50 protein-coding genes (1 of these 50 only partly in view) are annotated in these 56549 nt (G+C 74.2%); 25 read left to right on the top strand and 25 right to left on the bottom strand.

All coding sequences use genetic code 11. The features are described from left to right. The 4 genes from CLV72_RS29225 to CLV72_RS29210 all read left to right on the top strand — a co-directional run. Nucleotides 1-600 carry the 3' end of an allantoate amidohydrolase gene (locus CLV72_RS29225; RefSeq protein ID WP_106252912.1) on the top strand. Its footprint begins 618 nt before the window's first position, so only the last 600 of its 1218 coding nucleotides appear in the window; its start codon lies off the left edge, out of view; its stop codon occupies nucleotides 598-600. Further along, on the top strand, nucleotides 588-1961 hold the full coding sequence (locus tag CLV72_RS29220; protein WP_106252909.1) for a formimidoylglutamate deiminase: 1374 nt from the start codon (nucleotides 588-590) through the stop codon (nucleotides 1959-1961). Before CLV72_RS29225 ends, CLV72_RS29220 begins: the two co-directional genes overlap by 13 nt. Further along, nucleotides 1958-3133, top strand: coding sequence for an imidazolonepropionase (gene hutI / locus CLV72_RS29215; RefSeq protein WP_106252907.1), 1176 nt, complete (start codon nucleotides 1958-1960; stop codon nucleotides 3131-3133). The genes CLV72_RS29220 and hutI overlap by 4 nt, the downstream gene beginning before the upstream one ends. Before the next feature lie 124 nt (nucleotides 3134-3257). Then, on the top strand, nucleotides 3258-4028 hold the full coding sequence (locus CLV72_RS29210) for a hypothetical protein (protein ID WP_106252904.1): 771 nt from the start codon (nucleotides 3258-3260) through the stop codon (nucleotides 4026-4028). Between the two features lie 9 nt (nucleotides 4029-4037). On the opposite strand, the gene CLV72_RS29205 is transcribed toward CLV72_RS29210, so the two are convergent. Then, a complete protein-coding gene (locus tag CLV72_RS29205) occupies nucleotides 4038-5522 on the bottom strand; it encodes an amino acid permease (RefSeq protein WP_106252902.1) in 1485 nt (494 codons plus the stop codon). A 211-nt stretch (nucleotides 5523-5733) separates the two neighbouring features. On the opposite strand from CLV72_RS29205, the gene CLV72_RS29200 reads away from it, so the two are divergent. From CLV72_RS29200 to CLV72_RS29190, 3 genes are all read left to right on the top strand, one after another. Then, on the top strand, nucleotides 5734-6072 hold the full coding sequence (locus tag CLV72_RS29200; RefSeq protein WP_106252899.1) for a 4a-hydroxytetrahydrobiopterin dehydratase: 339 nt from the start codon (nucleotides 5734-5736) through the stop codon (nucleotides 6070-6072). A gap of 165 nt (nucleotides 6073-6237) precedes the next feature. Continuing rightward, the gene (locus CLV72_RS29195; protein ID WP_245930514.1) at nucleotides 6238-6714 is read left to right on the top strand and encodes a DoxX family protein; all 477 of its coding nucleotides are present in this window, start codon (nucleotides 6238-6240) and stop codon (nucleotides 6712-6714) included. Nucleotides 6715-6764: 50 nt separating this feature from the next. Beyond that, complete coding sequence (locus CLV72_RS29190; RefSeq protein ID WP_106252897.1) at nucleotides 6765-7478, top strand: SDR family oxidoreductase; 714 nt, start codon at nucleotides 6765-6767, stop codon at nucleotides 7476-7478. A 75-nt stretch (nucleotides 7479-7553) separates the two neighbouring features. On the opposite strand, the gene CLV72_RS29185 is transcribed toward CLV72_RS29190, so the two are convergent. The 8 genes from CLV72_RS29185 to tkt form a co-directional block, all read right to left on the bottom strand. After that, entirely contained in the window at nucleotides 7554-7802 is a 249-nt protein-coding gene (locus CLV72_RS29185; RefSeq protein ID WP_106252894.1) for an Lsr2 family protein, read from the bottom strand. 477 nt (nucleotides 7803-8279) lie between these two features. Continuing rightward, on the bottom strand, nucleotides 8280-9062 hold the full coding sequence (gene pgl, locus CLV72_RS29180) for a 6-phosphogluconolactonase (protein WP_106252892.1): 783 nt from the start codon (nucleotides 9060-9062) through the stop codon (nucleotides 8280-8282). 36 nt (nucleotides 9063-9098) lie between these two features. Continuing rightward, complete coding sequence (locus CLV72_RS29175; protein ID WP_245930513.1) at nucleotides 9099-9677, bottom strand: Uma2 family endonuclease; 579 nt, start codon at nucleotides 9675-9677, stop codon at nucleotides 9099-9101. A gap of 132 nt (nucleotides 9678-9809) precedes the next feature. After that, nucleotides 9810-10736: a glucose-6-phosphate dehydrogenase assembly protein OpcA gene (locus CLV72_RS29170; protein WP_106252890.1), complete on the bottom strand. Its 927-nt coding sequence runs from the start codon at nucleotides 10734-10736 to the stop codon at nucleotides 9810-9812. Nucleotides 10737-10767: 31 nt separating this feature from the next. Then, entirely contained in the window at nucleotides 10768-12297 is a 1530-nt protein-coding gene (zwf, locus tag CLV72_RS29165) for a glucose-6-phosphate dehydrogenase (protein WP_106252888.1), read from the bottom strand. A gap of 11 nt (nucleotides 12298-12308) precedes the next feature. Continuing rightward, entirely contained in the window at nucleotides 12309-13991 is a 1683-nt protein-coding gene (locus CLV72_RS29160; protein WP_106252885.1) for a glucose-6-phosphate isomerase, read from the bottom strand. Continuing rightward, nucleotides 13988-15112, bottom strand: coding sequence for a transaldolase (gene tal / locus CLV72_RS29155; RefSeq protein ID WP_106252882.1), 1125 nt, complete (start codon nucleotides 15110-15112; stop codon nucleotides 13988-13990). The genes CLV72_RS29160 and tal overlap by 4 nt, the downstream gene beginning before the upstream one ends. Before the next feature lie 102 nt (nucleotides 15113-15214). Then, a complete protein-coding gene (gene tkt, locus CLV72_RS29150) occupies nucleotides 15215-17239 on the bottom strand; it encodes a transketolase (RefSeq protein WP_245930519.1) in 2025 nt (674 codons plus the stop codon). Nucleotides 17240-17917: 678 nt separating this feature from the next. Here tkt and CLV72_RS29145 point away from each other — a divergent pair. The 4 genes from CLV72_RS29145 to CLV72_RS29130 all read left to right on the top strand — a co-directional run bounded on the left by CLV72_RS29145 (nucleotide 17918) and on the right by CLV72_RS29130 (nucleotide 22899). Continuing rightward, nucleotides 17918-18901, top strand: coding sequence for a heme o synthase (locus CLV72_RS29145; RefSeq protein ID WP_106252876.1), 984 nt, complete (start codon nucleotides 17918-17920; stop codon nucleotides 18899-18901). 70 nt (nucleotides 18902-18971) lie between these two features. Then, nucleotides 18972-20207 carry a PrsW family intramembrane metalloprotease gene (locus tag CLV72_RS29140; protein ID WP_106252874.1) on the top strand — a complete coding sequence of 412 codons (1236 nt, stop codon included), beginning with the start codon at nucleotides 18972-18974 and terminating at the stop codon, nucleotides 20205-20207. 118 nt (nucleotides 20208-20325) lie between these two features. Then, complete coding sequence (locus CLV72_RS29135; RefSeq protein WP_106252872.1) at nucleotides 20326-21765, top strand: PrsW family glutamic-type intramembrane protease; 1440 nt, start codon at nucleotides 20326-20328, stop codon at nucleotides 21763-21765. A 105-nt stretch (nucleotides 21766-21870) separates the two neighbouring features. Beyond that, a complete protein-coding gene (locus tag CLV72_RS29130) occupies nucleotides 21871-22899 on the top strand; it encodes a COX15/CtaA family protein (RefSeq protein WP_245930512.1) in 1029 nt (342 codons plus the stop codon). Between the two features lie 21 nt (nucleotides 22900-22920). Here the strand turns inward: CLV72_RS29130 and CLV72_RS29125 are convergent, their stop codons facing one another. Together CLV72_RS29125 and CLV72_RS29120 are read right to left on the bottom strand one after the other, a co-directional pair. Then, nucleotides 22921-23829: an EamA family transporter gene (locus CLV72_RS29125; RefSeq protein WP_106252867.1), complete on the bottom strand. Its 909-nt coding sequence runs from the start codon at nucleotides 23827-23829 to the stop codon at nucleotides 22921-22923. Nucleotides 23830-23895: 66 nt separating this feature from the next. Continuing rightward, nucleotides 23896-24303 carry a hypothetical protein gene (locus tag CLV72_RS29120; RefSeq protein ID WP_106252865.1) on the bottom strand — a complete coding sequence of 136 codons (408 nt, stop codon included), beginning with the start codon at nucleotides 24301-24303 and terminating at the stop codon, nucleotides 23896-23898. A 135-nt stretch (nucleotides 24304-24438) separates the two neighbouring features. Here CLV72_RS29120 and CLV72_RS29115 point away from each other — a divergent pair, with 135 nt between their 5' ends. Next, nucleotides 24439-25659 (top strand): arginine deiminase, encoded by a 1221-nt coding sequence (locus CLV72_RS29115; RefSeq protein ID WP_106252863.1) that lies wholly within the window; start codon nucleotides 24439-24441, stop codon nucleotides 25657-25659. Nucleotides 25660-25873: 214 nt separating this feature from the next. Here CLV72_RS29115 and CLV72_RS29110 read toward each other — a convergent pair whose 3' ends face one another. From CLV72_RS29110 to CLV72_RS29100, 3 genes are read right to left on the bottom strand one after another with little or no spacing between them, the layout of a single operon-like run. Then, the gene (locus CLV72_RS29110) at nucleotides 25874-26665 is read right to left on the bottom strand and encodes an ABC transporter permease (protein WP_106252861.1); all 792 of its coding nucleotides are present in this window, start codon (nucleotides 26663-26665) and stop codon (nucleotides 25874-25876) included. Beyond that, nucleotides 26662-27591 (bottom strand): ABC transporter ATP-binding protein, encoded by a 930-nt coding sequence (locus CLV72_RS29105; RefSeq protein WP_106252860.1) that lies wholly within the window; start codon nucleotides 27589-27591, stop codon nucleotides 26662-26664. Before CLV72_RS29105 ends, CLV72_RS29110 begins: the two co-directional genes overlap by 4 nt. Nucleotides 27592-27619: 28 nt before the next feature. Further along, the gene (locus CLV72_RS29100; protein WP_106252859.1) at nucleotides 27620-28234 is read right to left on the bottom strand and encodes a MarR family winged helix-turn-helix transcriptional regulator; all 615 of its coding nucleotides are present in this window, start codon (nucleotides 28232-28234) and stop codon (nucleotides 27620-27622) included. Between the two features lie 276 nt (nucleotides 28235-28510). Here CLV72_RS29100 and CLV72_RS29095 point away from each other — a divergent pair, with 276 nt between their 5' ends. From CLV72_RS29095 to CLV72_RS29050, 10 genes are all read left to right on the top strand, one after another. Next, nucleotides 28511-31753 carry an efflux RND transporter permease subunit gene (locus CLV72_RS29095; RefSeq protein WP_106253068.1) on the top strand — a complete coding sequence of 1081 codons (3243 nt, stop codon included), beginning with the start codon at nucleotides 28511-28513 and terminating at the stop codon, nucleotides 31751-31753. Nucleotides 31754-32114: 361 nt separating this feature from the next. Further along, nucleotides 32115-32885 carry a helix-turn-helix transcriptional regulator gene (locus CLV72_RS29090; protein WP_106252858.1) on the top strand — a complete coding sequence of 257 codons (771 nt, stop codon included), beginning with the start codon at nucleotides 32115-32117 and terminating at the stop codon, nucleotides 32883-32885. Further along, nucleotides 32885-34297 carry a Fe-S cluster assembly protein SufB gene (sufB, locus tag CLV72_RS29085; RefSeq protein WP_106252857.1) on the top strand — a complete coding sequence of 471 codons (1413 nt, stop codon included), beginning with the start codon at nucleotides 32885-32887 and terminating at the stop codon, nucleotides 34295-34297. Before CLV72_RS29090 ends, sufB begins: the two co-directional genes overlap by 1 nt. Next, nucleotides 34297-35472, top strand: a complete 1176-nt coding sequence (gene sufD, locus CLV72_RS29080; protein WP_106252856.1) for a Fe-S cluster assembly protein SufD — start codon at nucleotides 34297-34299, stop codon at nucleotides 35470-35472. Before sufB ends, sufD begins: the two co-directional genes overlap by 1 nt. Beyond that, on the top strand, nucleotides 35469-35801 hold the full coding sequence (locus CLV72_RS29075) for a non-heme iron oxygenase ferredoxin subunit (RefSeq protein ID WP_106252853.1): 333 nt from the start codon (nucleotides 35469-35471) through the stop codon (nucleotides 35799-35801). Before sufD ends, CLV72_RS29075 begins: the two co-directional genes overlap by 4 nt. A 5-nt stretch (nucleotides 35802-35806) precedes the next feature. After that, nucleotides 35807-36571, top strand: a complete 765-nt coding sequence (gene sufC, locus CLV72_RS29070) for a Fe-S cluster assembly ATPase SufC (RefSeq protein WP_106252851.1) — start codon at nucleotides 35807-35809, stop codon at nucleotides 36569-36571. 5 nt (nucleotides 36572-36576) lie between these two features. Further along, nucleotides 36577-37845, top strand: coding sequence for a cysteine desulfurase (locus CLV72_RS29065; RefSeq protein WP_106253066.1), 1269 nt, complete (start codon nucleotides 36577-36579; stop codon nucleotides 37843-37845). Nucleotides 37846-37854: 9 nt separating this feature from the next. Next, a complete protein-coding gene (gene sufU, locus CLV72_RS29060; RefSeq protein WP_106252849.1) occupies nucleotides 37855-38337 on the top strand; it encodes a Fe-S cluster assembly sulfur transfer protein SufU in 483 nt (160 codons plus the stop codon). Then, a complete protein-coding gene (locus tag CLV72_RS29055) occupies nucleotides 38334-38732 on the top strand; it encodes a metal-sulfur cluster assembly factor (protein WP_106252847.1) in 399 nt (132 codons plus the stop codon). Before sufU ends, CLV72_RS29055 begins: the two co-directional genes overlap by 4 nt. A 136-nt stretch (nucleotides 38733-38868) precedes the next feature. Continuing rightward, nucleotides 38869-39675, top strand: a complete 807-nt coding sequence (locus tag CLV72_RS29050) for a pentapeptide repeat-containing protein (RefSeq protein WP_106252844.1) — start codon at nucleotides 38869-38871, stop codon at nucleotides 39673-39675. Here CLV72_RS29050 and CLV72_RS29045 read toward each other — a convergent pair. The 5 genes from CLV72_RS29045 to CLV72_RS33755 form a co-directional block, all read right to left on the bottom strand. Then, nucleotides 39616-41835 (bottom strand): ATP-binding protein, encoded by a 2220-nt coding sequence (locus CLV72_RS29045; RefSeq protein ID WP_106252841.1) that lies wholly within the window; start codon nucleotides 41833-41835, stop codon nucleotides 39616-39618. The genes CLV72_RS29050 and CLV72_RS29045 overlap by 60 nt on opposite strands. Before the next feature lie 122 nt (nucleotides 41836-41957). Further along, nucleotides 41958-42872, bottom strand: a complete 915-nt coding sequence (locus CLV72_RS29040; protein WP_106252838.1) for a GNAT family N-acetyltransferase — start codon at nucleotides 42870-42872, stop codon at nucleotides 41958-41960. 211 nt (nucleotides 42873-43083) lie between these two features. After that, nucleotides 43084-44130 (bottom strand): glycoside hydrolase family 5 protein, encoded by a 1047-nt coding sequence (locus CLV72_RS29035; protein WP_106252836.1) that lies wholly within the window; start codon nucleotides 44128-44130, stop codon nucleotides 43084-43086. A gap of 124 nt (nucleotides 44131-44254) precedes the next feature. Then, nucleotides 44255-44872 carry a superoxide dismutase gene (locus CLV72_RS29030; RefSeq protein ID WP_106252834.1) on the bottom strand — a complete coding sequence of 206 codons (618 nt, stop codon included), beginning with the start codon at nucleotides 44870-44872 and terminating at the stop codon, nucleotides 44255-44257. 183 nt (nucleotides 44873-45055) lie between these two features. Continuing rightward, nucleotides 45056-47323: a hypothetical protein gene (locus CLV72_RS33755; RefSeq protein ID WP_106252832.1), complete on the bottom strand. Its 2268-nt coding sequence runs from the start codon at nucleotides 47321-47323 to the stop codon at nucleotides 45056-45058. 396 nt (nucleotides 47324-47719) lie between these two features. On the opposite strand from CLV72_RS33755, the gene CLV72_RS29020 reads away from it, so the two are divergent. Together CLV72_RS29020 and CLV72_RS29015 are read left to right on the top strand one after the other, a co-directional pair. After that, nucleotides 47720-48529, top strand: a complete 810-nt coding sequence (locus tag CLV72_RS29020) for an SseB family protein (RefSeq protein ID WP_170141163.1) — start codon at nucleotides 47720-47722, stop codon at nucleotides 48527-48529. 90 nt (nucleotides 48530-48619) lie between these two features. Continuing rightward, the gene (locus tag CLV72_RS29015; RefSeq protein ID WP_106252828.1) at nucleotides 48620-49042 is read left to right on the top strand and encodes an SseB family protein; all 423 of its coding nucleotides are present in this window, start codon (nucleotides 48620-48622) and stop codon (nucleotides 49040-49042) included. Nucleotides 49043-49056: 14 nt separating this feature from the next. Here the strand turns inward: CLV72_RS29015 and CLV72_RS29010 are convergent, their stop codons facing one another. Beyond that, nucleotides 49057-50181 (bottom strand): EAL domain-containing protein, encoded by a 1125-nt coding sequence (locus tag CLV72_RS29010; protein WP_245930511.1) that lies wholly within the window; start codon nucleotides 50179-50181, stop codon nucleotides 49057-49059. A gap of 314 nt (nucleotides 50182-50495) precedes the next feature. Between CLV72_RS29010 and CLV72_RS29005 the strand changes: the two genes are divergently transcribed. Further along, nucleotides 50496-51266, top strand: coding sequence for an SGNH/GDSL hydrolase family protein (locus CLV72_RS29005; RefSeq protein WP_106253062.1), 771 nt, complete (start codon nucleotides 50496-50498; stop codon nucleotides 51264-51266). Between the two features lie 204 nt (nucleotides 51267-51470). Here CLV72_RS29005 and fabF read toward each other — a convergent pair whose 3' ends face one another. The 5 genes from fabF to CLV72_RS28980 form a co-directional block, all read right to left on the bottom strand. Beyond that, a complete protein-coding gene (gene fabF, locus CLV72_RS29000) occupies nucleotides 51471-52712 on the bottom strand; it encodes a beta-ketoacyl-ACP synthase II (RefSeq protein ID WP_106252826.1) in 1242 nt (413 codons plus the stop codon). Between the two features lie 108 nt (nucleotides 52713-52820). Continuing rightward, on the bottom strand, nucleotides 52821-53075 hold the full coding sequence (locus CLV72_RS28995) for an acyl carrier protein (protein WP_106252824.1): 255 nt from the start codon (nucleotides 53073-53075) through the stop codon (nucleotides 52821-52823). 107 nt (nucleotides 53076-53182) lie between these two features. Continuing rightward, the gene (locus CLV72_RS28990; RefSeq protein ID WP_106252822.1) at nucleotides 53183-54139 is read right to left on the bottom strand and encodes a beta-ketoacyl-ACP synthase III; all 957 of its coding nucleotides are present in this window, start codon (nucleotides 54137-54139) and stop codon (nucleotides 53183-53185) included. Next, nucleotides 54136-55146: an ACP S-malonyltransferase gene (locus CLV72_RS28985; protein WP_106253060.1), complete on the bottom strand. Its 1011-nt coding sequence runs from the start codon at nucleotides 55144-55146 to the stop codon at nucleotides 54136-54138. Before CLV72_RS28985 ends, CLV72_RS28990 begins: the two co-directional genes overlap by 4 nt. Nucleotides 55147-55298: 152 nt before the next feature. After that, nucleotides 55299-56432, bottom strand: coding sequence for a PucR family transcriptional regulator (locus CLV72_RS28980; RefSeq protein WP_106253057.1), 1134 nt, complete (start codon nucleotides 56430-56432; stop codon nucleotides 55299-55301). Nucleotides 56433-56549: the final 117 nt, after the last annotated feature.

Below are 56549 nucleotides of genomic sequence, written 5' to 3'. Positions count from 1 at the left end.
GCGGGCTCGGTGTGGCCGCACGGACGCTGGCGGCTGGACTTCACCGGCAAGGCCGACCACGCCGGCACCACCCGGCTGGCCGACCGCTGCGACCCCATGCTGCCGCTGGCCCAGGCCGTGCTGGCCGCCCGCGCCGAGGCCGAGACCGTGCGGGCGCTGGCCACCGTCGGCCGGGTGCAAGTGCGGCCCAACAGCACCAACGCGATCCCCTCGTCCGTCCAGGCATGGCTGGACGCGCGCGCCCCCGACGAGCCCACCCTGGAGGTGCTGCTGGAGGGCATCACCACCCTGGCCGCCCAGCACGCCGAGGCCGAGGGGGTGGACTTCGAGATCACCGCCGAGTCCGTCACCCCCGAGACCCTGTTCCCCGCCGGGCTGCGCGACCGCGTCGCCGGCACGCTCGACGGCGCCCCCGTGCTGGCCACCGGGGCCGGCCACGACGCCGGCATCCTGGCCGGGCACGTGCCCACCGCGATGCTCTTCGTGCGCAACCCCACCGGGGTCTCCCACGCACCCGACGAGCACGCCGAGACGGCCGACTGCCACGCCGGGGTGACCGCGCTGGCCGACGTGCTCCAGGAGCTGGCATGCCGGGCGTGACCACCCGGTACTGGTGCGAGTGGGCGCTGCTGGGCGGAGAGGCGGCGGAGCCGGACGTGCTGCTGGAGGTGCGCGACGGCCGCTACACCTCGGTCGTGCCCGCCACTCCCGCGCCGCCCGGCGCGCTCCGGCTACCCGGGCTCGCGCTGCCCGGCCTGGCCAACGCCCACTCCCACGCCTTCCACCGGGCGCTGCGCGGCCGCTCCGGCGGCAGCGGCGGCGACTTCTGGACCTGGCGCGAGCGCATGTACGCCGTCGCCGAGCGGCTGGACCCCGACACCTACCACCGCCTCGCCCGCGCCGTGTACGCCGAGATGGCGCTGGCCGGGATCACCGCCGTGGGGGAATTCCACTACCTGCACCACGGCCCCGGCGGCACCCGCTACGCCGATCCGAACGCGATGAGCGCCGCCCTGGTCGCGGCCGCCGCCGACGCCGGCATCAGGATCACCCTGCTGGACACCTGCTACCTGTCCGGCGGCATCGACGCCGAGGGCCGCCACCAGCCGCTGGAGGGCGTGCAGCGCCGCTTCGGCGACGGCGACGCCGAGCGCTGGGCCGAGCGCGTCGCCGCCTTCCGCCCCGAGGGCGAGCACGTGCGGGTCGGCACCGCCGCGCACTCCGTGCGCGCCGTGCCCGACCACGAACTGCGCCGCTTCACCGCCCTGCACCGGCAGGCCGGCTGGGCCGGGCGCCCGGCCCACATCCACGTCTCCGAGCAGCCGGCCGAGAACCTGACCTGCCTGACCCGCTACGACAGGACGCCCGTGCAGCTGCTGGCCGACACCGGGCTGCTGGACGAACTGGCGCCCACCCTGGTGCACGCCACCCACCTCGGCCGCTCCGACGTCGCGCTGATCAGGCAGGCGACCGCCGTGATCTGCCTGTGCCCCACCACCGAGCGCGAGCTGGCCGACGGGCTGCCGAGCACCGGCGAACTCTTCGACGCCCACCCCGTCGTCGTCGGCAGCGACGGCAACTCCACCATCGACCTGTTCGAAGAAGTGCGCGGAGTGGAGGCGCACGAGCGGCTGCGCACCGGGCGCCGCGGCAACTTCACCGCCCCCGCCCTGCTGGCCGGGGTCTTCGGCTCCGGCCACGACGACGCGCTCGGCTGGCCCGACGCGGGCGCGCTGGCCCCCGGCAACCGCGCCGACCTGGTCGTACTGGACCTCGACGGGGTGCGGATGGCCGGTGCCGACCCCGCCCGCGCCGCCGACGCCGTGCTGTCCGCCGCCACCGCCGCCGACGTGCGCGAGGTGATGGCCGACGGGCGGTGGATCGTGCGCGACGGCGTGCACCAGCGCCTCGCCGACGTGCCGGGCGCGCTGCGCGCCGCCGTGCGCGAGGTGATGCCGTGACCGCGCTGCTGGTCGACCGGATCGGCGTCCTGGCCACCAACGACCCCGCGCTCGGCGACGGATCGCTGGGCCGCAGGACCGGCGCCGCGCTGGTGGCCGAGGACGGGCGGATCGCCTGGGTCGGCGACGCGGGCGCCGCGCCCGCCGCCGACGAGCGGGTCGACGCCGCCGGGCGCGCCGTGCTGCCCGGCTTCGTGGACAGCCACAGCCACATCGTCTTCGCCGGCGACCGGGGCGCGGAGTTCACCGCCCGGATGAGCGGCCGCCCCTACCGGGCCGGCGGGATCCGCACCACGGTCGCGGCCGTCCGCGCCGCCGGCGACGACGAACTGCGCGCCACCGCGCGGCGGCTGGCCGCCGAGATGCTGGCGCAGGGCACCACCACGGTGGAGATCAAGTCCGGCTACGGGCTCACCGCGGCCGACGAGGCGCGCAGCCTGCGCATCGCCGCCGAGATCACCGAGGAGACCACCTACCTGGGCGCGCACGTGGTGCCGCCCGAGTACGCCGAGCGGCCCGGTGACTACGTCGACCTGGTCACCGGCCCGATGCTGGCCGCCTGCGCCCCGCACGCCCGCTGGATCGACGTCTTCTGCGAGCGCGGCGCCTTCGACGCCGACCAGGCGCGCGCCGTGCTGGCCGCCGGAGCGGCGGCCGGGCTGGCGCCCCGGGTGCACGGCAACCAGCTCGGCCCGGGCCCCGGCGTGCGGCTCGCGGTGGAGGCCGGCGCCGCCTCCGTCGACCACTGCACCCACCTCACCGCCGCCGACGTCGACGCGCTGGCCGGGGCGGCCGGCCGCACGGTCGCCACCCTGCTGCCCGGCGTGGACTTCGCCACCCGCCAGCCCTACCCCGACGGCCGCGCGCTGCTGGACGCGGGGGCCGACGTGGCGCTCGCCACCGACTGCAACCCCGGCTCCTGCTACAGCTCCAGCATGGCGCTGTGCGTCGCGCTCGCCGTGCGCGAGATGCGGCTCACCCCCGACGAGGCCGTCCACGCCGCCACCGCGGGCGGCGCCCGCGCGCTGCGCCGCACCGACATCGGGCACCTGGGCACCGGTGCCCGCGCCGACTTCGTGCTGCTGGCCGCGCCCGACCCGCTGCACCTGGCCTACCGGCCCGGGGTGCCGCTGGTGGCCGGGGTGTGGCGGGCCGGGCGGCGGGTGGCCTGACCGCCGGGCGGCTCCGGGCGGTGTGCGGCGGTGTCGGCCGATGCGCGTCGTTCGCCCCCGGCACCGGTCCCGGCGCATTACCCTGATCAACCGGAGTCGGTCGACGGGGTGGGGAGCAGGGCGCATGGGGCTGGACCCGGAGGTCGTGGACGAGCTGTACCCCGACCCCGAGCCGATCGGCGCACGGGGCTCGCGGGCCTGGATCTGGGCGCTGGTCCTGCTGCTGGTGCTCGTGCTGGTCGCCGTCGGCGGCTTCCTCGCGGTGCGCGCCCTGGACCGCCCCGAGCCCTACGTCACCGTTCCCTCGCCCGCGGGCGAGGGGGAGGTGCGGGTGGAGGTGCTGTATCCGCCGCCGCCCGGCACCGAGGCGGCCGACCCCGGGCTCACCGACGCGGTCGAGTCGACGGCCGCGTCCGCCGAGCCGGGGAGCAGCGCGCTGCCGCTGTCGGGCGACCCGGCCGTACTGGCCGACCTCCCCGAGGGCGAGACCGTCCTCACCCAGGCGCACATGCGCGGGCTCGCAGCCGCCCACCTCGGCGAACTGCTCGCACTGCTGCGGCAGCGGGCCGCCGCGGCGGAGCTGACGGCCGTCGCCGCCCAGGTCGAGCCGAACGAGCGCCAGTGCGCCGACGGCGGCGGCCACGCGTACTACCTGACCGCCCTGGCCGGCCCGGTGGACATGGCCGACACCAACGCCTTCACCGAGGACGCCGTCGCCGCCTGGACCGGTATGGGGCTGGCCACCGAGGTCTTCAGCAACGACGCCGACGGGGTCTCGGCCACCGCCGACGCCGCCTCGGCCACCCTCACACCGCGCACCTACCAGTGGTCGATCACCCAGACGGCCGACAGCGACTACGTGCGGCTGTACGCCAGGACCCCCTGCACGCCCTGACCCGTCCGCTCAGGCGCCGCTTCCGGACCCGCCGCGCTCCTCCCGCTCCCGGCGGGCCAGCCGGCTGTTGCGGTGCCCGTAGAGCACGTAGATGACGACGCCGAGCGCCATCCAGATCCCGAAGCGCAGCCAGGTCTCCACCGGCAGGTTCAGCATCAGCCACAGGCAGGCCAGCACCGCGAGCCCGGGCAGCAGCGGCACCAGCGGCACCCGGAAGGCCCGCGGCAGGTCGGGCCGGGTCCGGCGCAGCACCACCACGCCCACCGAGACCACCACGAAGGCGAAGAGGGTGCCGATGCTGACCAGCTCCGACAGGGCCGCCAGCGGCACGAAGCCGGCCAGCGCCGCCACGATCACCACCGTGACGGCCGTGACCGCCCACGGGGTGCCGAAGCGGGGGTGCACCCGGGCCAGCCAGGACGGCAGCAGGCCGTCGCGCGCCATGGCGAAGAAGATCCGGGCCTGGCCCATCATCAGCACCAGGACCACCGTGGTGATGCCGATGATGCCGCCCGCCGAGATGAGGTCGACCGCCCAGTCGGCGCCCACCCCCACGAAGGCCTCGGCCAGCGGCGCGGCCGTGTTCAGCTCGGTGTAGGGCCGCATCCCGGTGACCACCGCCGAAACCGCCATGTACAGCACCGTCACGACTAGCAGTGATCCGAGGATCCCGACGGGGATGTCGCGCTGCGGGCGGCGGGTCTCCTCGGCGGTGGTGGCCACGATGTCGAAGCCGATGAAGGAGAAGAACACCACCGAGGCGGCCGCCACCACGCCCCACAGGCCGAAGTGGCTCGGCTCCAGGCCGAGCAGCACCTGGGTGAGCGGCGTGTGCAGCAGCCCGCCTTCGGCCCCGCCCTCGGCCGGCTGCGGCGCGGGCACGTAGGGGCTGTAGTTGGCCGGGTCGATGTAGCGCAGCCCGGCGACGACCACGAACAGCACGATGCCGACCTTGATCGCCACCACCACGCCGGTGAACACGCCCGACAGCTTGGTGCCCAGCACCGCCAGCACGCCCAGCGCCACCACGATCGCGATCGCGGCCACGTCGACCACGGCGGCGTCGCCGGCGATGGAGGGCGGCAGGTCGAACAGCAGCTGCGCGTAGGCCGACCAGCCGCGGGCCACCACGGCGGCGCCCAGCGCCAGCTCCAGCACCAGGTCCCAGCCGATCACCCAGGCGACGAACTCGCCCAGGGTGGCGTAGCCGAAGGTGTAGGCGCTGCCCGCCACCGGCACCGTGGACGCGAACTCGGCGTAGCACAGCGCGGCCAGCGCGCAGGTGACCCCGGCGATCAGGAAGGAGACCACGATCGCCGGGCCCGCGTTCATCGCCGCCTGCTGACCGGTGATCACGAAGATCCCGGTGCCCACGATGACGCCGACGCCGAAGACCATCAGATCGAGCCCGGTCAGCTTCTTCCGCAGCCGGTGCCCCGGCTCGTCGGTCTCGCGTATCGACGCCTCGACGCTCTTGGTCCGCCAGAAACTCATACGTACTCCGCATCAACGGTTCTCGACCCGGGACCCAATGTCCCGATGCGGCGCGATGACACCAGCGCCGAAGGTACCCGATCGGTCACCCTGCGCGACGGTCCGGCCCGGCGGCGGGCGCGCCGCGGCGGGACCGGGATGGACGGGCCCGTCGCGGGGAAGGGCCAAGGCAGTGCGCCCGGACCGGCCGGGCCGACCGAGAGGAGAACCGATGGCGCGCCCGCTGCTCACCGAGGACGAGATCGCCGACCGCCTGTCCCGGCTGCCGCTGTGGCGGCGCGAGGGCGACACGATCGTGCGCACCGCGCGGGCCGCGAGCTTTCCCGCCGCGATCGCGCTGGTCGGCGAGGTGGCCGCGGCCGCCGAGGAGGCGGACCACCACCCCGACATCGACATCCGCTACACCTCGCTGCGCTTCGCGCTGACCACCCACGACTCGGGCGGGCTGACCGTGCACGACATGGACATGGCCGAGCGCATCGACACGGCGGTGGCCGACGCCGCCGAACGCGCCGATGCCGAGGCGGCGGCCGGCGGCCCGCCGGCGTGACGGACCGCAACCGGTTCCGGTCTGGTATGGCTACGGGATTCGGCTACCGAATGCGGTTCAGGTAAGGCAGATGTGGCTGTGGCGTGTGGTCCCCGGTGGCTAACGTGACGGGTGTTCGAGCGGCGCGAGCATCAAGGGGGGCGAGTCGATCCATGAGGTGCGATCGTGTCCCCACTCCTTGCCCCCGCGCTCCGGCGCCATCTCGCTGACGCCGCCGCCCTCGCCGCGCGCGTGTCCCTCGGCGTCATCTTCATGGCGCACGGCCTGCAGAAGGTGAGCGCCGGCGTCGGCGAGACCACGGCAGGCTTCGAGGCGATGGGCATTCCGCTGCCCGGCGTCGTCGCCGTCTTCACCATGACCACCGAGGTGCTGGGCGGCCTGCTGCTGATGCTCGGGGCGGCGCTGCCGCTCACCGGGATCTGCCTGGCCGCCGTGATGGCGGGAGCCTTCCTGTACGCGCACGCCGACGCCGGGCTCTTCCTCGCCGACGGCGGCTTCGAGTTCGTGCTGGCGCTGGGCGCCGCCGCACTGGCGCTCGGCTTCAACGGCGGCCGCTGGTCCGTCGACGAGCTGGTCGGCCGCCGGCTGCGCGGCGACCGCCCGGAACCGGAGCGCGAGGCGCGCCCGCAGCCCGCTTCCTGACTCCGTGCAATGCCACTCGCGGTCCTGCCCGGCACCGGAAGAATACGGACATGGACGATGCACAGCGGCAGGGCCGCGTAGTGGTGGTCACCGGCGCCAACCGGGGAATCGGCTACGAACTGGTGCGCCAGTTCGCCGCGAACGGCGACCACGCCGTACTCGGATCCCGCGATCCGGACAAGGGCCGCGAGGCGGCCCGCCGGCTCGGCCGGCTCCCCGGTACGGTGCTCGCCGAACGGCTCGACGTGACCGATCCCGCGAGCCTGGCCGGACTCGCCGACCGGCTGCGCGAGCGCTACGGCCGCGTCGACGCCGTGGTGAACAATGCCGCGATCCACTACGACACCTGGCAGAACGCCGCCGACGCCGATCTGGGTGTGGTGCGCGAGGCGCTCGAGACGAACCTGTTCGGCGCCTGGCAGGTGGTGCAGGCGCTGCTGCCGCTGGTGCGCGAGAGCGAGCACGGCAGGATCGTGAACGTGTCCAGCGGCGCGGCCACGCTCCAGGGGATGAGCGGCGGAATCCCCGCCTACAAGGTCTCCAAGACGGCGATGAGCGCGCTGACGCGGATGCTCGCCGCCGAACTGCGCCACGACGGCATCCTGGTGAACGCCGTCTGCCCCGGCTGGGTGGCCACCGACATGGGCGGCCCCGGTGGCCGTCCGGTGGCCGAGGGAGCCCGCAGTGTGCGCTGGGCGGTGGACCTGCCCGACAGCGGGCCCACCGGCGGCTTCTTCAGGGACGGCCGTCCGGTGCCCTGGTGAGCGCGCGGTCGACCGCAATGCGCCGGACCGCCCCCGGCGGGGGAGCGGTCCGGCGCATTGCGCGGACGCCTGCCACTACTCGGAGTCGCCGTCCTTGGGGTCGGCGGCTCCCGCCTTGGCGGTGGAGCGCCGCTTCTTGACGGCGCGCGAGTAGTCGACCAGCGGCTCGATGGACGCCTCGTACTCCTTGCGGCACTCCGCGCAGGAGTCGACCTCGCGGACCACGCCGTCCCAGGCGAACTGCAGGACGTCGGTCGCCTCGACCTTCTCGCCCTTGACGTCGTGGGGGTCGCAGAACTTACGCGTGATGACCTCGGTGACCACCGGGTGTGGATCCCTTCGCTCGGATACGGTAATGCCGTCTCGCCGCCTGAATCGTACACCCGTTCGAATGTCCGCGTACGGCGATCCGGGCGGCGGCCGGGTGTCAGCCGGGTCGGCCCCGCCCGGAGCGGCCGGTGAAGTCCTGGTCCTCGTCGCCGCCCTCGGACTTGACCGGTCCGCGGTAGGCCGCGGCTGTCGTGGTCACACTCATGATGGGTTCTCCTGGTTCGGGGTGCGTGCTCTCGACGGCCGGCCGCCGCGGGGCGGGTGGGGACGGAAGCGGCGCTCCGGACGTCGTATCGATTACACGCCATACCCCTGACAGCTCCGGACCGTACTTCGGGTCGCTCAGCCGATTCCCAGCAATCTCACCGCACAAGCCCAGGGTCCGCCGCGATCCGCCGTCGCGAAGCCCTCGGCGCGCGGCGGCGCGGTCGCACACGGTGACGCTTTTCGCCCACCGGCCGCGGGCGGAACTCAGGGCGACGCGGGCCGGCTCAGCTCGCGGGGGAGGAAGCGCGCCGCCTCCTCGTCGAGCAGGAAGGCCGTCTGGGAGCGGCCGCGCGCCCCCGCCGCCGGCACCTGCACCGGCCCCGACTCCAGCAGCGCGAGCCGCACCGCCCGCGCCTTCTCCGCGCCGCTCGCCAGCACCCACACCTGCTGGGCCGCCTGGATCGCGGGCAGGGTGAGGCTGATCCGGGTGGGCGGCGGCTTCGGCGCGCCGCGCACCGCCACCACGGTGCGCTCGGTCTCGTACAGCGCGGGCATGCCGGGGAACAGCGAGGCGACATGGCTGTCGGGGCCGACGCCCAGCAGGCAGAGGTCGAAGGAGGGCACCGGGCCGTGGTCCTCGGGCCGCGCCGCCCGGCGCAGCTCGGCGGCGTAGCGCTCGGCCGCCCGCTCGGGGTCGTCGCCGTCGGGGCCGTCCGCGGCCGGCATGGCGTGCACCCGCGCCGGGTCCGCCGGCACCCGGTCCAGCAGCGCCTCGCGCGCCCCGGTCTCGTTCCGCTCCGGATCCCCGGTCGGCAGGAAGCGCTCGTCGCCCCACCAGAAGTCGACCCGCGACCAGTCCACCGCGGAACGCGCCGTACCCTCGGCCACCGCCCGCAGCACCGCCGTGCCGACCCCGCCGCCGGTCAGCACGACCGAGGCCGAGCCCTTCGCCGCCTGCACCTCGACCAGCCGGGTGACCACCCGCGCCGCCGCCGCCCGCGCCAACGGCTCAGAACCTTTGTACACCAGGACCGTGGGGGTGCTCATGGGTCCAACCTACCGGTGCGGCGCCGTCGGAGCGGGCTACCGGTGACGGATCCCGGCGAGATCGATATCGATGCCGAACGGCACGGTCAGCCTCAGCCGCTCGCGGTGGACACCGGTGAGCGCGTAGCCGCGTGTCGCCGGGTCGAGTTCGTAGACGTGGACCGCTGGTTTCCCGCGCACGCCCTCGACGCGCCACAGATGCGGGATGCCCGCCTCGGCGTAGAGTTGCGGCTTGCGCAGCCGGTCGCGCAGCTCGGATTCCGGCATGACGACCTCCACGGCGAGCCGCACGTGCTCGCCCGCGTACCAGGTCTGGTCCAGGCCGGTCTCCGCTTCGGCCGAGATGACCACCAGGTCGGGCTCGGGCCGCTGGCGGGGACCGAGCCGGATGGTCATCCTGGTCCGGGCGAGCAGGCCCTCAGGCACCGCGTCGTGCAGCGCGAAGCCGAGGGCGGAGATGGTCGCCGAGTGGAAGGCCGTCTGGTAGCCAGGGATGATCAGGCTGCCGTCGATCAGTTCGGTGTGCGGGCGGAGGCCGGGCATGCGGTCCAGGTCGTCGGCGGTGAATCCCCGCGTCGGCGGAATCAGCCAGTCAGGGAAGTCATCGGGATCCACGTTCGCCGCCTCTCGCACACGCTGTGCATCTGCCGTTGCGGACGGTAGCGGCGACCTCTGACAAGGCGAGGTCCCCGCCGGACCGGCGGGGACCTGATGGCGGTTCTCGGGCGCCGACCGCGCCCGCCGGAGTCACCCCGCCGGCTGCGCCGAGCGGTGCGTCTGCAGGAGGTGCTGGGCGGCCTCCTCGTAGACCTCGTCGGGGTCCAGGCGGCGCAGCTCTTCAGCCATGGCCTCGGCGGCCGACAGGCGGGGGAGGGCGACGGTGCGGTCGGGCTTGCCCGGGTAGACCAGGGTGGCGGTGCGGCCGTCGGGGCGCTCGACGGCGATCTCGCCTTCGGCGGTGGACAGGCGCACCTCGGTGATGCCCGGGCCGTCGGAGCGCTGCATGGTCACCGGGGCGCCGAGCTTGGACTCCAGCCAGGAGGCGAGCAGGTGGGCGCTGGCCAGGTCGGCCTCGGCGGCGACGGTGGCCGCGCTGATCCACTCGCACGGCTGGTCCAGCAGCGAGGCCAGCAGGGTGCGCCACGGGGTGATGCGGGCCCAGGAGAGGTCGGTGTCGCCCGGGGTGTAGTGGGCGGTGCGGTCCACCAGGGCGCGGACCGGGTCGGACGCGTTCTGGGAGTCGGTGATCCGCCGCTGCGCCAGCACCCCGACGGAGTCCTTGGCCGGGGCGGCGGGGCCGGCGGCCGGCCACCACACCACGACGGGCGCGTCAGGGACCAGCAGCGGGATCACCACCGCGTCGGCGTGCCGGTTCAGCGCCCCGTAGGTGCGCAGCAGCACGCCCTCGCCGGGGCCCATCTCGCCGGAGCTGCGGATCTCGGCGTCGATGTGCGGTTCGGCGTGCGGCTCGCGCTGGATGAGCACCAGCACCCGGCAGGGGTGCTCGTGCCCGGCCTCGGTGGCGGCGCGCAGGGCGTCGTAGTGGTTGGCCTCGTCGGTGACGATCACCAGGGTGAGCACCATGCCCATGGTGCCGCCGCCCACCCGGTGCCGGCTCTTCATCAGCGCGTCGGCGATGGCCGAGGTGGTGGTCTTCGGCAGGTTCAGCGTCATGGTCGTCGCAGTCTCCTCCGGCGCCGGCCCGCTAGGGCCTGCGCCACACGCGGCCCTCGCGGGCCAGCAGCTCGTCGGCCGAGGCCGGCCCCCAGGTGCCGGAGCGGTACTGGTCCAGCTTCCCGGTCTCGGCCCAGTGCTCGATGATCGGGTCGAGGATCCGCCAGGACAGCTCCACTTCCTCCTGGCGGGGGAAGAGCGGCGGGTCGCCGATCAGCACGTCCAGGATGAGCCGCTCGTAGGCCTCGGGGCTGGCCTCGGTGAACGACGCCCCGTAGGCGAAGTCCATGTTGACGTCGCGGACCTCCATCGCGGTGCCCGGCACCTTGGAGCCGAAGCGCAGGGTGACGCCCTCGTCGGGCTGCACCCGGATGACCAGCGCGTTGTGGCCCAGCTCGGAGGTCTCGGTGGTGGTGAAGGGCAGGTGCGGCGCGCGCTGGAAGACCAGCGCCACCTCCGTCACCCGGCGGCCCAGCCGCTTGCCGGTGCGCAGGTAGAACGGCACGCCCGCCCAGCGCCTGGAGTCGACCTCCAGCTTGATCGCCGCGTAGGTCTCGGTGCGGGAGTCGGCCGGGATGCCGTCCTCCTCCAGGTAGCCGCGCACCTTGCTGCCGCCCTGCCAGCCCGCGGCGTACTGCCCGCGCGCCGTGGCCCCCTCCAGGTCGCGAGGGAGCACCACCGCCGACAGGACCTTCTCCTTCTCCGCCCGCAGCGCGTCGGCGCCGAAGGAGGTGGGCTCCTCCATCGCGATCAGCGCCAGCAGCTGCAGCAGGTGGTTCTGGATGACGTCGCGGGCCGCGCCGATGCCGTCGTAGTAGCCGGCGCGGCCGCCCACCCCGATGTCCTCGGCCATCGTGATCTGCACGTGGTCGACGTAGCCGCGGTTCCAGATCGGCTCGAACAGGGTGTTGGCGAAGCGCAGCGCCAGGATGTTCTGGACGGTCTCCTTGCCCAGGTAGTGGTCGATCCGGAACACCGACTGCGGCGGGAAGACGTCGTCGACGATCTGGTTCAGGTCCTGGGCGCTGGCCAGGTCGTGGCCGAAGGGCTTCTCGATCACCACCCGCCGCCACGAGCGCTCGTCGCTCTCCGACAGGCCCGAGCGCTTCAGCTGGCGCACCACGTCGGGGAAGAGCTTGGGCGGCAGCGACAGGTAGAAGGCGTAGTTGCCCCCGGTGCCGCGCTGCTCGTCCAGCTCCCTGACGGTCTCGGCGAGCCGGTCGAAGGCGGCGTCGTCGTCCAGCTCGCCGGGCACGAAGCGCACGCCCTCGCTGAGCTGGCGCCAGACGTCCTCGCGGAAGGGCGTCCTGGCGTGCTCGCGCACCGCCTCGTAGGCGACCTGGGCGAAGTCCTGGTGCTCCCAGTCGCGCCGGGCGAAGCCGACCAGGCCGAAGCCCGGCGGCAGCAGCCCGCGGTTGGCGAGGTCGTAGATGGCGGGCATCAGCTTCTTGCGCGCGAGGTCTCCGGTGACGCCGAAGAGCACCAGCACCGAAGGGCCGGCGATCCTGGGCAGCCGCCGGTCGCGGACGTCGCGCAGCGGGTTGGGCACGGCGCCCGGCATGGCGGGTTCTCTCATCGGGCGGACCTTTCGGGTACGGACTCGAGTGCGGCCAGCAGCCGGGCCAGCCCGGCCGCCCGGTCGCGCAGGTGCAGCCGGACCACGGGGCGGTCGCGCCCGCTGATCGCGCCGAAGTCGCCGAGCGCCTGCGCCAGCTGCAGCCGGGCCAGCGAGTACGGCCGGCCCGGGACCGCGACGTCCGCGGCGGACTCGCCCGTGATCTGCAGGAACACGCCCTGCGCCGGGCCGCCCTTGTGGTACTGGCCGGTGGAGTGCAGGAACCGCGGCCCCCACCCGAAGGTGACGGGGTGGTCCAGGCGCTCGGCCAGCAGCGCGCGGGTGCGCGCGGCCGGGGCGTCGCCCAGGCGGTCCAGGTAGGCCATCACCGCGAGGTAGCCGGTGGCCGGCACCGCGCCGGCCAGCGCGGCCAGCGCCCCGGGGAGGTCGGCGGCGCCGCCGAGCACGGCGGCGTCGGCCGCGTGCACCTCCACGGCGCCGTCGACCAGCAGCGGACGGGCGTCGCTCAGCGGCCCGTCGCCGGCCTCGGCCAGCAGCCGATTGGTGTTGTCCTTGGACTCCTGCACATTGGGCTGGTTGAACGGGTCGATCTCCAGCAGCCGCCCGGCCACCGCGGTGGCGTACTCCCACACCAGGAACTGGCCGCCGAGCCCGCCGGCGACATGGGTGTCGGCGGCGGGCGCCGCCGGGGCGCCGACCGGGCCCACCGTGACGAGGTGGGTGTCGGCGGCCGGCGCGAAGCCGGGGGCGTCGGCCGACTCCACCACCACGGGCAGCAGCCCGCGGCCGTTCTTGCCGGTGGACTCGGCGATCAGCTGCTCGGCCCAGTCGCCGAAGCCGGGCAGCTGCGCGCCGCCCGGTCCGGTGGCGGGCGCGATGACGACCTTGTCGTTGCCGGCCCGGCCGAAGCCGCCCAGCGCCGCGCCCAGCGCGAGCGCGGGGTTGTCGTCGTCGCCGGCCAGGGTGGCGGCCGCCGCGGCGGCGTCGTCGAGCAGCTCGGCCACGTCGACGCCTGCCAGCGCGCTGGGCACCAGCCCGAACGCGGTCAGCGCGCTGTAGCGCCCGCCGACGTTGGGATCGGCCAGCACCACCCGGTACCCGGCCTCGCGTGCGGCCGCCTCCAGCGGCGAGCCGGGGTCGGTGACGACCACGATCCGCTCGGCCGGGTCGATGCCGGCCTCGCGGAAGGCCGCCTCGTAGATGCGGCGGTGGCTGTCGGTCTCGACGGTGCCGCCGCTCTTGGACGAGACCACCACCACGGTCCGCTCCAGCCGCTCGGCCAGCGCGGTCCGCACCTGGTGGGGGTCGGTGGTGTCCAGGACGGTGAGCGGTCGCCCGTAGGCGGCGGCGATCACCTCGGGCGCCAGCGAGGAGCCGCCCATGCCGGCCAGCACGACGTGGTCCAGGCCCGCCTCGCGGCTTTCGGCCGCGAGCCGGTCCAGCTCGGGCAGCAGCGCGCGGGAGCTGGACGGGAGGTCGATCCAGCCGAGCCGGATCTCCGCCTCGGCCCTGGCCTCCTCGCCCCACAGGGTGGCGTCCTTGCCGGCCAGCCGCCCGGCCACCTTGTCGCGGACCAGCTCGGCCAGCGCCTCGGCCTGGGCGGCGCGCGCCGCCCCGCCGACGGCCACCGACACGCCGCCGGCCGCCGTGGCGGAGCCGTCGCCTGCGGTGGTGCTCATCGGGCGTCGACCCCCTCCGCCGCCTTGGCCAGCTCGCCGCTGACGGTCTCCAGCAGCTGCTCCCAGGACTTCTCGAACTTCTGCACGCCCTCGGCCTCCAGCACCTCGACCACGTCGTCGTAGTCGACGCCGACCCCGGCCAGCGCGTCGATGTCGGCCTGCGCCTGGGCGTAGGAGCCGCGCACGGTGTCGCCGCGCAGCTCGGCGTGGTCGGCCGTCGCCTCCAGGGTCGCCTCGGGCATGGTGTTCACCGTGCCGGCGGTGACCAGCTCCACCACGTAGCGGGTGTCGGAGTAGTCGGGGTCCTTCACCCCGGTGGAGGCCCACAGCGGCCGCTGCGGGCGGGCGCCCGCCGCCTGGAGCGCCTGCCAGCGCGCCGAGGAGAAGACCTCCTCGTAGGCCTGGAAGGCCAGCCGGGCGTTGGCGATGGCGGCCTTGCCGCGCAGCGCGAGCGCCTCGTCGCTGCCGTTCTTCTCCAGCCGCTTGTCCACCTCGGTGTCCACCCGGCTGACGAAGAAGGAGGCGACGGACGAGATCGCCGACAGCTCGCGGCCGGCCTCGCGCGCCTGCTCCAGGCCGGCCAGGAAGGCGTCCATCACCGCGCGGTAGCGCTCCAGCGAGAAGATCAGCGTGACGTTGACGCTGATGCCCTCGGCCAGCGCCGCCGTGATGGCGGGCAGCCCCTCCAGGGTGGCGGGGATCTTGATGAACAGGTTGGGCCGGTCCACCAGCCACCACAGCGCCCGCGCCTCGGCGATGGTGCGCTCTGTGTCGTGGGCCAGCCGCGGGTCGACCTCCAGCGAGACCCGCCCGTCGACGCCGCCGGAGGCGTCGTAGGCGGGCCGCAGCACGTCGGCGGCCCAGCGGATGTCGTAGCCGGTGATGGCGCGCACCGCCTCGCCCACGTCGACGCCGCGCCGCGCGAGGTCGCGCAGCTGCTCGTCATAGGCCGAGCCCTTGCTCAGCGCGCTCGCGAAGATCGTCGGGTTGGACGTGACGCCCACCACGTGTCGGTCGCGCACCAGCTCGCCGAGGTTCCCGGTGCGCAGCCGCTCGCGGCTGATGTCGTCGAGCCAGACGGCGACGCCTTCGCCGGAGAGCCTGGCCAGGATGTCACTCATTCGCTCTTCCCCATCTCCTCGTTCACGTCCTCGTCCACGGCCGCCCGGCGGCACCGCGCCGCCGGAAGCGGCGAGGGGGCCGCACGCGGCCCCCTCGGTCGTTCACACGTCATCGTTCAGCTTGGCGAGACTGGAGTGCGCCGCGGCCACCACCCGCTCGGCGGTGATGCCGAACTGCTCGTAGAGCGCGGTGTACTGGGCGGAGGCGCCGAAGTGCTCCAGGCTCACCGACTCGCCCACGTCGCCGACGAACTCCCGCCAGCCCTGGGCGATGCCGGCCTCCACCGAGACCCTGGCCCGCACGGCGGGCGGCAGCACCTGCTGCCGGTAGGCGTCGTCCTGCTCCTTGAACCACTCCACGCTGGGCATCGAGACGACCCGGGTGGGCGTGCCCTGGGCCTCCAGCAGCTCGCGGGCCTCCAGCGCGATCGGCACCTCGCTGCCGGTGGCGATCAGGATCACCCGCGGCGCGGCGTCGGACGCCTCGGCCAGCACGTAGCCGCCCTTGGCCGCGCCCTCGGCCGAGGCGACCCGGGTGCGGTCGAGCACCGGCAGGTTCTGCCGGGTCAGCGCGAGCCCGGCCGGGCGGTCGCGGTGCTCCAGGATGGTGCGCCACACCACCGCGGTCTCGTTGGCGTCGGCCGGGCGCACCACGTCCAGGCCGGGGATGGCCCGCAGCGCCCACAGGTGCTCGACCGGCTGGTGGGTGGGGCCGTCCTCGCCCAGGCCGATGGAGTCGTGGGTCCACACGTAGGTGACCGGCAGCTTCATCAGCGCGGCCAGCCGCACCGACGGGCGCATGTAGTCGCTGAACACCAGGAAGGTGCCGCCGAACGGGCGGGTGGGGCCGTGCAGCGCGATGCCGTTGAGGATCGCCCCCATGGCGTGCTCGCGGATGCCGAAGTGCAGCACCCGGCCGTAGGGGTTGCCGGTCCACGACTTGGTGGAGTGCTCCTCGGGGATGAACGACGGCGCGCCCTCGATGGTGGTGTTGTTGCTCTCGGCGAGGTCGGCCGAGCCGCCCCACAGCTCGGGCAGCTCCGCGGCGATCGCGTTGATCACCTGACCCGACGCCTTGCGGGTGGCGATGCCCTTGGCGTCGGGCTCGAAGACGGGCAGCGCGCGGGTCCACCCCTCGGGCAGGGCGCCGCCGGCCAGGCGGTCGAACAGCTCCTTGCGCTCGCCCGCGGACTCCGCCCAGGAGGCGAAGCCCTTCTCCCACTCGGCGCGGCGGTCCTTGCCCCGGGCGAGCACGGCGCGGGCGTGCTCCAGCACGCGGTCCTCGACCGGGAACTGCGCGTCGCGGTCGAAGCCCAGGATCTCCTTGGTGGCGGCCACCTCGTCGGCGCCCAGCGCCGCGCCGTGGGCCTTGCCGGTGCCCTGCTTGTTGGGGGCCGGCCAGCCGATGATCGTGCGCAGCGCGATCAGCGACGGGCGGCCGGTCTCGGCCCGCGCCGCCACCAGCGCCCGGTACAGGCCGTCGACGTCCTCGCGGTACTCGCCGGACTCGGTCCAGTCGACCCGCTGGACGTGCCAGCCGTACGCCTCGTAGCGGGCGGCGACGTCCTCGGACATGGCGACGGCGGTGTCGTCCTCGATGGAGATCTTGTTGTCGTCGTAGATCACCACCAGGTTGCCCAGCCGCTGGTGGCCGGCGAGGGCGCTCGCCTCGTGGCTGATGCCCTCCTGCATGTCGCCGTCGGAGGCGATCACGTAGACGTGGTGGTCGAAGGGGCTGGTGCCCGGCGCGGCCTCGGGGTCGAACAGGCCGCGCTCGCGGCGCGCCGCCATCGCCATGCCCACCGCGTTGCCCAGGCCCTGGCCCAGGGGGCCGGTGGTGGTCTCCACACCGGCGGTGTGGCCGTGCTCGGGGTGCCCGGGGGTCAGGCTGCCCCAGCGCCGCAGCGCCTTGATGTCGTCGAGGGTGAGGCCGTAACCGGCCAGGTAGAGCTGGATGTAGAGCGTCAGGCTGGAGTGGCCGGCCGACAGCACGAACCGGTCGCGGCCGACCCAGGCGGGGTCGCTGGGGTCGTGCCGCATCAGGCGCTGGAACAGGAGGTAGGCCGCGGGCGCCAGGCTCATCGCGGTGCCCGGGTGCCCCGACCCGGTCCTCTCGACGGCGTCCATCGCCAGGACGCGGATGGTGTCCACGGCGCGCCGGTCGAGGTCGGACCATTCCAGTGACGTCGAGATCTCGTTGCTCACTGCGAGCTCAGGGCTCCTTTCGCTGCTGCGTTGGTATCCCGGGCACCCGGCCGCGCCAGCGCGGATCCCGCCGGACCGCCCGCCTCCGCCTCGCGGCGGACGGCGACCCGCCGTCGTCCTCGTGCCGACCGTGCCCCTTCCTGCTGTTCGGTCGCGGACCCGTCGCAGCCTCGGCCGACCCCGGCAACCGGGGCCGAGCCTATCGTCGGATCCCTTGCACCGTCCCGTAAGGCGCACGTACTCAGTGGCATTCCCGCCCACCGCGGCGGCGAGGTGTCAGGTCGGTTTGACTCTCGTCACATGTCCGGGTTCCTCCTGCCCGCCGGTGCGCGTGGTCATGTGCCCCGCGGGCCGTTTCCGGGGCGCGGGGCCCGCGCACGCGACCCCGGTCCGCCCGTGCCGCGGGCTAGTACTACAGTGAGTCGTTGACGAGGGGTTCCCGCTCTGGCGAGCCGCGGCCCCCGCTCGGTCCGCACCACCGCCGTCTGCGCGCCGGTGGCCACGAACACACTGTCGAGGTTGAGGCGTGTCCCTGTCTGCTCCGCGATCCGCGACGGCCCCGCCGCCCGCGCGCGCGTCCGTCCCGGGAATGCGGTGCCCATGACGCTGCTGAACGACCCCGCGCGGCCGTCCACGTCGGCCCCGGAGCCCGCGGAGGGGCCGGGCGCCCCCGCCGGGGCGCCCCGGGCCCGCACCCTGGGCGCCTACGTGCGCGCCTACGTCGCGCTGTGCAAGCCGCGGGTGATCGAGCTGCTGCTCATTACCACCATCCCGGTGATGTTCCTGGCCGCGGGGGGCGTGCCGCCGCTGTGGACGGCCGCGGCCACCCTGGTGTTCGGCACCATGTCGGCGGCGAGCGCCAACGCGATCAACTGCTACATCGACCGCGACATCGACCGCGAGATGCGGCGCACCCGCCGCCGCCCGCTCGCACTCGAGCAGGTCACCCCGCGCGGCGCGATCACCTTCGGCGTCGTCCTGGGCGCCGGCTCCACGGTCGGCTTCTGGCTGGCGGTGAACGCGCTGTCGGCGCTGCTGTCGCTCTCGGCGATCCTGTTCTACGTCTTCGTGTACTCGCTGGTCCTCAAGCGGCGCACCGCCCAGAACGTCGTGTGGGGCGGCATCGCCGGGTGCATGCCGGTGCTGATCGGCTGGGCCGCCATCACCGGCACGCTGGACTGGCCGCCGCTGGTGCTGTTCGGCGTGGTGTTCTTCTGGACGCCCCCGCACACCTGGACGCTGGCGATGCGCTACCGCGAGGACTACGCGCTCGCCAAGGTGCCGATGCTGCCCGTGGTGGCCACCGAGCGGAGGGTGGCGCTGGAGAGCGTGCTCTACACCTGGGCCACCGTGCTGACCTCGCTGGCCCTGTGGCCGGTGGCCGGCACCGGGCCGGTGTACCCGGCGGTCGCCGGGGTGCTCGGCGCGGTCATCCTCTTCGAGGCGCACCGCCTGCTGGCCCGCACCGCCTCCAGCGGCGGGGTGCACCTGCGCCCGATGCGCTTCTTCCACCTGTCCAACGTCTACCTCGCGCTGCTGTTCACCGCCGTCGCGGTCGACCCGCTGCTGCCCTGGAGCGGCTGAGCCGGCGCCGCGCCGCGGCCGCTCTCCGGAGTGCCGGGACGGGAAGCGCCGGACTGGTTAGGCTCGTGCCATGCCTGCGCTGGACGCCCAAGCCATCCTCGACGGGCGTCGCCCGGGACGGCACTCCGTCGGCCTGGCCGTCACCATGGCGTTCAGCGTCGTGTGCCTGCTCGGCGGCCTCGGCTTCGACCTGTTCAACTCGGGCACCGACGTGGTGCCGGCGCTGCTGCTCGCCTTCGCCCCGGTGCCGCTGCTGGTCAACGGCGTGCTCTGGCTCGACCGGCTCGAACCCGAGCCGGCCCGGCTGCTGTGGCTGGCCTTCCTGTGGGGCGCCGGGGTGGCGGTGGCGCTGTCCAGCGTGCTCAACACCCTCGGGCTGGTCCTCTACACCCTGCCCACCTTCGGCGCCGAGCGCGGCTACTACATCAGCGCCGCGGTCGGCGCGCCGCTGGTCGAGGAGACCACCAAGGGCCTGGTGCTGATCGGCTTCCTATGGTTCCGGCGCCGCGAGATCGACGGCATCACCGACGGGATCAGCTACGCCGCGCTCGTCGGGCTCGGCTTCGCCTGCGTGGAGAACGTCCAGTACTACGTCCAGGGCTACCTGGACGCGGGCGCCTCGCGGCTGCTGGAGGTCTTCTTCCTGCGCGGCGTGGTCACCCCGCTGCTGCACCCGCTGTTCACCTCGATGCTGGGCATCGGCGTCGCCGTGGCGGCGATGAGCCGGCGCCGGCTCACCCGCGTCGCGGCGCCGCTGGCGGGCTGGCTGGGCGCGGTGGTGCTGCACGGCGTGTGGAACGGCTCGACCGGCTTCGGCTCCACCGGCATCTCGATCGCCTACGGCTTCCTGCTGCTGGTGCTCATCGTGCTGCTCGCGCTGATGTGGCTGGACCGGCGCAGGATGATCGGCACGATCGCCCGCTACCTGCCCGCCTACACCGGCACCGGCCTGGTCACCGAGGGCGATATCGCGATGCTCAGCACGATGGGCGGCCGGCGGCGGGCCCGCCGCTGGGCCGACCGGGCCGGCGGCCGCCAGGGGCGCGCCGCCATGACCGACTACCAGCTGGCCGCCACCGAGCTGGCGCTGCTGCACTGGCGGGTCGAGCACGGCATCGCCGCCCCCGACTGGCCGCTGCGCCGCGACGGCCTGCTCGCGCTGATGCACGTCGCCCGGGTGGCCTTCGGCCGGGGCGCCCGCCCCTCGGTGCCGCCGGAGTGGATCGCCGGCAGCGCGCCGCCGTCCGGCTTCGTCCGCGAGGAGGCGCCGACCTGGCTGCCCTACGGCGGCGGCCGCGAGGGCTGAGCCGCGCGGGCGGCCGCGCCCGCCGGGTGCCGCCCGTGTCCGGCCGAAACCGGTCGGTGACCTGCTCGGCGCCCGTTCGAGGTGTTTAGCCCCTCGTGAGAGCGTTACGCTGTCGGCCATGCCCGAAACCGGAAGCAGACTCGACGCCACCGCCGTACTGAAGCGGCGTCCTCAGGGCCGCATGTCCGGGGGAGTTCTGGTCACCCTCATCGGCAGCGCCCTGTGCCTGCTGCTGTTCCTGCTGTACCTCGGCGTCACCGGGCTCACCGGCGCCGGCCTGCTTCCGGGCTTCCTGGGCGCGTTCGTCTTCGCGCTGCTGCTGGCCGTGGTCCCGCTCCCGGTGTGGGGCACCGCCGTGCTGCTGCTCGACCGCCTCAAGCCGCAGCCCACCAAGCTGCTGCTGGTGGCCTTCCTGTGGGGCTCGGGCGTGGCCACCCTGGCCTCGCTGGTGATGAACACGGTCATCGGCATGGTGCTGGTGCCCATGTTCGGCGAGGGCTTCGGCGACTACCTCGGCGCGGCGGTGGGCGCCCCCGTCGTCGAGGAGAGCTTCAAGGGCATGGTGCTGCTGGGCTACCTGTGGTTCCGGCGGCGCCGGATCGCGGGGGTCTCCGACGGCATCATCCTGGGCATGCTGGTCGGCCTGGGCTTCGCCTGGGTCGAGAACATCCTGTACTACCTGAACTACGGCTTCTTCCTGGCCGGCGGCTTCGCCCCCGACTACATGATCGAGCTGTTCCTGACCCGCGGTGTGATGCTCGGCCTGCTGCACCCCGTCTTCACCGCGATGATCGGCATCGGCATCGCCTCGGCGGCGATGAACCGCAGCGGGGCGCTGCGCGTGGTCTTCTGCGTGCTGGGCTGGTTCGGCGCGGTCGCGCTGCACGCCCTGTGGAACGGCAGCACGCCCTTCGGCATCCTGAACTACGTGGCGATGGCCGTCATGGTGCTGGTGCTCGTGATGATCCTGGTCGTGGTGGCGGTCGACCGGCGCCGGGTGGTGGCCACCATCTCGCGGTACCTGCCCGCCTACATCCCCACCGGCCTCGTCACCGACACCGACATCGCGATGCTCAGCTCGATGGGCAACCGGCGGCAGGCCAGGCGCTGGGCCCAGCAGGCGGGCGGCGGCCGCGGCCGCCGCGCGATGGGCGCCTACCAGCTGGCCGCCGTCGAGCTGGCCTCGCTGCACCGCCAGGTCGAGCACGGTGTCGCCGACCGCGACTGGACGGTGCTGCGCGACGCCTACCTCGCCCATATGCACCAGGCGCGGCGCACCTTCCTGCAGCACGTCCCGCAGCCGCCCACCCCGGTGTGGACCGGCGGCTCCTCGCTCGACTCCGGCTTCCTGCGCCGCGAGCCCTGGCGGCCGATGCCCACCGGCCCGGCCCCGGGCGGCCCCCAGCAGCCGGGCACCGGTCCCCAGCAGCCGCCGTGGCCGGCCGGCCCGCCGAGCCGCGGCCAGGCCGCCACCCAGCCCCAGCCCTCCCAGAACCCCGGCTGGCCCCAGCAGCAGGGCGGGGCACCGGGCGGCGGCTGGCCGCAGAACCAGGGCTGAGCCCGGGGCGGCGCCGCGCGCCCTAAGCGGTGGCGAAGCAGCAGCTCACCGCGGCTCTCCCCGGGCGGGTCAAGGCGCCGCGGCCGATCTACTACGATGCGTCGTATGTCTTCCGCGTCCCCGCGCACGCCATCGGCCGCCCCCGCACCGCCCGAGCCGCCGCCCGGGTTCACCGAACGGCTGCCCCGGCCGGTGCGCGCCGTCCTCGACTCCTTCCTGCGGCCGACCACCGGCTCGCTGCGCGGCTGGGCGCTGGCCGGCATCGCGGTGAACATGCTCATCGCGGTGACCGGCGCGACCGTGCGGGTCACCGAGTCGGGCCTGGGCTGCCCGGAGTGGCCGCTGTGCACCGCGGACAGCCTGGTGCCCACCGGTGAGGCGCTGGGCACCGTGCACGCCTTCATCGAGTTCGGCAACCGCACGCTCACCTCGGTGGTGCTCGCGGTCGCCCTCATCGTCACCATCGCCACCTGGCGGCGCTTCCCCGGCCGTCCCCGCCTGCTGGCCGTCGCCCTGGTCCAGCCGGCCGGCTGCCTGGGGCAGGCGGTCGTCGGCGGCATCACCGTCTGGTCCGACCTGCACCCGGCCGCCGTCGGCGCCCACTTCCTGGTCTCGATGGCGATGCTGGTCGCGGCGGTGGCGCTGTACGTGCGCGTCCGCGAGGGCACCGCGCCCGCCGTGCCGCGCGTCCACCCCGCCGCCCGCTACCTGGGCTACGCGCTGCTGCTCGCCGGGGCGGCGGTGCTGGTCGCCGGGGTGGTCACCACCGGCACCGGCCCGCACGGCGGAGACGCCGCCTCGCCGCGCTGGCCGCTGGACCTGCACGAGGTCGCCCGGGTGCACTCCGTGCTGGCCTGGGTCACCACCCTGTTCGCGGTGGCGCTGCTCGTAGTGCTCTACCGCACCGGCGCCCCGGCCGACACCCGCAGGTACGGCTGGGTGCTGATCGCCGCCGTCGCCGCGCAGGGCGTGATCGGCTACGTCCAGTACGCGCTGGCGCTGCCGGAGGCGCTGGTGGTGGCGCACGTGCTCGGTGCGATCGTGCTGTGGGTGGCGCTGCTGCGGCTATTCTTCTCGCTCACCGAGCGGCCGGAGGCGCCGGCGGGCGCCGTCCCCGCGACCGCCGAGGTCTGACGGGCCCGGTCGTGTTCCCGGCTAGTGCGGCGGTTCCGGCTCGGCGCGGGGCCGGCGGGCCTGGGCGGTGGCACCGGCGCTGGCCGCGATCACGCAGCCGATCGCCAGCCACTGCAGCGGGGACAGGTGCTCGCTGAGCAGCAGGACGCCGACGAGGGCGGCGGCGGCCGGCTCCAGGCTCATCAGGATGCCGAAGACCCGGGTGGACAGCCGCCGCAGCGCGAGCAGTTCGAGGGTGTAGGGCACCACCGAGGACAGCAGGCCGACGGCCAGGCCGATGGCCAGCAGTTCGGGGCGGAGCAGGTCGGAGCCGCCGGCCGCGACGCCGAGCGGCGTCATCGCGGCCACCGCGACGACGCTGGCGATCGCCAGCCCGCTGACGCCGGGGAAGCGCCGGCCGGTGGCCGCGCTGAGCAGGATGTAGGCGGCCCAGCAGACCGCGGCGAGCAGCGCGAACGCGACCCCGGCCAGGTCGATGTCGCCGGTGTCGCCCCGGGTGAGCATCAGCACGCCGCCGCCGGCGAGCGCCACCCAGGCCAGGTCCGTCCAGCGGCGGGAGCCGGCGATCGCCACCGCCAGCGGGCCGAGGAACTCGATGGTGACCGCCACGCCGAGCGGGATCCGGGCGAAGGATTGGTAGATCGCGTAGTTCATCGTGCCCAGCGCCAGGCCGAAGCCGACCACGACCAGCCAGTCGCGCCGGGAGTGGCCGCGCAGCACGGGCCGGGCGACGGCGACCAGCACCAGCGCCGAGGTGAGCAGCCGCAGCCACACCACGGCGTCGGGTGGCAGCTCCCCGAAGAGGTTCTTGGCGACACCGGCCCCGCCCTGCACGGAGACGATGCCGACCAGGACCAGCAGCGGCGCGGGCGCGGCGGCCACCGCGCCCGCCGCGCGCCGCAGCGGGTGGAGCCGTGTGTCGGAGGGCATGCCACGACCTTGCCACGGCGGCCCGGCCGGGGCCGAACCGGCCCGGCCGCCCCCGGTGGCCGCGGCTCAGACCGCCGGAGGCCGGTGGTACGGGTTGCCGGGGACGTCCTGCGGCGGGTTCGGGCCGCCCGCGGCGGAGCCGCCGCGCTCGCGGGCGAACAGCGCCATCAGGACCAGCACCCAGGCGACGACGGACAGCAGGGCGGTGGCCAGGGAGAACACCGTGACCCAGGTGCCCAGGCCCGCCGCGTCCTGGAGGTGGGCGTACAGCGCCGGCAGGTACAGCTGCCAGAGGAAGGTGGCGATCTGGATCACCAGCAGCAGGGCCAGTCCGCCGGCGGCCAGTCCCGAGCGCCGCGGGTGGCGCGACCAGGTGGCGATTGCGACGATGACGCCGACGACGTACACGATGGCGAGAGGCGCGTGGCCCAGCGCCGCGCTGGCCAGGTACGGGAGGTTGCTCAACTCGCTCATCCACTGCTCCACGGGGTCGGGGCGGGGCCGGGGCGGCCGCCGCTACGACGCGCGCCGGCGGCGCGCCGTTCCCGGTACGGCCGCTCTGATTCCCCGGCACTGCGGCGCGCCGCCGGGGTCGCCTAGGCTGTCGGGGTGCCCTTCCAAGTGGACTCCGAGGTGGGCCGGCTGCGCCAGGTCATCGTGCACCGCCCCGACCTCGAACTCAAGCGGCTGACGCCCAGCAACATGCGCGCCCTGCTCTTCGACGACGTGCTGTGGACGCGGCGCGCCCGCGAGGAGCACGACACCTTCGTCTCCGTGCTGCGCGAGCGCGGGGTGACCGTGCACTACTTCCACGAGCTGCTGCACGACACCCTGGAGCTGCCCGAGGCCCGGTCCTACATCCTGGACGAGGCCTTCGACGAGCGCTTCCACGGCCCGCTCGCGGTCGACGCCGTGCGCGCCTGCTTCGACGCCATGGGCTCCGACGAGCTGCAGCGCTACCTGGTCGGCGGGATCACCAAGCGGGAGCTGCTGGAGTACACCGAGGAGCCCAAGTCGCTGGTCTTCCACAGCATGGACCCCGACGACTTCCTGCTCGCCCCGCTGCCCAACCACATGTTCACCCGCGACACCTCGTGCTGGATCCACAACGGCGTCTCCATCAACGCGATGCGCAAGAAGGCGCGGATGCGGGAGACCACCCACTACGAGGCCATCTACCGCTGGCACCCCATGTTCGCCGCCGCCGGCTTCCCGGTCTGGAACCCCGGCCGCGCCTGGGCGCCGGCCACCATCGAGGGCGGCGACGTGCAGCCGGTGGGCAATGGCGCGGTGCTGATCGGGATGAGCGAGCGGACCAAGCCCGAGGCGATCGAGCTGCTGGCCAGGGAGCTGTTCGCGGCGGGCGCCGCCGAGCGCATCCTGGCCCTGGTGATGCCCAAGGCGCGTGCGGTGATGCACCTGGACACCGTGATGACCATGGTCGACCACGGCGTGTTCACCAAGTACGCGGGCCTGGGCATGCTGCCCTCCTACACGGTCGAGCCGGGCGACAACGACAAGGAGCTGAAGGTCACCGACCACCCGCCCGAGGACATGCACCGCGCCATCGCCCGCGCCATCGGCGCCGACGACATCAAGGTGCTCACCCCCACCCAGGACGTCTACTCCGCCGAGCGCGAGCAGTGGGACGACGGCTGCAACGTCTTCGCCGTCGAGCCGGGCGTCGTCGTCGCCTACGAGCGCAATGTCACCTCCAACACCGACCTGCGCCGCAACGGCGTCGAGGTCATCCCCATCCCGGGCGGCGAACTCGGCCGAGGGAGGGGCGGTCCGCACTGCATGACGTGTCCGCTGGAGCGGGAGGCCTGAGCGAGCGGAGTGGACGGCACGCGACCCTTGCCAGGGGTGCCGTCCGCGGAGTGAGGGAGGGCCGATCCGCGACCGGGGGCGGAGTGCGGGAGGCCTGAGCGAGCGGAGTGGACGGCACGCGACCCTTGCGAGGGGTGCCGTCCGCGGAGTGAGGGAGGGCCGATCCGCGACCGGGGGCGGAGTGCGGGAGGCCTGAGCGAGCGGAGTGGACGGCTCACTCCCAGCGGAAGAAGCGGGCCGCCAGGGCACCGCCGAGGGCGGCCCAGCAGGCGAGCACGGCCAGTTGGGCGAGCGGGAAGGGGCCGCCGCCCAGGGCGTCGCGCATCCCCTCGGCCAGCGCGGTGATCGGCAGCGGGGCGACGGCGGCGCGCAGCGCCTCGGGGTAGGCGTCGAGCGGGACCACCACCCCGCCCAGGCCGAGCAGCAGCACGTACACCAGGTTGGCGGCGGCCAGGGTGGCCTCGGCGCGCAGGGTGCCGGCCATCAGCAGGGCCAGGGAGCCGAAGGCGGCGGTGCCGGCCGCCACCAGCAGCAGCGCGGCCGCGAGCCCGGCGGCGCCCGGGGCGGGCCGCCAGCCCAGCGCGAGCCCCACCCCGGCCAGCACGGCGACCTGGATGCCCTGCACGGCCAGCACGGCGAGGACCTTGGCGGCCAGCAGCCCGAACCGCGACAGCGGGGTGGCGCCCAGCCGCTTGAGCACGCCGTAGCGGCGCTCGAAGCCGGTGCCGATGGCCTGGCCGGTGAAGGCGGTGGACAGCACCGCGAGCGCCAGCACGCCGGGGGTGAGGAAGGCGGCGCGTGCGGCGGTGCCGTCGACGCCGAGGTCCACGAACGAGGTGGTGGCGAGCAGGACGAGCAGCAGCACCGGGATGACGAGGGTGAGCAGCAGCTGCTCGCCGTTGCGCAGCAGCACCCGCAGCTCCATGCCGGCCTGCGCGAGGACCATGCGGCCCAGCGGGGCGGCGCCGGGGCGGGGGGTGAAGTCGATGGCGCGGATGGTGGTCATGGCTCTCGCAGCTCGTGGCCGGTGAGTTCGAGGAAGGCGTCCTCCAGGGTGCGGCGGCCGATCCGCAGGTCCTCGGCGAGGACGCCGCGGCTCGCGCACCAGGCGGCGACCGCGGCGATCAGCTCGGGCCCGACGGCGCCGCCGGGCGCCTCCACCACGTACTGGCCGCCGGACAGGGCGCGCGCCGCGAAGCCGGCCGGCAGCGCGGTGGTGAGCGCTGCCAGGTCGACGGGGTCGCGGGAGGAGAAGCGCAGCCGGCTCACGGACCCGGTCAGCTCGGCGGGGGTGCCCGCGGCGGCCACCCGCCCCCGGTCGATGACCACCACCCGGTCGGCCAGCCGCTCGGCCTCCTCCAGGTAGTGGGTGGTCAGCACCACGGCGACCCCGGCCGCCCGCAGCTCGCGGACGATCTCCCAGGCGGCGTGCCTGGACTGGGGGTCCAGGCCGGCGGTGGGTTCGTCGAGGAAGACCAGTTCGGGGCGGCCGACCACGGCGGCCGCCAGCGACAGCCGCTGCTGCTGGCCGCCGGACAGCCGGCGGAAGGGCGTGCGGGCGCAGGAGGTGAGGGCCAGCCGCTCCAGCAGTGCGCCGGGCGGCACGGGGTGGGCGTGGAAGCGGGCGACCAGCCGCAGCCACTCGCCGGCCCGCGCCCCGCTGGGCACCCCGCCGGACTGCGGCATCACGCCGACCCTGGGCCGCAGCTCGGCGGCGTCGCGGGCGGGGTCGAGCCCCAGCACCCGCACCCGGCCGGAGTCGGGCCGGCGGAAGCCCTCGCAGATCTCCAGGGTGGTGGTCTTGCCGGCCCCGTTGGGGCCGAGCAGCGCGGTGACGGCGCCGCGCTCGGCGGTGAGCGAGACCCCGGCGACGGCGAGCGTGTCGCCGTACCTCTTGACCACGTCGGCCAGGTCGAGGCCGGTCTCACCCATGGCACCCGAGTCTAGGCCCGCCCGGCGGTCAGCCGGTGCCGGGTCCGGCGTCCGCGGCGCCGCCCTCCTGCTCGGCCGCCTCCTCGACGGCGGCCCGGTACAGGGCGTCCAGCGCGAAGGCCAGCGCGCGCAGCGCCTCGTCGTCCAGGCGGCGGAGCAGCCGCATGCTGCGCGCCTCGTTCTCGCCGCGCAGGGTGTCGATCAGCCGGGTGCCGGCCTCGCTGAGCGCGATGCGGCGGACCCGGCGGTCGGCGGGGTCCTCGGTGCGGGTGACCAGGCCGCGGTCGACCAGCCGGTCGACGATGCCGGTGACGGTGGCGGTGCCGACGCCCAGCGAGCGCGCCAGCCGGTGCGCGGCCAGCGGGCTCTCCATCGACAGCACGATGAGGGTCTTGAGCTGCTGCATGGTGAGCGAGAGGTTCAGCAGCCCGGAGGGGTCGTCGCGGGCGTTGAGCGCGATGAACCGCTCCTGCATCTCGCGGATGCGCCCCATCAGCTCCTCGCGCCCCGCGGGGCGCCCGCCGTGGTCGGCCGAACCGTTCTGCGTACCGCTGCTCACCCTGGCCATCCCGTCCAGCCTGCGCCACTGCGCGTTGGAGTGTATCGCCGCGCGCTCGTCGGCGGGCCCCGCCGGAGGCGTCACACCGTTTCCGGGATCTTTTCGGGCCCGTGCCACGTTGTCGGATCAGTGCCTTGCCGGAGGCTGACGATGGCGGTAATCCGAAATTTACCCCTTAGGCGAATATTTCGGATGAAGCTAAGTAATATGGAGCAGCCGGACTCGGGAACGCGGCCTGCCCCGGCTCCCCCGCGGGGAGCGGGCGGGCGGCCGCGCGTCCGGCCCTCGATGCGCGGCGCCGGCTCCCGGCGCGCCGGAGCGCACCACCACGGGGTCCACATCCGAAGGGGAACCGACACCATGTCCGCACTGGCCAGGCTGAGCCTCGCCAACCGCGCTCTGGTGGCGCTGATATCGATCGCGATCGTCGTGTTCGGTTTCATCGCCACCGGCTCGCTCCGCCAGGAGCTGATGCCCAGCCTGGAGCTGCCCCAGGCCACCGTCATGACCACCGTCCAGGGCGCCTCGCCCGAGGTGGTCGAGGAGCGGGTCAGCGACCCGATCGAGACCGTGGTGCAGACGGTCGACGGCGTGACCGACGTGACCTCCACCTCCAGCGAGGGCTCGTCCGTCGTCACCGCGACCTTCGACTACGGCACCGACTCCACCGACGCCGTGCGCGAGATCCAGGTGGCGATCAACCGCATCCTGCCGCAGCTGCCGGAGGACGCCGAGCCGATCACCCAGACGATCAGCTTCGACAGCCTGCCGGTGCTGCTGCTGGCCGCCTCCGCCGACGTGGACGAGGCCGAGCTGGCGCAGCGCCTGGAGGACCAGGTCGTGCCGGCGCTGGAGGACGTGCCCGGCGTGCAGGACGCCGTGGTCACCGGCCAGGCCGAGAACGCGGTGGAGATCCGCCCGGACTTCGACGCGCTGGAGGACGAGGGCCTCACCGTCGACCAGATCGCCCAGGCCCTGCAGGCGAGCGGCACCACCCAGGCGGGCGGGCAGTTCACCGAGGACGGCGAGACCCTGTCGGTGGACGTCGGCGGCGACCTGGAGTCCGTCTCCGACATCGAGGACCTGTACCTGACCCCCGCGGCCGGCGCCGCCGGGGCCGACCCGGCCGCGGCGGGGGCCGCGGGCGCCGCGGGGCAGCCGCCCGGCGCGGCCCCGCCGGCCGCGCCCGAGCCGGTGCGGCTGGGCGACGTGGCCGAGGTGAGCCTGGAGCCGCAGGAGACCACCACCATCACCCGCACCGACGGCGAGCCGAGCCTCAGCGTCATGGTCACCAAGGCGACCGAGGCCAACACGGTCGAGGTGGCCAACGCGGTCAAGGCCGAGCTGGCCGGGCTGGAGGAGGCGCTGGGCGACGGCGCCGCCCTGACGGTCGTGTTCGACCAGGCGCCGTTCATCGAGGACTCCATCACCGGCCTGCTGGAGAAGGGCGCCATGGGCCTGGTGGCGGCGATCGCCGTCATCCTGGTCTTCCTGCTCTCGGTGCGCTCCACCGTGGTGACCGCGCTGTCCATCCCCTTCTCGCTGCTGGTCGCGCTGATCGGCATGTGGCTGGGCGGCTACACGCTGAACATCCTGACGCTGAGCGCGCTGACCATCGCGATCGGCCGGGTGGTCGACGACTCCATCGTGGTGCTGGAGAACATCAAGCGGCACCTGGGCTACGGCACGCCCAAGCGCGAGGCCGTCATCACCGGCGTGCGCGAGGTGGCCGGGGCGATCACCGCCTCCACCATCACCACCGCCGCGGTCTTCCTGCCGGTGGTCTTCGTCGGCGGCGAGATCGGCGAGCTGTTCCGGCCCTTCGGCCTGACCGTCGCGATCGCGCTCGCCGCCTCGCTGCTGGTCTCGCTGACGATCATCCCGGTGCTGGCCTACTGGTTCGTCAAGGGCCGCGACGTGGCGCCCGAGGACCTGGAGCGGGTGCGGCGCGAGGAGCACGAGAAGGAGCGGCGCGGCTGGCTGCAGCGCGGCTACGTGCCGCTGCTGAGCTGGGTCACCAAGTGGCGCAAGACGACCCTGGCCGCCGCGCTGGCCGTCTTCGTCGGCACCCTGTTCCTCGCCACCCAGCTGCAGACCAACTTCCTGGACGACACCGGCCAGAACACGGTCGCGATCTCTCAGGAGCTGCCCGCGGGCACCTCCCTGGAGGAGACCGCCGCCGCGGCCGAGCCGGTCGAGCAGGCCCTGGACAGCATCCACGGCGTGCAGTCCTACCAGGTGACGGTGGGCTCCACCGGCGGTATGGGCTTCGGCGGCGGTGGCGGCTCCAACACCGCCACCTACACCGTCACCACCGACCCCGAAGCCGACCAGACCAACCTGCGCGAGCGCATCCGCGACGAGCTCGACGGCATCGCCGACGCCGGCGAGCTGAGCATCCAGGACGCCGCCGCCATGGGCTCCAGCGCGATCGAGGTGCAGGTCCAGGCCGACGACCCCGAGGTGCTGGACGAGGCCGCCACGATGGTGGAGGACACCGTCGCGCAGACCGACGGCGTCAGCGAGGTCGCCAACGACCTCGCGGTGCGCGCCGAGGGCGTCCACGTCAGCGCCGACCGCGAGGCGGCGGCCGAGGAGGGGCTGAGCGAGACCCAGATCGGCCAGGCCGTGCAGCAGGCATTCGACGGCCGCCCCGCGGGGTCGATGTTCCTCGACGGCGCCGAGCGCGACGTCGTGATCGCCGCCGAGGACGTGCCCGAGGACCTCGACGCGCTGGAGGACCTGGAGATCGCCACCCCGGCCGGCGGCACCGTGCGGCTGTCGGAGGTGGCCGAGGTCGCCGTGGTCGACCGGCCGGTGGAGATCAGCCGCACCGACGGCGAGCGGACCGCCACGGTCAGCGCCACCCCGGAGGGCCAGGACATCGGCGCGCTGACCACCGCCCTCACCGAGCGGCTGGACGCGCTGGACCTGCCCGCGGGCGCCACGTACCAGATCGGCGGCGTCAGCGCCGACCAGACCGAGGCCTTCACCCAGCTGGGCATCGCCCTGCTGGCGGCGGTCGCGATCGTGTACGTGGTGATGGTGGCCGAGTTCAAGAGCCTGATCCAGCCGCTGATCCTGCTGGTGTCGGTGCCCTTCGCCGCCACCGGCGCGATCGTCGGCCTGCTGGTCACGGACACGGCGCTGGGCGTGGTCGCGCTGATCGGCCTGCTGATGCTGGTCGGCATCGTGGTCACCAATGCGATCGTGCTGATCGACCTGATCAACCAGTACCGCGAGCGCGGCATGGGCATCCGCGAGGCCGTCGTGGAGGGCGGCCGCCAGCGGCTGCGGCCCATCCTGATGACCGCGCTGGCCACCATCGGCGCCCTGGTGCCGATGGCGCTGGGGATCGGCGGCAGCGTGCTGATCTCCGAGGCGATGGCCATCGTGGTCATCGGCGGCCTGGTCAGCTCGACCCTGCTCACCCTGATCCTGGTGCCGGTGCTCTACACCATGATCGAGGAGTCCAAGGAGCGGCGCCGCGACCGGCGCGCGCGGCGCCGTGCCGCCCGTTTCGCCGCCGAGGGCGCCGCGGCCGCCGAGGCCGGTCGCGACCCGGTGCCCGCGGGCGCCGGCCGGAACTCCGCCGGCGACTGACCGGCCGGTCCGCGCGGTGACGCGGGCCCCGGGGGCGAGGCGCGCTCGCCCCCGGGGCCCGTTCGCGTGTGCGCGGGCGATCCTGCCTGGTGGGAGCGTATACAGCATGCAATGTGCTGTCCGTATGATGGGCAATCGTCTCGGAATGTGAGCATAACGCCGCCCTGTCGCGGTCCGGCCGGGTCCGGCGCGGGACGCGCACCTCGTCGCGATCTTGCTTTAGGTAAGCCTTACCTGCGTGATTGAGCCCATGGTCCGGTCCGTCCCGTCCGGTTTGCGGCCGGGGAAGCATTTACGCCACACTGATGTTGTGAAAAACGTGAGCCACGGCCCTGACGATCAGCGGAGCGCCCACGCGGGCGTGCCGCTGGGGGCTGCCTCCACGGAGCTGGGGGCCGAGACCGGCACCCGCACCCGGGTGGCACGGCTCATCCTCGAACTCGGGCCGAGTACCGCGAGCACCCTCGGCGAGCGCCTCGGCCTCACCCCCGCCGCCGTGCGGCGCCACCTGGACCACCTGGTGGCCGACGGCATGGTGGAGGTCACCGAGGCGCACACCCGGGGCCGCCGCGGCCGGGGCCGACCCGCCAAGCTCTTCGCCATCACCGGCGCGGGGCGCGACGCGTTCGTCCACGGCTACGACGACCTCGCCTCCAGCGCGCTGCGCTTCCTCGCCGAGAAGGCGGGCGGCGCCGCGATCGCCGAGTTCGCCCGGCGACAGGTCGCGGAGCTGGAGGGGCGCTACCGCCCCGCCGTGCGCGACGCCCCCGCCGAGCAGCGGCTGCGCGCGCTGGCCGACTCCCTGTCGGCCGACGGCTACGCCGCCTCCGTCCGCGAGGCGCCGGTGCCCGGCGGCGAGCAGCTGTGCCAGCACCACTGCCCGGTGGCCCACGTCGCCGCGGAGTTCCCCGAGCTGTGCGAGGCCGAGGTCGAGGCCTTCGCGCGGCTGCTGGGCACCCCGGTGCGGCGGCTGGCCACCATCGCGCACGGCGACGGCGTCTGCACCACCCATGTCAGCCCGCACGACCTGGGCGAGAACCCCGACCGGCGGCCGACCGCCGCCCGACACCCGCTCCCCGCCGACGGCGGGGAGGGCGCAACGACGACACAGCGTCCGGGAGGACCTTCCTGATGACGACCACCGCGCATCCAGAGCTCGACGGGCTCGGGACCTACGAATACGGCTGGGCCGACTCCGACGCGGCCGGCGCCTCGGCGCGCCGGGGCCTGTCCGAAGAGGTCGTCCGCGACATCTCCGCGAAGAAGAGCGAACCCGACTGGATGCTCCAGCTCCGGCTCAAGGGCCTGAAGCTGTTCGGCAAGAAGCCGATGCCCACCTGGGGCGCCGACCTGTCGGGCATCGACTTCGACAACATCAAGTACTTCGTGCGCTCCACCGAGAAGCAGGCCGAGTCCTGGGAGGACCTGCCCGAGGACATCAAGAACACCTACGACAAGCTGGGCATCCCCGAGGCCGAGAAGCAGCGGCTGATCGCCGGCGTCGCCGCCCAGTACGAGTCCGAGGTGGTCTACCACAAGATCCGCGAGGACCTTGAGGAGAAGGGCGTCCTCTTCCTGGACACCGACACCGCCGTACGCGAGCACCCGGAGATCTTCCAGGAGTACTTCGGCACCGTCATCCCGCCGGGCGACAACAAGTTCGCCGCGCTGAACACCGCGGTGTGGTCGGGCGGCTCCTTCATCTACGTGCCGCCGAACGTGCACGTCGAGATCCCGCTGCAGGCCTACTTCCGGATCAACACCGAGAACATGGGCCAGTTCGAGCGGACCCTGATCATCGTCGACGAGGGCTCCTACGTCCACTACGTCGAGGGCTGTACCGCGCCGATCTACAAGTCCGACTCCCTGCACTCCGCGGTGGTCGAGATCATCGTGAAGAAGAACGCGCGCTGCCGGTACACCACCATCCAGAACTGGTCCAACAACGTCTACAACCTGGTCACCAAGCGCGCCGTCGCCTACGAGGGCGCCACCATGGAGTGGGTCGACGGCAACATCGGCTCCAAGGTGACCATGAAGTACCCGGCCATCTACCTGATGGGCGAGCACGCCAAGGGCGAGACCCTCTCCGTCGCCTTCTCCGGCTCCGGCCAGCACCAGGACGCCGGCGCCAAGATGGTGCACTGCGCGCCCAACACCTCCTCCTCGATCATTTCCAAGTCGGTGGCCCGCGGCGGCGGCCGCACCTCCTACCGGGGCCTGGTCCAGGTGCAGGACGGCGCGAACCACTCCAAGTCCACCGTGAAGTGCGACGCGCTGCTGGTCGACACCATCAGCCGCTCCGACACCTACCCCTACGTCGACGTCCGCGAGGACGACGTGGAGATGGGCCACGAGGCGACCGTCTCCAAGGTCAGCGAGGACCAGCTCTTCTACCTGATGAGCAGGGGCATGGACGAGGACGAGGCGATGGCCATGATCGTCCGCGGCTTCGTGGAGCCCATCGCCCGCGAGCTGCCGATGGAGTACGCACTGGAACTGAACCGGCTCATCGAGCTGCAGATGGAAGGGGCCGTGGGTTGATGGCGGGCGCGACTACGCCGACAGCGCCGCACAGTCACGGGGAGGTCGCGGTGCCCGCGGTGTCCAAGCTGGACACCGCCGGGTCCTTCGAGACCGCCGACTTCCCGGTGCCGAACGGGCGCGAGGAGGAGTGGCGGTTCACCCCGCTGCGCAGGCTCCGCGGCCTGCACACCGGGCCCGACGGCACCGAGGGCGGCGAGGGCGCCGTCTCGGTGGCGGTCGAGGCCGAGCCCGCGGTGCGGGTCGAGACCGTCGGGCTCGACGACGAGCGGGTGGGGGCCTCCTTCACCCCGCTGGAGCGCGTCAGCGCGCTGGCCTACCGGCACGCCGCCGGCGCCACCCTGGTCACCGTGCCCAAGGAGACCCAGGTCGAGCGGCCGGTGGTCGTCGCGGTGCGCGGCGAGCGGCCCGGCCAGGCATTCGGCCACACCGTCGTGCGGCTGGAGCCCTTCGCCACGGCCACCGTGGTGCTCGACCACGCCGGCAGCGCCACCTACGCCGACAACGTCGAGTTCGTCGTCGGCGACGGCGCCGCCCTCACCGTGGTCAGCGTGCACGACTGGGGGCGCGACGCCGTCCACGTCGCCTACCACCACGTCAGCCTCGGCCGCGACGCCCGCTTCCGCGGCCACGCCGTCACCCTCGGCGGCGACCTGGTGCGCGTCTCGGCCACCGTGCGCTACACCGCGCCCGGCGGCGACGCCGAGCTGAACGGCGTCTACTTCACCGACGCCGGCCAGCACCACGAGCACCGCCTGCTGGTCGACCACTCCCAGAGCCACTGCCGCAGCCGGGTGGAGTACAAGGGCGCCTTGCAGGGCGACGACGCCCACGCGGTCTGGATCGGCGACGTGATCATCGGCGTCGGCACCGAGGGCACCGACACCTACGAGTACAACCGCAACCTGGTGCTCACCGACAACACCCGGGTCGACTCCGTGCCGAACCTGGAGATCTTCACCGGCGAGGTGCTGGGCGCCGGCCACGCCAGCGCGTCCGGCCGCCTGGACGACCTGCACCTGTTCTACCTCCAGGCCAGGGGCATCGAGGCCGAGGAGGCCCGCCGCCTGGTGGTGCGCGGCTTCTTCGCCGAGATGATCGCCCGCCTGGGCGTGCCCGAGGTGGAGGAGCGGCTGACCGCGGCCATCGAACGGGAGTTGGAGCGTTCGGCGTGACCGAGTACGTGCGGGTGTGCTCCCTCGCCGAGGTCCCCGACGAGGGGGCGCTCGGCGTGGAGATCGGCAGCACCCCGGTGGCCGTGGTGCGCACCGGCGGCGAGGTGTTCGCGATGAGCGACATCTGCTCGCACGCCGAGGTGAACCTGTCGGAGGGCGAGGTCGAGGACGGCACCATCGAGTGCTGGCTGCACGGCTCCTGCTTCGACGTGCGCACCGGCAAGCCGACCAACCCCCCGGCCACCCGCCCGGTGGCCACCTATTCCGTGAAGATCGAAGGCGAGGACGTCCTCGTCGCACTGAGTACGCCAGAAGCTGGGGAGTCCTGACCCTTATGTCCACCCTTGAGATCCGCGACCTGCACGTCAGCGTCGAGACCGAGACCGAGAGCAAGCCGATCCTGCGCGGGGTGAACCTCACCGTGCGGGCGGGGGAGACCCACGCCCTGATGGGCCCCAACGGCTCCGGCAAGTCCACGCTCGCCTACGCCATCGCGGGCCACCCCAAGTACCAGATCACCTCGGGCACCGTGCTGCTGGACGGCGAGGACCTGCTGGAGATGACGGTCGACGAGCGGGCCAGGGCCGGCCTGTTCCTGGCCATGCAGTACCCGGTCGAGGTGCCCGGCGTCACCGTCTCCAACTTCCTGCGCAGCGCCGTCACCGCGGTGCGCGGCGAGGCGCCGAAGCTGCGCGAGTTCACCAAGGAGCTGTCGGGGGCGATGAAGAGCCTCGCCATCGACCCCGCCTTCGCCCAGCGCGGCCTGAACGAGGGCTTCTCCGGCGGCGAGAAGAAGCGCCACGAGATCCTCCAGCTCGAACTGCTCAAGCCCAAGATGGCGGTGCTGGACGAGACCGACTCCGGCCTGGACGTCGACGCGCTCAAGGTCGTGTCGGAGGGCGTCAACCGCTTCAGCGCCTCCGGCGAGGTCGGCGTCCTGCTGATCACGCACTACACCCGCATCCTGCGCTACGTGAAGCCCGACTTCGTGCACGTCTTCGTCGAGGGCGCCATCGTCGAGGAGGGCGGCCCGGAGCTGGCCGAGCGGCTGGAGGCCGAGGGCTACGAGCGCTTCGCGAAGGCGGGCGCGTCGAAGTGACCGTCCTGCCGCGCGCCCTGGACGCCGAGAAGGTCCGGGCGGACTTCCCGATCCTGGACCGCACGGTCCGGGACGGGCGCCGCCTGGTCTACCTCGACTCCGGCGCCACCTCGCAGAAGCCACGCCAGGTGCTGGACGCGGAGCGCGAGTTCTACCAGCGGCACAACGCCGCCGTGCACCGGGGCGCCCACCAGCTCGCCGAGGAGGCGACGGACGCCTACGAGGGCGCGCGGGCCACGATCGCGGCCTTCATCGGGGCACCCCCCGGCGAGGTGGTGTTCACCAAGAACACCACCGAGGGCATCAACCTGGTGGCCTACGCCTTCAGCAACGCCGCCACCGCCGGCCCCGGCTTCGAGCGCTTCGTGCTCGGCCCCGGCGACGAGGTCGTCGTCACCGAGATGGAGCACCACGGCAACCTGGTGCCCTGGCAGGAGCTGTGCCGGCGCACCGGCGCCACCCTGCGCTGGTTCCCGCTCACCGACGAGGGCCGGCTCGACCTGTCCGGCATGGACGAGCTGCTCAACGAGCGCACCAAGGTCGTCGCCGTCGCCCACCAGTCCAATGTGCTCGGCACGGTCAACCCGGTCCGGCGCATCGCCGAGCGGGCGCACCGCTTCGGCGCGGTGGTGGTGGCCGACGCCGCCCAGTCCGTGCCGCACCTGCCGGTCGACGTCACCGAGCTGGGCGCCGACTTCCTGGCCTTTTCCGGGCACAAGATGCTCGGGCCCACCGGGATCGGCGTGCTGTGGGGCCGGGCGGAGCTGCTGGCCGCCATGCCCCCGTTCATCACCGGCGGCTCGATGATCGGCGTGGTGCACATGGACCACACCACCTGGGCCGAGCCCCCGCAGCGCTTCGAGGCGGGGGTGCCGATGGCGGCGCAGGCCGTCGGGCTGGCCGCGGCCGTCGACTACCTCACCGCGCTCGGCATGGACGCCGTCGCCGCCCACGAGCACGAGCTGACCTGCTACGCCCTGGAGCGGCTGGCCGGGATCGACGGCGTGCGGGTGGTCGGGCCGCTGGACGCGGAGGCGCGCGGCTCGGCCGTGTCCTTCGTGGTCGACGGCATCCACCCCCACGACGTCGGCCAGGTGCTCGACGACCAGGGCATCGCGGTACGGGTGGGCCACCACTGCGCCTGGCCGCTGCACCGCCGCTTCGCGGCGGTGGCCACCACCCGGGCCACCTTCTACGTGTACAACACCCGCGCCGATGTGGACGCGCTCGCGGAAGGGATCGGGCAGGCCCAGCGTTTCTTCGGAACGGGGTGAGCCATAGCCATGAAACTGGAAGCGATGTACCAGGAGATCATCCTGGACCACTACCGCAACCCCCACCACAAGGGGCTGCGGGAGCCGTACGACACCGAGGTGCACCACATTAACCCCACCTGCGGGGACGAGGTGCGGCTGCGGGTCAAGCTCGACGGCGCGGGCGGCGACGCCCGGGTGGTCGACGTCTCCTACGACAGCCTGGGCTGCAGCATCAGCCAGGCCAGCGCCTCGGTCGCCACCGACCTGCTGATCGGCCGCACCGTCGACGAGGGCATGCGCATCGCGGCGGAGTTCACCGCGCTGATGCAGTCCAAGGGCGAGGGCGAGCCCGACGAGGACGTCCTTGAGGACGCCGTGGCCTTCGCCGGGGTCTCCCGCTACCCGGCCCGGATCAAGTGCGCGCTGCTGTCCTGGATGGCCTGGAAGGACGCCACCGCGCAGACCCTGAGCGCCGACCCGAACGCGAGCATGGAGGAGCGAGTGTCATGACCGACGAACCGACCGCTCAGGACGGCGCGCCGGCCGCGTCCGACGGCGGTGAGGCGGCGACCGCCACCGCGGTGCTCAACACCGCCTCGGAGACCGAGCTGGCCGAGATCACCGAGGCCATGAAGGACGTGGTCGACCCCGAGCTGGGCGTGAACGTGGTCGACCTCGGCCTGGTCTACGGCGTCGCCGCCACCGACGACGTGATCACCCTCGACATGACCCTCACCAGCGCCGCCTGCCCGCTCACCGACGTGATCGAGGACCAGGCCAACAGCGCCCTGGACGAGTTCGGCCGCGAGGTCAAGATCAACTGGGTCTGGCTGCCGCCGTGGGGCCCGGACAAGATCACCGACGACGGCCGCGACCAGCTGCGCATGCTCGGCTTCAACGTCTAGTACAGGTGCACCCCGGAGTCCCCCGCGGGCGCCGCCGCAGTGCTCCACCGCGACCCGCCCGGCCCGCCGCCGGGCGGGTCCGCCGTATCGCAGGCCGCCCGGCCGCCGGGCCGGACACGTTCGAGGTGGGCCGCACATGGCCGAACGCACATCCGCCGCACTGGCGTGGACCGGCGGGGCGGCGCTCTGCGCGGTGCTGGCGGCCGCGGTGCTCGCCGCCTTCGGGCCGCTGCCGGGCTTGGTGCTGGACGCCACCCCCGGCGCGGGGGAGTTGGCGGCGGCCGAACGGGTCGCCGCCGAGGGCGACATCCGCAACTCCCTGCTGCAGGCGGTGGCCGGGCTGCTGCTGGTCATCGGCGCGGTGACCGCCTGGCGGCAGTACCTGGTCGCCCGCCGCCAGCACCTGCTCAGCCGGCACATCGCCGTCACCGACGCCTTCGCCCGCGCCGTCGAGCAGCTGGGGAGCGCCGAGTCGGCCGCCGTGCGGCTGGGCGGCGTCTACGCGCTGGACCGGGTGGCCGACGACGACCCGGCCGAGCGCACTCGGGTGGCCGAGATCCTCACCGCCTTCGTCCGCGAGCACGCGACGGACGGCGAGCCGCCGCCGCGCGAGGCGGTGGCCGCCCTGTCGGTGCTGGTCCGGCGCGACTGGCCCGGCCGCCTCGACCTGGACGCCGTCGCCCTCCCCGGCGCCCGGCTGGCCCGCGCTCGCCTGCGCGGCGCCTCGCTGCGCGGCGCCGACCTGTCAGGTGCCGACCTGCACGGGGCCGTGCTCGCCGGTGCCGCGCTCGACGGCGCGGATCTGCGCCGCGCCGAACTCTCCGGCGCCGACCTCAGCGGGGCGGGGCTGGATGGGGCGCGCCTGTCGGCCGCGACCGCCGACTCAGCCACCCGCTGGCCGGCCGGCTTCGCCCCCGCCGACCACGGCGTCGCCCTCGGCTGAGGCGGCTGCGACGTGCCGGGTGACCGCCTGGAGCGCCGCGGCGATCGACCGGGCGAGGTCGGCCTTCGGATGCTCGGCGAGCGCGAGCCCGTCACCGGTGGCCTCGGGTACCAGCAGGTAGGCGCAGGTGTAGGCGGGTCCGGTGTCGCGCAGTTGCGATTCGGCGGTGAGGAGGTGGCTGCGCGCCCCCGCCGGATCGCCGCCGAGCAGCAGGCCGATCGCCAGGTTGTACCGGGTCAGCGCCCGGGCCTGCGCGTCGCGCGCCAGCGGGAGCGCCGCGGCGGCCCAGTCGGCCGCGGCTCCGGTGTCGCCGCCGACCAGCGAGATGTACGCCGCGTCATTGGCCGCGGACCAGGTCGGGAAGGTCTGGAAGGAGGTGCGCAGGTGGTCGAGCGCCGCTGCGGCATCGCCCTCGGAATAGGCCCGGTACGCCTGGTCGGAGTGGTTCTCCGCGATCCACTCGGGATGGCCGTGCGTACCGAAGCGGGCGAACCAGTCCTCCCGCTCGGGCCACGGCCGGAGCGGGATCCGCTCCCGGGAGGCGTGCAGCTCCCCGCCGAGCCGCTCAGCCCGCTCGGCGGCCGCGGCGAAGGCGGGATCGTCCGCGAGCCGGTAGTCGGCGGTGTCGGCCGAGCACAACCAGCGCACCGCGGTCGTCCCGTTGTAGACGCACCGCACCGTGGTCAGGTCCAGCGCGGCCGGCTTACTGGCGGTCATGACGGCCTCGTGCAGGAACGGCACGACGAAGCCGAACGGGCCGGGGTCGCCGAGGGTCCGCAGCGCGGCGACCGCGGACGCCACCGCCCCGGCGCGCATCCCCAGGCAGCAGCTGCGCAGTGAGTCGACGCCGCTCGGCCGCAGGTCGCACAGCAGATGCCCGAGGTTGCCGGTCAGCAGGTGGCGGAAGTCGGCGCGGCCGATGCTCTGCCTGTGGCGGTTGCTCTCCCGCTTCCGGGCCGTCCACAGCCGGGCATAGGTCCGGTCGAACAGGTCGCCGACCAGGGTGACCACCCCGTCGTCCACCTCGACCAGGCCGTCGGCGACGAAGCGCGCGAGGTACCCGTCGAGCTGCTCGCGGGTGAAGGCGGCGGTGCCGGAGACGAGGTAGCCGAACCAGATCTCGTCCAGGCGGGCGTTCCCGCTCGAAGCGCACAGCACGCTGAGGGCGTCCAGCTCCTCGGGCGACATCTGGCGGACCGCCGCGACGAGCGCGCTCTTGTGTACATCGCGGCCCGCCTCCAGCCGCGCCCGCACGTCGTCCACCGCCTCGGGCGTCAGCGTCATCGAGCCCTCGCCGCCGCTCTGCCAGCGGTCGAACATGACGTGGCAGTACAGCTGGATGGCGTAGGGGTCGCCGTCGGTGAGCGCCATCAGGTCGCCGGAGACGTCGTCCGCTGAGCCCAGGAGGTCCTGGCCGAGCGCGGCGAGCGGCCGCTCGACGCAGGCGCGCACCTCGGCGGTCTCGGTGAAGCGCTGCACCTTCACCAGCTCGAACTGGCGCAGCAGCGGCGCGAAGACCTCGTCGATCCGGGTGACCAGGTCGGAGGTGCCCGCGAGGACGAACACGTAGCCGTTCAGCCGCATGCCGACCGTGCGCAGCAGCTCCAGCACCTCCGTATGCTCGGCGGCCTGCTGCGCCTCGTCCACCAGCACGGTCACCGGGCGGCCGACGTGGGCGAGCAGGTACTCCAGGTCGCGGCGGAGCGCGATGTCGGAGAGCCGCCCGCCGGCCGCGAGGTTCTCGGGGAACTCCAGCTGCAGTTCGTCGTCGGCGGCGCCGCCGACCACCCGCCGCACCAGGCGGGGGGTGACCGGGCGGCCGTCCGGGGTGGCCAGCGGGGCGGCGGCGGTGACGGAGTCGACCAGCGCCTCGTAGACCTTGCCGAAGAAGGCCGCCGGATCGGCGTCACCCGACACCAGGTCGACGCGGACGGTCAGGTGGCCGCACTCGCGGGCGATGCTCTCGGCCATGTTCAGCAGGCTGGTCTTGCCCGCGGCGCGTTCGCCGTGCAGGGCGATGTAGCCCGTGGGGTCGGAGACGGAGGTCCGGCCGATGACCTTGGAGATCCGGAACAGCTCGCCGCCGCGCCCAGCGAAGCGCCGCTCGTCGCGCACCGGGTTGGCGTAGTCGTAGGGGTTGGGCAGTTCCGCGATGTCCATGGCTCCTCCGCCCGAGGGGTCCCGCCATTATCGACGCCGCCGCGGTCCGCCCGGTTGCCTCGGCCCGCCGCGGACGGCCGCGCGCACCGCCTTTCGTGCGCGCGGCCGTCCCGGCGGCCCGCTCACACCGTGTCGGGCACCATGTCGATCCGGTGCATCCAGACCGGGTAGCCGGCGCGGGCGAAGGCGGCGGCCATCGGGGTGTTGGTGGTGTCGGTGGCGGCGACGATCCGCTCGGCGCCCTGGGCGGCCAGCAGGTGGGTGGCCTCGGCCAGCAGTTCGTAGGCGTGGCCGCGGCCGCGGTGCTCGGGGACGACGCCGATGTAGCCGATCACGTGGTCGCCGTGGTTGCGGGCCGGGACGCACAGCCCGGCCAGCTCTCCGCCGGGGGTGTAGGCCAGCCGCCACCACTCGCGCGGGCCGGGCTTCCAGCGCAGCAGGTCCAGCTGCTCCTGGGCGGCCGCGTCCAGGCCGGAGCGCTCGACCGTGCGCCGGGCGTGCGCGTCCAGGGTGCCCTGGTGGACGCGGCGGAAGGCGGCCAGGATGGCGGCGTCGTCGGGTTCGGGCCGCAACTCCAGGCGGCCGGGCCGCTCGGGCAGGCCGCAGCCGGGCGTCCACCGGTAGCGGTACCGCTCCACCAGCGGGGTCAGGCCGGCCTCGGCGGCGGCGCCGATGCGGGCCTCGGCCGCCGCCCGCACGGCGGCGTCGGACCGCCAGCTGGGCGGTAGCAGCAGCGAGTACTCCGTTCGCAGCGGCGCGCGGCGCAGCAGCTCGACCGCGGCTTCGCGGTCGGTGAAGTCGAACCAGTCCAGGGCGAGCGGTGCCGTGTCGTGCGGCCCGCCCCACCAGGCGGCGCGGGCCACCACGGCGGCGCCGCGCAGCGCCACCCAGGTCCACTCGGGGCGCAGGCCGCCGCCGGCGGCCATCCGGGCGTAGTCCTCGCCGAAGGCGGCGAAGCCGACCAGGCCGGGGTCGGGGAGGGAGTCGAACAGCGCTTCCTCGCCCGCTTGGAGCGGGCGGATGACCAGATCGGTCACGGGGGTCCTTCCGGGAGGGCGCGACGCGCTCCCGGTCAGCTACCGGCGGCCCTCGCGGCCGGGTGGGAGCGCATGATCGTCATGGTGACCACGGTTCCCACCTCCTTCTCGCCGTCCGAGGGCCGAGTGGAAGGCTAGCGCACCGAAGGCGCCCGGCGGAGCGCCCGCACGGCGCGGCCGGTCCGGCCGCGCCGTGCGGGCGCCGGGGCGGCTAGCCGGCGCGGATGTGCTCGCGGACCCAGACGCCGGCGGGCTTGAGCGGGCCGGTGCCGGTCCACGGGCCGCCGCTGCCGCAGGTGCCCTCGCGGAAGACGGCGCCGGAGCGGAAGTCGTCGGAGAAGTTCCAGTTGACCCAGCTGATGCCGCGCTCGGCCATCAGCGCGAGGTAGCGGTCGGCCATGGCGAAGTCGTTGCCGCCGTCGCCGGAGCTGGTCTGGGTGCCGAACTCGGTGACGAAGACCGGCAGCCGCCGGGAGGCGCGGTCCAGGGTGTCCAGGTAGTTCTGGCCGTGCGTGGCCGCGTAGAAGTGGAAGGTGTACATGATGTTGTCCGCGCGCACGGGGTCATTGACGATCTCCTGCTCGCTGCCGCCCTCGGAGACGCCCAGCGAGGACCAGGCGCGGGTGCCGACCAGGACGACCGAGTCGGGGTCGTTGGCCCGGATCACCGGGATGACCTGCTCGGCGTAGCCGCGGATGGTGCTCCAGCCCACGCCGTTGGGCTCATTGGCGATCTCGTAGAGCACATTGGGGTTGCCGGCCTGGCGGCGGGAGATCTCGGCGAAGAAGGTGCGGGCGTTGCCCAGGTTGGCGGTGGGGTCGCCCGGGGTGAGCAGGTGGAAGTCCACGATCGCGTACATGCCGCGTGCGGTGACCTGGTCCACGATGCCGTCCACCAGGTCGGTGTAGCCGGCCGGGTCGGTCTCGTACCCGCCCTCCTGCACGTACATCGAGACGCGCACGACGTCGGCGCGCCAGTCCTGGGCCAGCGCGTCCAGCGAGGCGCCGGTGACGCAGTGCGCGTACCACTGGAGGCCGTGGGTGCTCATCCCGCGCAGCTGCACCGGCCGGCCGCCGGCGTCGCACAGCCGGGTGCCGCAGACGTGCAGCGGCCCGGCGGCGACCGGGGCGGGGGAGGCGCCGGCCGGGGCGGGCGCGAGGGGGAGCAGGGCGAGGAGCAGCGCGGACAGGACGGCGAGCAGGCTCGGCCGGACGCGCCGGGCCGGCCGGCCGGCGGGGGACGGGACGGACGGGACCATCGGGGCTCCTGGGCGGGGACGGGAGCGGCAGGAAACCGGAAAGTAACCTTCCTGTTGCGATCCGTCAAGCGCGCTCCGGTGCCCGGCGGCCCGGCCCGAGCCCCGGGCCGCCGGGCGGCCGCGCTCAGGCCGGGTTGACCGCCACGCCCTGCGCCCGCTCGAAGCGCTCCTGGACGTCGGCCCAGTTGACGATGTTCCAGAAGGCCTTCACGTAGTCCGCCTTGACATTGCGGTACTGCAGGTAGAAGGCGTGCTCCCACATGTCGAGCATCAGCAGCGGATAGGTGCCCACGGCCAGGTTGCCCTGGTGGTCGTAGAGCTGCTCCAGGATCAGCCGCCGGCCGATGGAGTCCCAGGCCAGGATCGACCAGCCCGAGCCCTGGATGCCGAGCGCGTTCGCGGTGAAGTGCGCCCGGAAGGCGTCGAAGGAGCCGAAGAACTCCTCGATCGCCGCGGCCAGCCCGCCCTCGGGCTTGTCGCCGCCGTCGGGCGACATGTTCGGCCAGAACACGCTGTGGTTGACGTGCCCGGCCAGGTTGAAGGCGAGGTTCTTCTGCAGCAGGTTCACCGTGCCGAGGGTCTGCTTCTCGCGCGCCTCGGCCAGCTGCTCGATGGCGTCGTTGGTGCCCTTGACGTAGGTGGCGTGGTGCTTGGAGTGGTGCAGCTCCATGATCGCGCCCGAGATGTGGGGTTCGAGCGCGCTGTAGTCGTACGGCAGGTCCGGCAGCTCGTACGCGGACATACGGCCTCCTCATCAAACGCGTCAGCGTTGTAATTGCGAATCTCTCGCAAGAGACCCTACTCCTCGCCGTACCGCGGCCTCAGCACGGCCCGTGGACCCGTCGCAGCCGGTGGCGGGCACGACGGACCGCGCCGCCGGCGCGGAGGGCGCGGGCGGCGCGGGACGGGAGAAGGCGGGCGGCCGCTACCTGCGGCGCTCGTGGGTGGTGGCGTACAGGCTCTCGCGCAGGTGGGTGAGGATGTCGTTGTCGCCGCGCTGGCCGAGCCGCTCGATCAGCTCCTGCGGGCTGATCTGGGCGTCGGTGCCGATGCGGCGCGCGATGATCTGCACGGCCTCCTCGGTGGTGGCCGGGGCGGTGTAGCCGATCAGGTGCAGCGCCCTGGCGGCCGGGCTGCGGTCGTCGCGCAGCTCGGCGGCGGGCAGCCGCCGCGCGTCGAGCTGGTCGCCGACCACGCTGATGAACACCCGGTCGCCGGGCTGCGCCGACAGGCGCCGCAGCAGCGGCCGCAGGGAGTCGAAGGCCGGCTGGTCGCGCCAGACCAGCACGATCAGGTCGGCGCCCGGGCCGGTGATGGACAGCAGCCGCCCGGGGCGCAGCCCCAGCAGCGAGGCGTAGCCCGGCGGGACGGTGACGGGCGCGCCGTTGAGGTGGTCGGCGGTGACGTCGATCCGCTGCCACCAGCGGCCGTCGGGGGAGCGGAAGCAGCGGGCGGAGTCGGTGACGTTGTACACCGGCTCCGGCTGGTTCAGCGCCGCGGCGGCGGCCGGGCGCTCGCCGGGGCGGCGGATCGGCAGCCCGTTGGCGGTGGTCTGGCCCGCGGCGGCGGCCGGGACCCGGGTGAAGGAGCCGGTGGGGTGGTCGGAGACCACCTCGCCGTTCTTGATGCTCAGGCCCTCGATGCTGAGGATCCACGGGCGGGCGGCGTGGGCCCGGATGCCCAGCCGGGCGATCAGCGCGCCGGCCTCGGTCACCGAGGGGCGCTGCGCCAGCAGTTCGCGGGTGCGCTCGCGCAGCTGGTGGGGGTCGCCGGCCACCAGCCAGCCGCCGGTCATCCGCCGGTCGGGCAGCAGGGTGAGCAGGATCCGCCACAGCGGCGTGCCCAGCGCGGGCACCTCGACGGAGTGCGCGGGATGCGCCGCCACCAGGTGGTCGACGGTGGCGACCGTGCCCAGGCGGTCGGCCAGGTCGGCGAGGTGCCGCGACAGCGGCCCGGCCGCCGGCGAGCCCAGCCAGCCCATCAGCCGCTCCTCGGCGCCGCGCTGGGCGTTGCGCAGGTGGGAGACGTCGACGCGCAGCCGGTCGGCGAGCACCCGGATACTGGCCGGCTCGTTGGAGAACAGCCGCTCGACGGCGATCACCCGCTGGAGGTCGTCCCACTCGCGCAGGAAGGAGTCGACCAGGTCGACCAGCGGCTGCCCGGTGGGGCGCGCGGGCGGCAGCACCGGGATCGAGCCGGTGGCCGGCCCCTCGGCCGGCAGCGGCGCCGCGGGCACCGCGGGGAAGGTGCGGGTGGGCGGGGCCGGCGCGTGCGCGGGCTCGGGCAGCGCGGGCGGCGCACCGGGTTCGCGCCGCACCGGGGGCGCCGGGCGGGTGAAGGAGCCGGTGCCGCTCGCCGCCGGCCGGGCGAAGGACCCGGTGTCGGGACGGCTGAAGGAGCCGGTGTCGGTGCGCGGGAAGGACCCGGTCTCGGTGCGGGCGAAGGAGCCCGTCTCGGTGCGCGGGAAGGAGCCGGTGTCGGTCCGCCCGGAGTGCCGCGACTGGCGCTCGGGCAGCCCGGTGGGCTCGGCGCGCAGCGGCGGGCGCGGCGGCGCGGGCGGCGGAGCCGGCGCGGCCGCCGGGGGCGGCTGCGGTGAGGGCAGCGCGTCGACATTGTCGACGTCGGCGATGGCGATCAGGTAGGCGAGGGCGGCGCGCACCGGCTCGGGGGCGTGCGCGGGCAGCCAGGCGGCGAGGGTGTGCACCGCCTCGCCCAGCATGTTCGCCACCGCGGGCGGCGTCTCGCCCTCGCCGCCGGCCGGCAGCAGCGGTTCGAGCACGTGCGCGAGGACGGCCGCGATGACGTCGGCCGAGCCGATCCCCGGCGGGTAGCGCCAGTCGAGCATGGCCGCGGCCGTGCTGTCGAGGAGCGCGCTCCAGTCGCCGGCGTTGTCGAGCACGGCGGTGCGGATGGGATCCGGCCAGTCGGGCAGCCGGGGGTCGATGGTCAAGAAGCGCAGGGTCGGCAGCAGGTCGCCGAGCGGGATGTGGTCGAAGCGCTCCACCGGCAGCCGGGAGACCCGCCCGTACAGCCAGGTGGGGCCGGCCACCTCCGACACCCGGGGCAGCGGGGTGGTGGACCACCAGCCGTCGGGCAGCCGGGGATCGGCCAGGATCTCGGCGATGTGCTGCGGCCGGCTCCAGCGCAGCGCGGGCAGGAGATCGGTCAGGCAGAGCGGCGAGGGAACACTCATCGTCTGGTCTCGACCTCCCGGTTGGTCCGCGGGTGCCGCGGTGCTGCGGCGTCCTCCGGAACGGCGGCGGGTGCGCGGGCGGCGCGGGAAAGGGCGCCGCCGGTGACCCGCGGTACGGCCCTCACACCGACCACGGCGGATGACCTCGATCGTATGGGGTGGTCCATACCGGGCGGTAGTCCCCATTGTCCCGAGTCGGGTGAATCGTCACTGGTCATTCCCGTGTCGATGGGTCTGGCGCCTTCACCGCGGACGCCGGGCGCCCGTGAGGCTCCCCACACCATAGGACCCGCCCGAGGGGGTCCGCCGCAGCCGTTCGCCGGTCCGGTGAGATCCATGTCACCACCGTCCGGTCCGGCGGGCGCGCGGGAGCCGCCGAGCGGGCACACTGGGGGCATGCCGTTTCCCGCCAACGACGTCGAGCGGGCGCTGGAGTCCGCGCTCGCCGACGCCAGCGCGCCCGCGCTGTCCGCGCTGCTGCCCGCCCTGGCCACCGCTCCGCTCTGGCTGCCGCTGCCGGCCGACGGAGACGACGGCTCCGAGCAGGTCACCCTGCCCACCGTCGAGTTCGACGGCACCGTGTTCGTGCCGGTCTTCACCTCGCCCGAGCAGCTGGCCGAGGGCTCGCCCGGCACCCCCTACGCGCTGGTGCGCGGCTTCCAGCTGGCCCGGCTGCTCGACGACGGCCTCGGCATCGCGCTGAACCCCGGCGCGCGCGCCGCCACCCCGCTGTACCCCGAGGGCGTGCGGGCGCTGGCCGCCGCCCCGGTCGACGAGGAGGCCCTGGAGGACCTCGCCCACTTCGACCCCTACGCCGACATGGTCGACCCCGAGCGCGAACTGGCCGCGCCCGAGCCCGCCGCCGTCGCCGGACTGCGCGCCGCCGCGGTCCGCGGCTTCGCCGCCCTGCCCGGCGTGCTGGCGGCCCGCGACGCCTGGGTGGCGGCCGGGCCCGGCATGCCCGACGGCAGTCTCATCCTCGGAGTCACCCTCGCCGAGGGCGGCGAGGGCGCCGAGGAGCCGGTGCTCGCCGCGGTGCGCGAGGCGGTCGGCGCCGCGCGCCCCGACTACCCGGTCGACGTCGCCTTCCTCGACCCCGCCGCCGCCGGCGGCTGCGGCGCGGCCGACTGCTGCGGCGGCGACTGCGGGAGCCTGACCGTCGGCGACTGGATGCTGGCCAACCGGGAGCCCTTCTACCGCCGCTGAGCACGGTGTGGGGCCGCGCCGATCGGGTAGGGCGGCCCCAGGGGCGCAACGGCCCCGACCCGATGCCGTCCAGCCGAGGACTTGATACCCATGGCTTTCCCGGCCAACGATGTGGAACGCGCGCTCGCCGAGGTCCTGGAGGACACCGCCACCACGCCCGGCTTCCTGGCCACCCTGCGCAGCAACGAGCTGGTGGTGCCGCTGCCCGAGGGGGCCGGCGTGCAGTCCGACGGCTCCGTGGCGCTGCCGGTGCTCACCCACGACGACGCGAGCTTCGTACCGGTCTTCACGTCCGAGGAGCAGCTGGCGCAACTGGACTCCTCCCTCGCCTACACCACCGTCCCGGCCCGCGAGCTCGCCGGCATGCTGCCCGAGGGGGTGGGCCTGGCGGTGAACCCGGGCGCCACCGCGACGGTGCCGATCCCGGCCGAGAACGTCTGGGCCATCGCGGGCACCCCGCCCGACTCCGGCCCGAGCGGACCCGACGGCTCGGGGCCCGCACCGCAAGCGTAGGCCCGCGAGGGGGGCTAGAACCGGTCCATTCCCTGGATCAGGTCGCTGACCCGAACGATTCCCGCGCACCGGCCCAGTTCGTCGGTGACCACGAGGTCGTCGTAGACGTCCTCCTCGCCGCGCCCGGCCGCGCGCAGCGCCGCCATGGCCGGCATCGTGCGCGGCACGATCCTGGGCGGACCGGCCAGCCGCCGCGCCGGGCGGTGCGCGTGCAGGGCGTGGCCGTAGGGGCCGGCCACCGCGAGCAGGAAGCGGGTGCGGTCCAGCAGCGCCACCGGCCGCTCGAACTCGTCCAGCAGCACCAGGCTGGTCAGCTTGGGATCGTGCGAGAAGGCGTCGAGCGCGAGTTCGGCGGTGGTGTCGTTGGCCATCGTGCGGGCCGGGGTGACGAACTCGCTCACCCGCGGACCCACCTCCGCGCGCCCGGGCGCCGGCGGCTCCACGGGCGCCGCCACCGGCACCTGCACCCGGTCGGCCGGCATCCAATCCTCGTCGGCGATCAGCGGGCCCTGCGCCAGCCGCACGCCGTGGGAGCGCAGCGCGGCCAGCTGCTCGGTGCGGTGCACCCCCGCGGCCACCATGTAGGTTCCCAGCCGCCGGCCCAGTTCGGCGAGGGCGGTGACCAGGGTGGTCCTGCGGTCGTCGCCGGGCACCCCGGCGATCAGCTCGGGGTCCAGGCGCAGCAGGTAGGGCTGGATGGTCAGCAGCAGGTCGGGCGGGACGTGGGAGGTGCCGAGCGAGACGAGGTAGCCGTGCTCGCGCAGCGCCGCGGCGCCCGACAGCAGCCGGCCCTCCTCCACCCCGCCGACATTGCCGGTGAGCATCAGGATCACCTCGCGCGGCCGCCGGCCCAGCTCCCGCAGGGTGCGGTGCAGCAGCGCCAGCCGCTCCTGGCCGTAGGCGACCGTGCTCACCCGGACGGGGAGCAGCAGCGGCAGCAGGTTCTCGTGCGCCGCCGCGCCCCGGGCAGCCCGCGACACCCGCTCGGCGTCCTCCAGGCCGGGCGGGGCGTTCTCATCGGTCCGGCCGCCAGGTGCGATCCGGGCCTCCACGGCCACCACCGCACCGGATTCGAGGTCGATGACCGGGGCGAATCCGACATCGAGTGCGTCGTGGCGGCGCAGCTGCTCAACGGGCACAACTGCGATGATGCCGCCCGGAAATGACTAAAGTAAGTGGTCAGGCCGTGAGTTCACCGAAAATTAGCACCGGCGCCACGCCGTCCGTCCTGCGGCGGATCGGGTCGCCCACCAGCTGGGCGCGGTGCGGGACCGGAGGCTCCGCCGCCCGCGGCGCCGGGGCGGTGAACCGCCTCACACTGGCGCCGACATGTGGGCGATGCACGTAACCGACGGTCGCGTAGGTCGCGTCCCGCGCGGCATCATCGGATGCCGTGACAGCAACGGACCAGGTCCCGCCCCGCGACGGCGGGACCGCGACAGCACAACACGAGATCGGCACGCTGACCTACGTCGCGATCGGCGACAGCTTCACCGAAGGGCTCGGCGACCCCTATCCCGACGACTCGCCGCTGGCCGGCCGGGAGCGCGGCTGGGCCGACCGGGTGGCCGAGGCGCTCGCCGCCGAGCACGGCGGCATCCGCTACGCCAACCTCGCCGTGCGGGGGCGGCTGATCCGCCGGATCGTCGAGGAGCAGGTACCGCAGGCGGTCGCGCTCGCCCCCGACCTGGTCACCTTCAACGGTGGCGGCAACGACCTCATCCGCCCCGGCGCCGATCCCGACGCCGTCGCGGTGGTCTTCGCCGACGCGGTCCGCCGGCTGCGCGCCACCGGCGCGACCGTCGCGATCTTCACCGGCCAGGACACCGCCGCCCAGCCGGCAATGCGCCACCTGCGCGGGAAGATCGCCATCTACAACGCCCACCTGCGGGCGATCGCCGACCGCTACGGCGCGGTGGTGGTGGACATGTGGCCGATGCGGGTGCTCGGCGACCCCCGCGCCTGGTGCGAGGACCGGCTGCACCTGTCGCCCGAGGGCCACCGCAGGGTCGCGCTGCGCACCCGCGCCGCCCTCGGCCTGCCGGTCGACGCCAACTGGGCCGATCCCTGGCCCAGCGCGCCCCGCCCGGACTGGCGCGAGCTGCGCCGCCAGGACGCCCGCTGGCTCCGCCACCACCTGCTGCCGTGGATCGGCCGGCGGCTGAGCGGCCGCTCGTCGGGCGACGGCCGCACCGGCAAGCGCCCCGAGCCCGGCCCGGTGTGAGCCGGGCCCGGCGGCGCAGCCGGCGGTCCGCGCGGCGGCCCGGGAGAAACGCCGCGCGGACCGGTCTGTGGGAGCGGGACCGGCCCGCGGCCGGACGACCGTCGGGGGATGGTCCGCGACCCGCGGATGGGCGGCGAACGGCCGCCTCAGCTGAGGCCGGGACGCCGGCAGACCGCGGCGCGGTGCGCCGGAGCGGCCCGCCGGTCAGCCGTGCCGGAAGACGAGCGCGACGTTGTGGCCGCCGAAGCCGAAGGAGTTGTTCAGCGCGGCCAGCGGGCCCTGCGGCAGATCGCGCGACTTGTCCTGGATGATCTCCACCGCGACGCCGTCGTCCAGGTCCTCGATGTTGATCGTCGGCGGCGCCTGCCGGTGGTGCAGCGCCAGCACGGTGGCGATGGACTCCACCGCCCCCGCGCCGCCCAGCAGGTGGCCGGTCATCGACTTGGTGGAGCTGACCACGACCCGGTCGGCGGCGGCGTCGCCCAGCGCGGAGCGGATCGCCCGGGTCTCGGCCACGTCGCCCGCCGGGGTGGAGGTGGCGTGCGCGTTCGCGTAGGCGATGTCGCCGGGCGCCACCTCGGCCTGGCGCAGTGACTGCTCGATCGCCCGGGCGGCCCCCTCGCCCTCCGGGTGCGGCAGCACCATGTCGTAGCCGTCCGAGGAGTAGCCGGCGCCGGCCGCCTCGGCGTAGATCCGCGCCCCCCGGGCGCGGGCGTGCTCCTCGGACTCCAGCACCAGGATGCCGGCGCCCTCGGCCATCACGAAGCCGTCGCGGCCGCGGTCGAAGGGGCGCGAGGCCCGCTCGGGGTCGTCGTTGCGGGTCGACATGGCCCGCATCGAGGCGAAGGCGGCGATGTTCAGCGGGTGGATCGACGCCTCCACACCGCCCGCGATCACCACGTCGGCGCGGCCGCCGCGGATCATGTCGATGCCGTAGCCGATCGACTCGGCGCTGGACGCGCAGGCGCTCACCATCGCGTGGGTGCCGGCGCGGGCGCCGTACTCCACGCCGAGCGCCCCGGCCGGGCCGTTGGGCATCAGCATCGGCACCGTGAAGGGCGACACCCGCTGCCAGCCGCGCTCGCGGAAGACGTCGTACTGGTTGAGGGTGGTCAGGATGCCGCCGATGCCGCTGGACACCGAGACGGCCAGCCGCACCGGGTCGACCTCCGGCTCCCCGGCGTCGCTCCAGGCCTCCCGCGCCGCGATGACCGCGAACTGCTGGGTGCGGTCGAGCCGGCGCAGCCGGACCCGCGGAAGGACCTCGGCCGGATCGACCGCCGCCGCCGCGGCGAAGCGCACCGGCAGCGCCTCGGCCCAGTCGTCGGTCAGCGCGCGGACGCCGGAGTGGCCGGCGAGAAGGGCGGACCAGGTGGACGGGACGTCGCCGCCCAGCGGGGTGGTCGCACCCAGCCCGGTGACGACGACTCCGGAAGTGTTACCCATCGCTCCTCATTCCCCCTCGGTTCCCCCTCGCCGCGCCCCCGCCGCGGCGGTGGACCGGCCCTGCCTTCCGCGGGACCGGCCGTGCGCCGCGTCCCCGCCTGCGCCCTATCAGGCGCTGGCCTCCTGCTTGGCGATGTAGTTGGTCACGTCGTTGACCGTCTTGAGGTCCTTGAGCTGGTCGTCGGGGATCTCCACGCCGAAGCGGTCCTGCGCGGCGACCGCGATCTCGACCATCGACAGGGAGTCGATGTCGAGGTCGTCGACGAAGCTCTTGTCCGGGGTGACCTCGGCGGCCGGCACACCGGCGATCTCGTCGACGATCTCGCCGAGGCCCTCGAGGATCTGCTGCTCGGTGTAAGCCATGGGGACGTTCTCCTTGTTGGTCGGTTGGTACTGCCTGGGATTCCCGCCGCACCGGCCGTCGTCGCCCGGTGCGGGCGGCGGTGCGTCCGCGCCCGCGCCCCGTGGGGTCAGGGCACCTCGATGACCTGCCCGGCATAGGTCATGCCGGCGCCGAAACCGAGGATGAGCACGGTGTCGCCCGATGCGAGCTCGCCGCGGCCCACCATGCGCGCGAGCGCCAGCGGGATCGAGGCCGCGGAGGTGTTGCCCGCCGTCTCGATGTCGCGTGCGATGAGGGCCTGGGGCGCCCCCAGCTTGCGGGCGATGGCCTCCACGATACGCAGGTTGGCCTGGTGCGGCACGAAGGCCGCGAGTTCGGTGGGCTTGACGCCGGCCCGCTCGCACGCCTCCAGGGCCACCGGGTGCAGCGCAGTGGTGGCCCACCGGAACACCGGCTGGCCGTCCTGGGCCATGAACGAATTGCGGTCGGCGATGCCGATCAGCTCGGCGCGGTCGCCCGCGCTGCCCCATACGACCGGCCCGATGCCCGGCTCGTCGGAGGGGCCCACCACGGCGGCCCCGGCTCCGTCGGCGAAGATCACACAGGTGGTGCGGTCGGTCCAGTCCACCCAGCTGGACAGCTTCTCCGCGCCGATCACCAGCACGTTGCGGGCCGAGCCGGCCCGCACGGCGTCGCCGGCCGCGCTCAGCGCGTAGCAGAAGCCGGCGCACGCCGCGTTGACGTCGTAGGCGCCGGGGGCGGTGATGCCCAGCCGGTCGGCCACCCGGGCCGAGGCGTTGGGGATCTGGGTCTCCTGGGTGCAGGTGGCGACGATCACCAGGTCGACGTCGGCGGCCGACAGGCCGCTGGCCGCCAGCGCCTTGCCGCCCGCGGCCACCGCCATGTCGACCACGGACTCGTCGGCGCCGGCGATCCGCCGCTCGCGGATGCCCACCCGCGAGCGGATCCACTCGTCGGAGGTGTCGATCCGCCGGGCGAGGTCGTCATTGGTCACGACGTTGCTCGGCTGGTACTCGCCCAGTCCGAGCACGCGCGCCCCCGGAGCACCCGTGTTGGTTCTCATGCCGAACCTTCCTGTGTCGCGTGCGCGGTCGGCCGGTGGGAGGCGGCGACCGGGCCGCCGCCGGCCGGCGGCGGTTCGGCGACGGCGTGCCGCGCCAGCAGCTCGTGGGCGCGGTCGAGGTCGTCGGGGGTCTTGCAGGCCAGCAGCTCGACGCCGGGCAGCGCCCGCTTGGCCAGGCCGACCAGGGTGCCGGCCGGGGGGAGTTCGATGATGGCGGTGACGCCAAGGGCGCGCAGGGTCTCGGTGCACAGGTCCCAGCGCACCGGCGAGCTGACCTGGCGCACCAGGCGCTCCAGCAGCTCGCGGCCGGAGTCCACGACCGCGCCGTCGCGGTTGGACAGCAGCCGGGTGGCGGGGTCGGCGGGCGCCATGCCGGCCGCCAGCGAGGCCAGCCGCTCGACGGCGGGCGCCATGTGCTCGGTGTGGAAGGCGCCGGCCACCGGCAGCGCGCGCAGCCGCGCCCGGGGCGGCGGATCGGCCATGAAGGCGGCCAGCCCCTCGGCGCTGCCGGCGGCCACCAGCTGGCCGGAGCCGTTGTCGTTGGCGGGGGTCAGGCCGTGCCGCTCGATCGCGGCCAGCACCTCGTCGCGGTCGCCGCCGAGCACGGCGGTCATCCCGGTCTCGGCCTTGGCCGCCGCCTCGGCCATGCCGCGGCCGCGCTCGCGCACGAAGACCAGCGCCGCCTCGGGGCTCAGCACGCCCGCCAGGGCGGCGGCGGTCAGCTCGCCCACGCTGTGGCCGGCCACCGCTCCGCTGCGCCCGGCCGCCTCGGGCAGCCCGCCGAAGACCGCCTCGGCGGCGGCCAGGCCGGCGCTCACCAGCAGCGGCTGGGCCACGGCGGTGTCGCGGATCTCCTCGGCCTCGGCGGTGGTGCCGTACCGGACCAGATCGAGCCCGGTGACCGCCGACCACCAGCCGAGGCGGTCGGCCACCCCGGGCAGATCGAGCCACGGCGAGAGGAACCCGGGAACCTGGGCACCCTGGCCGGGAGCGAGAGTCACTAGCACGTCCATAAGCCTGCCCTGTGGAACTCCACTAGGCTGATGCCGGGTTCTACGAAGTTCACCGCAGCGCCTTTGTGAGAACCCTACAAGATCGCGCCGGGTATTCGGCTTCTGCCCCCGTCCGGGTGAGCTGCGTTACAGCGTCGGGCGCGGGCTCAGCGGACGCCCAGGCGCCCCAGTGTGACGGCGATCTGGAGCGCGAAGACGTGCCGGCCCTCGGTGGGGGAGAAGCCGGTGAGGTCGCCGATCCGGCGCAGCCGGTAGCGCACCGTGTTCGGGTGCACGAACAGCATCCGCGCGCAGGCTTCCAGCGAGGAGCCGTGCTCCAGGTAGGTGGTGAGGGTGTCCAGCAGCGGGGAGCCGGCGTCGCGCAGCGGCAGGAACACCTGGCGCACCAGCTGCTCGCGTGCGTCCTGGTCGCCGTCCAGCGCCCGCTCGGGCAGCAGTTCGTCGGCGGGCACCGGCCTGGGGGCGTCGGGCCAGCAGGCGGCGGCGCGCAGGCTGCCCACCGCGATGCGCACCGAGCGGCTGGCGGCGTGCAGGTCGGGAACCCGGGGGCCGAGCACGATCGGCCCCGGCCCGAACATGCCGGCGAAGGCGCCGGCCAGCCCGGAGTCGTCGGCCGCCTTGTCGGCCCTGCCGCCGTCGTCCACCGCCCCGCCGACCACGATGATCAGCCGGGTGCCCTGGGTGCCGGCCAGCACGTCGTGGCCGGCGCGGCGGGCCAGCGCCCGGATGTCGTCCATCAGCAGCTCGGCGTCGTCCTCGGGCAGGTAGCCGGCGATCGCCTGCACGGGCGTCATCGACCAGCCCAGCGCCGCCGCCCATGCGTCCAGGCCGTCCTCGGTCTCGCCGCGCACCAGGGCGTCGACGACCAGCGCCTCCAGCCGGGCGTCCCAGGCGCCGCGCGCCTCGGCGGCGCGGGCGTAGACCTTGGCGGCGCTGAAGGCGAACTCGCGGGTGTACAGCAGCACGCCCTCGCGCAGCTGGTCCTCGCCGCCGGGGGCGGCCAGCGACTCCACCTGCGTCTCGACCACGTCGATGATCACCCGCAGCAGCTCGACGGTGTGCTGCAGCGACACCGTGCGGATCAGCTCGCGCGGCGCGGTGCCGAAGACCTCGACGGTGATCGCCGGACGGCGGGCCGGGCGCTTGAACCACTCCACGAAGGCGGCGACCCCGGCCTGGGCCACCAGGCCGATCCACGAGCGGTTCTCCGCGGACATCTTGCGGTACCAGGGCAGCCGCTCGTCCATGCTCGCCATGGCGGCGGTGCCGAGGGCGCCCATGGCCCGTTCCAGCCGGGCGGCGGTCTCGGCGCGGGTCGCCGCGGCGCCGGGATCGGGGTCGGTAGCTGTCACACCTCCAGGGTGCCAGGTCGGCGGAGCGCGCCCGCGGGCCGGGAA

It is taken from the genome of Allonocardiopsis opalescens, from assembly GCF_003002095.1.
Lineage (GTDB): Bacteria > Actinomycetota > Actinomycetes > Streptosporangiales > Streptosporangiaceae > Allonocardiopsis > Allonocardiopsis opalescens.
Note: the sequence above shows the minus strand (reverse complement) of the source record. Positions and strands in the feature narration are given on the sequence as shown.

Coding starts and splice junctions, on each gene's coding strand:
- CLV72_RS29095 (WP_106253068.1), top strand. CDS start 28,511: ATGTCCGCACTGGCCAGGCTGAGCCTCGCCAACCGCGCTCTGGTGGCG.
- CLV72_RS29160 (WP_106252885.1), bottom strand. CDS start 13,991: ATGAGCACCACCGCAGGCGACGGCTCCGCCACGGCGGCCGGCGGCGTG.
- tal (WP_106252882.1), bottom strand. CDS start 15,112: ATGAGTGACATCCTGGCCAGGCTCTCCGGCGAAGGCGTCGCCGTCTGG.
- zwf (WP_106252888.1), bottom strand. CDS start 12,297: ATGCCGGGCGCCGTGCCCAACCCGCTGCGCGACGTCCGCGACCGGCGG.
- CLV72_RS29135 (WP_106252872.1), top strand. CDS start 20,326: ATGCCCGAAACCGGAAGCAGACTCGACGCCACCGCCGTACTGAAGCGG.
- CLV72_RS29020 (WP_170141163.1), top strand. CDS start 47,720: ATGCCGTTTCCCGCCAACGACGTCGAGCGGGCGCTGGAGTCCGCGCTC.
- CLV72_RS29145 (WP_106252876.1), top strand. CDS start 17,918: ATGACGCTGCTGAACGACCCCGCGCGGCCGTCCACGTCGGCCCCGGAG.
- CLV72_RS29110 (WP_106252861.1), bottom strand. CDS start 26,665: ATGACCACCATCCGCGCCATCGACTTCACCCCCCGCCCCGGCGCCGCC.
- CLV72_RS29045 (WP_106252841.1), bottom strand. CDS start 41,835: ATGGACATCGCGGAACTGCCCAACCCCTACGACTACGCCAACCCGGTG.
- fabF (WP_106252826.1), bottom strand. CDS start 52,712: ATGGGTAACACTTCCGGAGTCGTCGTCACCGGGCTGGGTGCGACCACC.
- CLV72_RS29035 (WP_106252836.1), bottom strand. CDS start 44,130: ATGGTCCCGTCCGTCCCGTCCCCCGCCGGCCGGCCGGCCCGGCGCGTC.
- CLV72_RS29120 (WP_106252865.1), bottom strand. CDS start 24,303: ATGAGCGAGTTGAGCAACCTCCCGTACCTGGCCAGCGCGGCGCTGGGC.
- sufB (WP_106252857.1), top strand. CDS start 32,885: ATGACGACCACCGCGCATCCAGAGCTCGACGGGCTCGGGACCTACGAA.
- CLV72_RS29190 (WP_106252897.1), top strand. CDS start 6,765: ATGGACGATGCACAGCGGCAGGGCCGCGTAGTGGTGGTCACCGGCGCC.
- sufC (WP_106252851.1), top strand. CDS start 35,807: ATGTCCACCCTTGAGATCCGCGACCTGCACGTCAGCGTCGAGACCGAG.
- CLV72_RS28995 (WP_106252824.1), bottom strand. CDS start 53,075: ATGGCTTACACCGAGCAGCAGATCCTCGAGGGCCTCGGCGAGATCGTC.
- CLV72_RS28980 (WP_106253057.1), bottom strand. CDS start 56,432: ATGGGCGCCCTCGGCACCGCCGCCATGGCGAGCATGGACGAGCGGCTG.
- CLV72_RS28990 (WP_106252822.1), bottom strand. CDS start 54,139: ATGAGAACCAACACGGGTGCTCCGGGGGCGCGCGTGCTCGGACTGGGC.
- CLV72_RS29140 (WP_106252874.1), top strand. CDS start 18,972: ATGCCTGCGCTGGACGCCCAAGCCATCCTCGACGGGCGTCGCCCGGGA.
- CLV72_RS29055 (WP_106252847.1), top strand. CDS start 38,334: ATGACCGACGAACCGACCGCTCAGGACGGCGCGCCGGCCGCGTCCGAC.
- pgl (WP_106252892.1), bottom strand. CDS start 9,062: ATGAGCACCCCCACGGTCCTGGTGTACAAAGGTTCTGAGCCGTTGGCG.
- CLV72_RS29105 (WP_106252860.1), bottom strand. CDS start 27,591: ATGGGTGAGACCGGCCTCGACCTGGCCGACGTGGTCAAGAGGTACGGC.
- CLV72_RS29210 (WP_106252904.1), top strand. CDS start 3,258: ATGGGGCTGGACCCGGAGGTCGTGGACGAGCTGTACCCCGACCCCGAG.
- CLV72_RS29050 (WP_106252844.1), top strand. CDS start 38,869: ATGGCCGAACGCACATCCGCCGCACTGGCGTGGACCGGCGGGGCGGCG.
- CLV72_RS29220 (WP_106252909.1), top strand. CDS start 588: ATGCCGGGCGTGACCACCCGGTACTGGTGCGAGTGGGCGCTGCTGGGC.
- CLV72_RS29130 (WP_245930512.1), top strand. CDS start 21,871: ATGTCTTCCGCGTCCCCGCGCACGCCATCGGCCGCCCCCGCACCGCCC.
- CLV72_RS29200 (WP_106252899.1), top strand. CDS start 5,734: ATGGCGCGCCCGCTGCTCACCGAGGACGAGATCGCCGACCGCCTGTCC.
- tkt (WP_245930519.1), bottom strand. CDS start 17,239: ATGGACGCCGTCGAGAGGACCGGGTCGGGGCACCCGGGCACCGCGATG.
- CLV72_RS29015 (WP_106252828.1), top strand. CDS start 48,620: ATGGCTTTCCCGGCCAACGATGTGGAACGCGCGCTCGCCGAGGTCCTG.
- sufU (WP_106252849.1), top strand. CDS start 37,855: ATGAAACTGGAAGCGATGTACCAGGAGATCATCCTGGACCACTACCGC.
- sufD (WP_106252856.1), top strand. CDS start 34,297: ATGGCGGGCGCGACTACGCCGACAGCGCCGCACAGTCACGGGGAGGTC.
- CLV72_RS29125 (WP_106252867.1), bottom strand. CDS start 23,829: ATGCCCTCCGACACACGGCTCCACCCGCTGCGGCGCGCGGCGGGCGCG.
- CLV72_RS29170 (WP_106252890.1), bottom strand. CDS start 10,736: ATGACGCTGAACCTGCCGAAGACCACCACCTCGGCCATCGCCGACGCG.
- CLV72_RS29205 (WP_106252902.1), bottom strand. CDS start 5,522: ATGAGTTTCTGGCGGACCAAGAGCGTCGAGGCGTCGATACGCGAGACC.
- CLV72_RS29030 (WP_106252834.1), bottom strand. CDS start 44,872: ATGTCCGCGTACGAGCTGCCGGACCTGCCGTACGACTACAGCGCGCTC.
- CLV72_RS33755 (WP_106252832.1), bottom strand. CDS start 47,323: ATGAGTGTTCCCTCGCCGCTCTGCCTGACCGATCTCCTGCCCGCGCTG.